Consider the following 54942-nt stretch of genomic DNA (forward strand, 5'->3'; position numbering starts at 1 on the left):
CTCGAGGCGCTCGGGCCGCAGGAGCGCGAGCTGCGCGCGCAGCGCGAGCGCGCGGAGATGGACCTCGCCGACCGCACGATCCCGATGCCCTTCGACGGCGTGGTGGCCCGCGTGTTCGTGGACGCCGGCGAATACGTCGCGCCGGGCCAGCGGCTGCTGCTGCTCTACGACCCCTCGGCGGTGCGCGTCGAGGCCAACGTCAAGGAGACCGAGGTCCGCTTCTTCAGCCCCGGCAAGCCGGTGCTCGTCACGGTGGACGCCTATCCGGGCCGGCGCTTCGAGGGCGTCGTGGAGCGCGTCGGCGCCGCGGCGACGAGCGAGTTCGCCCTGCTGCCGGCGCCGAACCCGAGCGGCAACTTCACCCGCATCACCCAGCGCCTGCCGCTGCGCATCGCCCTGCAGCCGCCGCCCGAGCCGGGGCTGCTCCGCCCCGGGATGCTGGTGCGGGTCGAGGCCGATGCGCGGCAGTGAGGCGGCCGAGGCCGGCGGCGGACGCAACGTCGAGGCGCTGTTCGCGCGCTACGGTCCGGCCTATCGCTGGCTCGTCACCGGCACGGCGCTGATGGGGACGCTGGCGACGGTGCTCTCCTCGACCATCGCCAACGTCGCGCTGCCGGAGGTGATGGGCGCCTTCGGCATCGGCCAGGACCAGGCCCAGCTGATCTCGGCCGGCTTCCTCGCCGCCACCACCGGGACCATGCTGCTCAACGCCTGGCTCGTGGAGTCCTTCGGCTTCCGGGCCGTCTTCGTCGTCGTCATCGGGCTGTTCGCGCTCTCCTCCGTGACCGCCGGCCTCGCGCCCAACGCGGGCACGCTGATCGCGAGCCGCGTCCTGCAGGGGGCCTGCGCCGGCGTGCTGCAGCCGATGGCGATGCAGATCATCTTCGCCGTCTTCCCGCCCGAGCGCCGCGGCGCCGCGATGGGGCTCTACGCCATGGGCGTGGTGCTGGCGCCGGCCTTCGGGCCGAGCATCGGCGGGCTGCTGGTGGACGACTGGGGGTGGCGGTTCGTGTTCCTCCTCGGCGTGCCCTTCACCCTGGCGGGCCTCGGCCTGGGCATGATGTTCATGCCCGGGCGGCAGGCGGAGGGGCCGATGCGGCGCTTCGACTGGCTCGGCTTCGGGCTGCTCGCCCTGGCGCTGGGCACGCTGCTCGGCGCGCTGTCCAGCGGCCAGCGCGAGGGCTGGGGGTCGGATTTCGTCGTCACCGCGCTCTGCGTCGCCGGCGCGGCCTGGGCCGTCTTCTTCGCCTGGGAGGCGAAGACGCCGGCGCCGCTCCTGAATCCGCGCGTCTTCGCCGAGCGCGGCTTCGGCGCCTCCGCCGTGACCTCGGTGATCTACGGCGCCGGCATGTTCGGCTCGACCTACCTGATCCCGCTCTTCGTGCAGCTCGTGCAGGGCTACACGGCGACGCGGGCGGGGCTGCTGCTGATGCCGGCGGGGCTGGTCGCGGGCGTGGTGTTCCCGGTCGCCGGGCGCCTGTCGGACAAGGTGCCGGGCTGGAAGCTGATCCTCTTCGGGCTGGTCGTGTTCGCCGTCTCCTGCTGGCTGATGGCGGGCGGGGACACCGACACGCCGTTCTGGACCTTCGCCCTCTGGACGATGATCGGGCGCGCCGGCATGGGCTTCGCGATGCCGAGCATCAACGCCGGGGCGCTGCGCGCCCTGCCGCAGCGGCTCCTCGCCCAGGGCGCCGGGGCGATCAGCTTCACCCGCATGCTGGGCGGCGCGCTCGGCGTGACGCTGCTCTCGGTGCTGCTGGAGCAGCGGACGCAGTTCCACGCCGAGGCGCTGGCGGCGACGCAGCATCCGGGCAACCCGGCGACGATGGAGGCGCTGCGCCTGATCGAGGGCCTGCTCGCCCAGGACGGCCTGCCGGAGACGCTGCGCCGCGCCGGGGCGGAGGACTACCTCGGCCGCGTCGTCGCCGCGCAGGCGAGCATGCTCGGCTTCCGCGACGCCTTCCTGGCGCTCGCCCTCGCCTTCGCGGCGGCGCTGGTCCCCGGGCTGATGACGCGGCGGCGGCCGCCGCTCCCGGCCGCCGCGGCCGCGCCGGCGCGCGCCTGAGGCCGGCTCAGAACGAGCGCGGCAGGCCGAGCACGTGCTCGGCGACGTAGGAGAGGATCAGGTTGGTGCTGATCGGGGCGATCTGCATCAGCCGGATCTCGCGCCACTTGCGCTCGATGTCGTACTCGCGCGCGTAGCTGAAGCCGCCGTGGGTCTGCATGCAGGCCTCCGCGGCGTGCCAGGCGGCCTCGGAGACGAGCATCTTCGCCATGTTCGCCTCCGGCCCGCAGGGCAGGCCGGCGTCGAACAGCGTGGCGGCCTTGCGGATCATCATCTCCGCCGCCTCCAGCTCCGCGTGGGCGCGCGCGATCGGGAACTGGATGCCCTGGTTCTGCCCGATCGGGCGGCCGAAGACGACGCGGCTGTTGGCGTAGTCCACCGCCTTGCGCGTGAAGTAGCGCCCGTCGCCGAGGCCCTCGGAGGCGACCAGGATGCGCTCGGCGTTCATGCCGTCGAGGATGTAGCGGAAGCCCTTGCCCTCCTCGCCGATCAGGTTCGCGGCCGGCACGCGCATGCCGTCCATGAACACCTCGGTGGTGTTGTGGTTGATCATCGCCTTGATCGGGCGGATCTCGAGGCCCTTGCCGCGCGCCTCGCGCAGGTCCACGAGGAAGACCGAGAGCCCGTCCGACTTGCGCTTCACCTCCTCGAGCGGCGTGGTGCGCGCGAGCAGCAGCATCATGTCGGAGTAGAGGGCGCGCGAGGTCCAGACCTTCTGGCCGGTGACGACGTAGTGGTCGCCGTCGCGCACGGCGCGGGTCTTGAGCCTCGTCGTGTCGGTGCCGCTGGTCGGCTCGGTGACGCCGAAGGCCTGCAGGCGCAGCCTGCCGGAGGCGATGTCGGGCAGGTACTTCCGCTTCTGCTCCTCGCTGCCGTGGCGCAGCAGCGTGCCCATGATGTACATCTGCGCGTGGCAGGCGCCGGCGGAGCAGCCGGCCTTGTGGATCTCCTCCAGGATGACGCAGCCGGCGCGCAGCGGCAGGCCGGCGCCGCCGTACTGCTCCGGGATCAGGGCGCCGAGGAAGCCGCTCTCGGTCAGCGCCTGGACGAACTCGGCGGGGTAGGCCTCCTTCTCCTCCTTCTCGCGCCAGTAGGCGCCGGGGAAGCCCTCGCAGATCCTGCGGATCGCGGCGCGGATCTCGGGGTAGTCCTCGCCGAGCGGCACGCTCGGCAGCGCGGTGGTCGTGGTGCCGTCCATGGGTCCCGTCCTAGTCGGCCGCCGCGGCGGCCCTGTGTGCGAAGAACTCCGCCGTCGCCTCGCCATGCGCGGGCGCCGGGGCGTCGCGCGCGGGGCGGACGCCGTCGAAGAGCAGCGGCAGGCCGACGGTGCGGAGCTGGCGCGGGTCGTTCTCGCCGCGCAGGATGCCGAGGGCGCGGGTCTGCGGGTGGGCGTGCAGCTCGCTCACCTCCTGCACCGGGGCGCAGGGCACGCCGGCCGCGCGCAGCGCCTCGATCCAGGCGGCGCGCGTGCGCGTGCGGAACACCGCGGACAGCGTCTCGATCAGCGTGGCGCGGTTCTCCACCCGCGCGGCGTTGGTGGCGTAGCGCGGATCCTCCGCGAGCTCCGGCAGGCCGACGACCGGGGCGAGCCTGCGGAACAGGTTGTCGTTGCCGGCGCCGACGACGAGGTAGCCGTCCGCCGTCTCGAAGGCCTGGTAGGGGACGATGGTCGCGGCGCCGGAGCCGTGCCGCCCCGGCTCCTTCCCGTCCGCGGCGTGCGAGGCGATGTGGTAGAGCATCCAGGCGAGCGAGGTCTCGTAGAGGGAGGTGGAGACCTCGCCGCCGCGCCCCGTCGCCGCGCGGCGGATCAGGGCGGCGAGCACGCCCGTCACCACCCAGCCGCCCGCGCCCATGTCGATGATCGAGGTGCCGACGCGCACCGGCGGGCGGTCGCCCGGCTCTCCGGTGACGCTCATGATGCCGCCCATCGCCTGCATCAGCGGGTCGTAGCCGGGCTGGTCCCTGAGCGGGCCCGCGGCGCCGAAGGCGCCGATGCTCGCGTAGATCAGGCGCGGGTTGGCCGCGATCATCGCCTTCGGCCCGAGGCCGAGCGCCTCCGCCTGGCCGGGGCGCAGGTTCTGGATCACCACGTCGGCGCCCGCGATCAGCGCCTTCAGCGCGGCGAGGTCCTTCGGATCGCGCAGGTCCGCCACGACCGAGCGCTTGTTGCGGTTGAGCGCGTGGAACACCGCCGCGGCGCCGTCGAGGAAGGGCGGTCCCCAGCCGCGCGCGTCGTCGCCCTTGCCGGGCTTCTCGATCTTGATCACCTCGGCGCCGAGCTCGGCGAGGACGAGCCCGGCATAGGGCGCGGCGACGCTGTGGCCGAGCTCGACGACGCGCAGGCCGGCGAGCGGCAGGGCGCCGCCCCCGCTGTCCTCGGCCGATCGTTCCGGCATGCAGGCGTCCTCCCGACTGGATCGGCGGGATGATGTCCGCGCGCGCGCGCGGCGGCAAGCCGGCGGCGGCGATTGCCGCGTGCGCGCCGCCGGCATACCCTCGCGCGAGCCGGCCGCGACGGCGCTCGCGCGCCGTGCCCGGCCGCACAGGAGGAACGTCCGATGAAGGGAGTCGTCTTTCCGGGTGACCGCCGGGTGGAGCTGATGGACTTCCCCGATCCCACGCCCGGCCCCGACGAGGTCGTGCTGGAGATCAGGGCCTCCGGCATGTGCGGCAGCGACCTGAAGTACTACCGCGCGCCGGCCGGCGGCGGCACCGCCGCGCTCGGCTTCGCCAAGGGCATCCAGGGGCCGGTGATCCGCGGGCACGAGCCCTGCGGCGTGGTGGTCGCGGTGGGCAGGAACGTCTCGCCGAGGCAGGCGCGCATCGGCCAGCGCGTGATGCAGCACCACTACCGCGGCTGCGGCGTCTGCCCGCAGTGCGCGACCGGCTGGATGCAGCTCTGCGACGAGGGCGTGGACGAGGTGTACGGCGCGACCGGCCACGGCGCGCACGCGCACTACATGAAGTGCCCGGCGCGCACCCTGGTGCCGCTGCCGGACGAGCTCTCCTTCGAGACGGGGGCGGCGATCTCCTGCGGCACCGGCACCGCCTGGGGGGCGCTGCACCGGCTCGGGCTGCAGGGCGACCACACCATCGCGATCTTCGGCCAGGGGCCGGTCGGGCTCTCGGCGACGCAGCTCGCCAAGGCGATGGGGGCGCGGGTGATCGCGCTCGACGTCGCGCCGGAGCGGCTGGCGCGGGCGAGGGAGTTCGGCGCCGACGCCGTGATCAACCCGAAGGAGACGAACGACGTGGTCGGCGCGATCCGCGACCTGACGCACGGCCTCGGCGCGCATCTCTCGCTCGACGCCTCCTCCTCGCCGGCGGCGCGGCGGCAGGCGGTGCAGTGCGTGCGCACCTGGGGCAAGGCCTGCTACGTCGGCGAGGGCGACACGGTGACGCTCGAGGTCAGCCCCGACCTGCTGCGCCGCCAGGTGACGATCATCGGCTCCTGGACCTTCTCCACCGTCGGCCAGGCGGAGTGCGCGCGCTTCATCGCCGACCGCGGCATCGAGGTGGACCGCCTCTTCACGCACCGCTGGCGGCTGGAGCAGGCGGACGAGGCCTACCGGCTGTTCGACACCCAGACCACCGGCAAGGGCGTGATCCTGCCGAACTGAACCGCGCGATCGAGGGGCAAGACGATGGACACCGCCGCCGCGGCGCCGGGCTGGCAGGAGGAGCTCTACGCGGTCCTCCGCCAGAACGGCGTGACGCAATTCGCCTATGTGCCGGACGCCGGCCACCGCGTGCTGATCGACAGGTCGCTCGCCGACCCGGAGGTGCACTCGATCCCGCTGACCTCCGAGGAGGAGGGCGTGGCGCTGCTCGCCGGCGCCGATCTCGGCGGCGCGCGCGGCGTGCTGCTGATGCAGAGCAGCGGCGTCGGCAACTGCGTCAACCTGCTCTCGCTGGTGAAGGGCGGGCGCTTCCCGTTCCTCACCCTGGTCTCGATGCGCGGCGACTTCGGCGAGGGCAATCCCTGGCAGTTCCCGATGGGCCAGGCGGTGCAGCCGGTGCTGGAGGCGATGGGCGTGATCTGCCTGCGCGTCGAGCGGCGCGAGGACGTGATCCCGACCGCCAACGCCGCGCTGACCATGGTGTTCAAGAGCGGCCAGGCGGTCGCGGTGCTGCTCGGCCAGAAGCTGATCGGCGCCAAGCCGTTCTGAGGGGGGATCACGCGATGCAGGAGATGCAGACCGCCGCCGCGCGCCGCGCCGCCGAGGCCGCCGCCGCCGGCTACGTGCTCGACCGCCTCGAGGCGGTGCCCAGGCTGGTCGGGCGGCACGAGGACTTCCTGATCGTCACCGGCCTCGCCGGCACGGCGCGCGACATCGCGCGGCTCACCGGCGACGGGGCGCACGCCTACCTGCTCGGCGGCGCGATGGGCGCGGCCTGCATGATGGGGCTCGGCCTCGCGCTGGCGCGGCCGGACAGGCGCGTGCTGGTGCTGACGGGCGACGGCGAGCTGCTGATGAGCCTCGGCGCGCTGGCGACGATCGCGGTGATGAACCCGCCCAACCTCGCGATCGTCTGCGTGGACAACGGGCACTACGGCGAGACCGGCTGGCAGCGGAGCCACACCGGCCTCGGCGTGGACCTGGAGCGCATCGCCGCGGGCGCCGGCATCCGCGCCACGCGCACCATCGCCGACGCGTCCGGGCTGGAGGAGGGCTCGCGCTTCATCCGCGAGGGCAACGGCACCTGCTTCGTGCTGCTGCGCGTCGCGCCGACCGAGCCGCCGGCCTACAAGCGCAACCTCGACGCCTCGGCCTGCCGCGACCGGTTCCGGGCGGCGCTGCTCGGCGCGCGCTGAGGGGCGCCGCCTCAGGCGGAGGGCTCGAGGTCGAGCCGGACGGCGATGCCCTCCAGCCCCGCCGCCGCGGGATAGCGGCGCATCACCTCCGGGTCGTGGCCCGGCACGATGTGCCGCGGCGTGGGCGCGAGGGCGCGCAGGCGGTCGAAGGCCTCCAGCATGTCGCCGACATGGAAGGCGGTGGTGAAGGGCCGCCCGCTCTCCATGTTCTCGTAGAAATGCGTCACGTCGGAGGCGAGGACCACCGGGCCGCGCCTGGTGTTCACCCGCACGCACTGCAGCCCCGCCGAGTGGCCGCCGCAGACGTGCAGCGAGACGCCCGGCGACAGCTCCGCGTCGCCCTCGTGGACCACCACGCGGTCGGCGAAGAGCATGCGCACCATGCCCGCCACGTCCTCCACCTCGAAGGAGTGGCGCAGGCGGCGGTGGCGCATGTAGCGGCCGGTCGCGTAGCGCATCTCCGGCTCCTGCAGGTGGAACCGGGCGCGGGCGAATTTGTGGAAGCTGCCGACGTGGTCGTAGTGCAGGTGGGTGAGGATCACGTCCTCGACCCGCTCCGGGTCGAGGCCGATCAGGCGCAGGCTGTCCACCGGGCAGCGCAGCCACTCGCGCTTGCGCCGCGCCGCGACCTCGGCGGTGAAGCCGGTGTCCACGACGAAGCTCCGCTCCGGCGAGACCGCGGCCCAGACGAAGTAGTCCATCGGCATCGGCCCGTCGTGCGGGTCGCCGCCGATGAAGTGCTCCGCCCGGCGCGCCGCGCGCGTCGCGTAGCGCAGCGCGTAGATCTCGTAGGCCGGCGCCGCGCTCATTTGCCGTCCGCCTTCAGCACGGCCTGCACGCGCTCCGGGTCCACCGCGATCTGCACGTTCGCGCGCTCGTTCTGCAGCCGCATGAAGACGCGCGAGTCGAGCGCGCCCCAGCCGCGGTTCAGCGCCTCCGTCATCTCGGCGTGCGTCAGGTTGCACAGCCGCATCGGCACGCCGACCTCGCGGCCCATCTGCACCGCGAGCGAGACGTCCTTGTGCGCGAGCTTCAGCGCGAAGGCGGGCGGATCGTACCTGCCCGGCAGGTACTGGTCGGCGATGCGGTCGAAGGTGCGCCGGCGGCCGAGCGCGCCCTGGCGGATCGCCTCCCACAGCGCCAGCGGGTCCATCCCGGCCTTCACGCCCATGGTGAAGACCTCGGCCATCACCTGGTTGATCGCGTAGCCCGCCATGTTGTGCACGAGCTTCGCCACCGTCGCCGCGCCGATCGGGCCGATGTAGCGCGCCTGGTCGCCGATCGCGTCGAGCACCGGCTTGTGGCGGCGATACACCGCCTCCTCGCCGCCGACCCAGATGGCGAGCCTGCCGGTGCGCGCGCCTTCCGGCCCGCCGCTCACCGGCGCGTCGCAGGCGTCGGCGCCCTTGGCCCTGAACGCCTCGTGCACGCGGCGCATCAGCGCCTGGCTGTTGGTCGAGAGGTCGAAATAGGCGAGTCCCTGGCGCACGCCCTCGAGCAGCCCGTCCTTGCCGAACACCACCGCCTCGACCTCGGGCGGGCCGGGGAGCGAGGTGAAGACCACGTCCGAACGCTCCGCCACCGCGCGCGGCGTGTCCGCCCATTCGGCGCCGGCGGCGAGGTGGCTCTCGGCGGCCGCGCGGTTCACGTCGTGCACCACCAGCTTGTGGCCGGCCCTCTGCAGGTTGGCGGCCATGTGGCCCCCCATGGTGCCGAGGCCGATGAATCCGATCTTCATGACGGGCATCCCCTCCCTAGGTCCTGTCCCGCGCCTCGAACACGTCGCAGGCGATGTGCGCCGCGGTCATCGCCGAGGGCCAGCCGGAATACAGCGCGAGATGCGTGATGATCTCGCTGATCTCCTCGCGCGTCACGCCGTTGTCCAGCGCGCGGCCGATGTGGGTGTTGAGCTGCTCCTGCCAGCCCAGCGCCACCAGCGCCGCGACGGTGACCATGCTGCGGTCGCGCTTGGACAGCTCCTTCCGTTCCCAGACGTCGCCGTAGACGTAGTCGCTCGTCATCTGCACGAGCTTGGGAAAGGCGGGCTTGAGGCGGTCGCGTCGCGCCGAGGGCGGGGCTGCCATGGGTTTCCTCCTGTGCCGGAACGCCCGGCCTTCCGGGCCGTCGCGCGATCCTCGGCCAGCCGCGCCGCGCAGGCAAGGCGCCGCGCGCGCGGGGTCTGCTATGCTGCGAACGGTCGGCCAGCGGAGGAGGAGGGGATTGGCATGGCGCGGGGCGGCGGCAACCGGCAGGTGCGCTATGTCCGGCGGCCGGTCGGGCGGCTGGAGGAGAGCAGCTTCGCGATCGAGGATGCGCCGATGCCCTCGCCGGCGGAGGGGGAGGTGCTGGTCCGCACGCTGTTCCTCTCCGTCGACCCCTACATGCGGCGGCAGATGCTCGGCACGAAGGGCTACGCGGTGCCGCTGCGCGAGGGCGACGTCATGCAGGGCCGCGGCATCGCCGAGGTGGTGGAGAGCCGCCATCCCGCGCGCCGCGTCGGCGAGGTCGTCTTCGGCGAGATCGGCTGGCGCCTCTACGCCGCCCTGCCGGGCGAGGCGCTGCGGCCGGTGGACCGCTCGGTGCGGCCGCTGTCGCTGCATCTCGGCCTGCTCGGCGCGCCCGGCCTGACCGCCTGGGTCGGGCTCACCGACCATGGCCGCCCGCAGCCCGGCGAGACGGTCGTCGTCTCCGCCGCGGCCGGCGCGGTCGGCAGCCTGGTCGGGCAGATCGCGAGGCTGCGGGGCTGCCGCGCCATCGGCATCGCCGGCGGGGCGGAGAAGTGCGCGCATGTGGTGCGCGACCTCGGCTTCGACGCCTGCCTCGACCACCGCGCGGAGGGGCTGGAGGAGGCGCTGCGGCACGCCGCGCCCGGGGGCGTGCAGGTCTATTTCGACAATGTCGGCGGCGCGGTGCTGGATGCCGTGCTGCCGAACCTCGCCATGGGGGCGCGGATCGCGCTGTGCGGCATGATCGCGCACTACAACGCGACGGGGCCGATCGCCTTCCGCCATCTCCAGTCGCTGCTCGACAATTGCGTCACGCTCGCCGGCTTCCGCATCGGCTTCGTCGCGCCGGAGCGCCGCGCCGCCGCCGCGGCCGAGCTGCTCGACTGGTTCCGCGCCGGCAGGCTGCGCTGGCGCGAGACCGTCTCGGACGGGCTGGAGACGGCGCCCGCGGCCCTCGTCGGCCTGTTCGACGGCGCCAACATCGGCAAGCGCATCGTGCGTGTCGCGCCGGCTGGGGGGTGATGCGGGCGCCGGGCCGCGCGGCCGGCGCCCGCGGGCCTCGCGCGCCGCCGGGGGTGGCGCTAGCCTCGCGCCGCCAGGGGCGGCGGCGCCGGCCGCGCGGGGCGGCGCGGCGCCCGGCGCGGTCGGGAGGAGGTCTCGCGGTGGATCAGGCGCATCGGCAACGCTCCCTGCGCCGGCTCGAGGATGCGCGCTTCCTCGCCGGGCGCGGGCGCTTCGTGGCGGACGCGGAGGTCCCGGCCGGCTGCCTGCACGCGCATGTGCTGCGCTCGCCGCACGCGCATGCGCGCCTCCTCGGCATCGCCGCGGAGGCGGCGCGCGCCATGCCGGGCGTCGCCGCCGTGCTCACCGGAGCGGAGCTGCGCGCCGAGGGCCTGGCGCCGCTGCCCTGCGCCGTGGCGGTGCAGACCGTCGGGCCGCTCATCGTCCCGCCCCGCCACGCGCTGGCGATGGACCGCGTGCGCCATGTCGGCGAGCCGGTGGCGGTCGTGCTGGCCGACACCCCCGCCGCCGCGCGCGACGCCGCCGAGCGCATCGAGGTCGGGTACGACCCGCTGCCCGCGGTGGTGGACGCGCGCGCCGCCCTCGCCCCCGGGGCGCCGCGGCTGCACGAGGAGGCGCCGGGCAATCTCGCCTACGTCTTCGAGAAGGGCGACCGCGCCGCGACCGAGGCGGCGTTCGCGCGCGCCGCGCACGTGGTCGCGCTGGAGGTGGCGAACCACCGCGTCCATGCCGCGCCGCTCGAGCCGCGCGGCGCGATCGCCTCCCACGACGCGGCGACGGGCCGCTTCCGCCTGCTGCTCTCGGGCCAGGGCCTGCACGGCATCCGCCGGCAGCTCGCCGCCGTGTTCGGCCTGCCGGAGGAGCAATTCCATCTCGTTGCGCCGGATGTCGGCGGCGGGTTCGGGCTGAAGAACCCGCTGTTCCCGGAATACGTGCTCGCGCTCTGGGCGGCGCGGCGGCTCGGCCGGCCGGTGCGCTGGATCGCCGAGGCGAGCGAGGAGTTCGCGGCCGCGGTGCACGCGCGCGACGCCCAGGCGGCGGTGCGGCTGGCGCTGGACGCGGAGGGGCGCTTCCTCGCGCTCGACGTCGCCCTCACCGCCGACATGGGCGCCTATCTCTCCGCGGGCGGGCCGGGCAGCACGACCAACGCGGCCTCGGCGGCGTTCGGCGGCGTCTATGCCATCCCGACCGGCTTCCTGCGCACGCGCGGCGCCTTCACCAACACCGCGCCGATCGAGGCCTATCGCGGCGCCGGCAAGCCGGAGATGAACTACCTGGTCGAGCGCGCGGTCGAGGAGGCGGCGCGGCGGCTCGGCCTGGACCCGCTGGCGCTGCGCCGGCGCAACATGATCGGGTCCGCCGCGGGCGCCGGCGGCTTCCCGCACCGCACCGCGCTCGGCATGACGGTGGACGGCGGGCGGTTCGCGGCGAACCTGGACGCGGCGGAGCGACTCGCCGACCGCGCCGGCTTCGCCGCGCGCCGCGCCGAATCGGCCCGGCGCGGCCGGCTGCGCGGCCTCGGCCTCGCCTGCTTCCTCGAGACCGCGCGCGGCGCGCCGAACGAGTGGGCGGCGGTGCGCTTCGCCCCCGATGGCCGCGTCGAGCTCGCCATCGGCACCCAGTCGAACGGCCAGGGGCACGAGACGAGCTTCGCGCAGGTGGCGGCCGAACGGCTCGGCCTGCCGGTCGAGACCTTCCGGCTGGTGCAGGCGGACACCGACGCGGTGCGGTTCGGCAACGGGCATGGCGGGGCGCGCTCGATGCACCTCGGCGGTGGGGCGCTGGTGCAGGCGATCGGGGCGGCGCTCGGCAAGGCGCGCGCCGTGGCGGCGCAGATGCTGCAGGCGGAGCCGGCGGCGCTCGAATTCGCCGAGGGCCGCTTCGCCGTGCGCGGCGCCGCCGGGCGCGGCGTGGACCTCCTCGCCGTCGCGCGCGCCGCGGCCGATCCGGCCAGCCTGCCCGAGGGCCTGGCGCCGGGCCTCGATGCCGAGGCGATGCACCTCTGCGACCTCGTCACCTTCCCGAACGGCTGCCACGCCGCCGAGGTGGAGGTGGACCCCGAGACGGGCGCGGTGACGCTGCTGCGCTACCTCGCCGTGGACGACTACGGGCGGCTGGTCAACCCGATGCTCACGGTCGGCCAGGTGCGGGGCGGGCTCGCGCAGGGGATCGGCCAGGCGATGCGGGAGGCGATCGCCTACGACCCGGAGACGGGCCAGATCCTCAGCGGCTCCCTCATGGACTACGCCCTGCCGCGGGCGGAGGACCTGCCGCCGCTCGAGGTGACGCTCGACGAGGGCGCGCCGACGGCGTCGAACCCGCTCGGCGTCAAGGGCTGCGGCCAGGCGGGGGCGATCGCGGCGCCGCAGACGGTGATGTGCGCGATCCTCGACGCGCTGGCGCCGCTCGGCGTCACGCGGCTCGACATGCCGGCGACGCCGGAGCGGGTCTGGCGCGCGATCCGCGCCGCGCGCGGCGACTGACGCGCCGGCCGCCGCCGCGGCGGCCGGGGCGGCCGGCCGCTTGGCGCCGGGCGCGCCGGCCCATATGGTCCGCGCCGTTTCGGCGCCATGGGGTTTGGTTCGATGCGGGGTCCGGGGGTGCGGAAGGTCGCGACCGTGTTCGGCGGGGCGGGGTTCATCGGGCGCTATGTCGTCCAGCGGCTCGCCCAGCGGGACTACGTCGTGCGGGTCGGGACGCGCGATCCGGCGGGGGCGCGGTTCCTCTCCACCCAGGGGCGGGTCGGGCAGATCGTGCCGCTGGCCGCCGACATCCGCGACGAGGCGGCGGTCGCGCGGGCGGTAGCGGAGGCCGAACTGGTGGTGAACCTGGTCGGCATCCTGTTCGAGCGGCGCGCCGGCGACTTCGCCCGCCTCCATGTCGAGGCGGCGGGGCGCGTCGCCCGGCTCGCCGCGGCGGCGGGGGTGGCGCGGCTGGTGCACATCTCGGCCCTCGGCGCCGACCCGCGGAGCGGGAGCCTCTACGCGCGGACGAAGGGCGAGGGGGAGGCGGCGGTGCGCGCGGCCTTCCCTGGCGCGACCCTCCTGCGCCCCTCGCTGGTCTTCGGGCCGGAGGACGCGCTGTTCAACCGCTTCGGCGCGATGGCGCAGTGGCTCCCGGTGATGCCGGTGATCCGGGGCGGGACGCGCTTCCAGCCCGTCTATGTCGGCGACGTGGCGGACGCCGTCGCGGCGGCGGCGGAGCGCGAGGACGCGGTCGGCCGGACCTACGAGCTGGGCGGGCCGCGCGTGATGACCATGCGGGAGCTGCTGCGCTTCGTGCTGGAGACGACGCGGCGCCGGCGGCCGCTGGTGGAGGTGCCGGACTGGCTGGCGCGGCTGCAGGCCTGGTTCGGCGAGTGGCTGCCCAATCCGCCGCTGACGCGCGACCAGCTCCTGCTGCTCGGCAAGGACAACGTGGTGGCCGAGGGAGCGCCGGGGCTGCGCGAGCTGGGGATCGCCGAGCCGAAGGCGGTGGAGGCGGTGGTGCCCGGGTATCTGGCGCGGTTCCGGCCGGGCGGCCAGCGGGCGGATGTCGCGCCGGCGTCATAGGCCCGCTTCGGACCTTCCGGGCGCGCGGTTGTGCTGACCTGACGATCCTCAACCGAACCCCCGGCCGATCAAGGACAGAAAATCTGTCCTATCTCCCGAAAAAGGACTCGCCTTCGCGGTCCCGGTGCCTCTATGTTGCGCAGCAACACGGGCGGGCGCCTGTGCGGGCCTCCATGCCCTCCCGCGCCCCCGCCGGACGCCCGAGGGACCGCCTGCCATGGCCGAGAGGATGCTGCAGTTCGTGCGCCTGCCCCAGCGCCCGCCCGAGAAGCGGGACGCGGCGGCGCGCAGCCACGACTGGGCCGAGGTCTATCGCCCCTTCGACCCGGCGGCCGCGGCCGAGCAGGCGAGCCGCTGCAGCCAGTGCGGCGTGCCCTTCTGCCAGGTGCACTGCCCGCTGCACAACAACATCCCGGACTGGCTGAAGCTCACCGCCGAGGGGCGGATCGAGGAGGCCTACGAGGTCGCCGCCTCGACCAACAGCTTCCCCGAGATCTGCGGCCGCGTCTGCCCGCAGGACCGGCTCTGCGAGGGCAATTGCGTCATCGAGAAGGGCTTCGCCTCGGTCACCATCGGCGCGGTCGAGAAGTACATCACCGACACCGCCTGGGAGCGCGGCTGGGTCAGGCCGCCGAAGCCGCGGCGGGAGCTGCCGCACTCCGTCGGCATCGTCGGCGCCGGGCCGGCGGGGATGGCGGCGGCCGAGCGGCTGCGGGTGAAGGGCTACCAGGTCCACATCTACGACCGCCACGACCGCGCCGGCGGCCTGATGATCTACGGCATCCCCAACTTCAAGCTGGAGAAGGAGGTGGTGCTGCGGCGCCACGCCCAGTACGAGGCCGGGGGCATCGTCTTCCACCTCGACTGCGCGGTCGGGCGCGACGTGTCGCTGGCCGAGCTGCGCGCGCGCCACGACGCCGTGCTGATCGCGACCGGCGTCTACCGGGCGCGCGACATCGCCTGCCCGGGCGTCGGGCTGCCCGGCATCGTCGCGGCGCTCGACTACCTCATCGCCTCGAACCGCAAGGGCCTCGGCGACGCGGTGCCGGAGTTCGATTCCGGCGCGCTGGACGCGCGGGACAAGGACGTGGTGGTGGTGGGCGGCGGCGACACGGCGATGGACTGCGTGCGCACCGCGGTGCGGCAGGGGGCGAAGTCCGTCACCTGCCTCTACCGCCGCGACAGGGCGAACATGCCGGGCTCGATGCGCGAGGTGGCGAACGCCGAGGAGGAGGGCGTGCGCTTCGCCTGGCTCGCCGCGCCCGAGGCCTTCCTCGGGGATGCGCGTGTCACCGGCGTGCGCGCCGTGCGCATGCATCTCGGCCTGCCGGACGCGACCGGGCGGCAGCAGGTGGAGCCGATCCCGGGCAGCCACTTCGTCCAGCCGGCCGACCTCGTCATCAAGGCGCTCGGCTTCGACCCCGAGGACCTGCCGGCGATGTTCGAGGAGCCGGCGCTGGCCGTGACGCGCTGGGGCACGCTGAAGGTCAACCACCGCACGATGATGACCTCGCTGCCCGGCGTCTTCGCCGCGGGCGACATCGTGCGCGGCGCCTCGCTGGTGGTGTGGGCGATCCGCGACGGGCGCGACGCGGCGGAGCAGATGGACAGGTGGGTGAAGGCGAAGGCCGCCGCGGAGGCGGCGCCCATGGCGGCGGCCGCGGAGTGAGGGAGAGCGACATGCACGAGAGCGGACCGGCCTTCGCCCGGGGCTTCGCCGAGAACGCCCGCCGCCTCGCCGAGGAGGCGCATCTCGACCTCGCCGGGCACGACGCCTGCGGCGTCGGCCTCGTCGCCGCGCTCGACGGCAAGCCGCGGCGCGAGGTGGTGCAGGCCGGCATTGATGCGCTGAAGGCCGTGTGGCACCGCGGCGCGGTGGACGCCGACGGCAAGACCGGCGACGGCGCCGGCATCCACGTCGAGATCCCGCAGGACTTCTTCGCCGAGGCGGTGGAGCGCGGCGGCGACCGGCTGCGCCCGGGGCGCATCGCCGTCGGCATGGTGTTCCTGCCCAAGACCGACCTCGGCGCGCAGGAGCGCTGCCGCCAGATCGTCGAGACCGAGATCCTGAACGCCGGCTACCTGATCTACGGCTGGCGCCAGGTGCCGATCAACGTCGCCTGCATCGGCGAGAAGGCCAACGCCACCCGCCCCGAGATCGAGCAGATCCTGATCTGGGACCCGGAGCGGCGCGAGGAGGCGATCGTCGAGCGCGACCTCTACGTCATCCGCCGGCGCATCGAGAAGCAGGCGATCGCGGCGCAGATCCCGGAGCTCTACCTCTGCTCCCTCTCCTGCCGCTCGGTGATCTACAAGGGGATGTTCCTCGCCGAGCACCTGACGGAGTTCTACCCGGACCTGCTCGATGCGCGCTTCGTCAGCCGCTTCGCGATCTACCACCAGCGCTACTCGACCAACACCTTCCCGACCTGGCGGCTGGCCCAGCCCTTCCGCATGATCGCGCACAACGGCGAGATCAACACGCTGGCCGGCAACATCAACTGGATGAAGAGCCACGAGACGCGGCTCTCCCACCCCCTGCTCGACCCCTACATGGACGACATCAAGCCGGTCATCCAGGCCGGGGGGTCGGACACGGCGACGCTCGACAACGTCTTCGAGCTGCTGGTGCGCGGCGGGCGCGACGCGCCGATGGCCAAGGCGATGCTGATCCCGGAGAGCATCGGCAACAGCGCCACCATGCCGGAGGCGCACCGCGACCTCTTCCTCTACTGCAACGCGGTGATGGAGCCGTGGGACGGCCCGGCGGCGATCTGCGCCACCGACGGGCGCTGGGTGATCGCCGGCATGGACCGCAACGGCCTGCGGCCGATGCGCTACACCGTCACGCAGGACGGGCTGCTGATCGTCGGCTCCGAGACCGGCATGGTGAAGCTGCCGGAGGACGCGATCGTGGCCAAGGGCCGGGTCGGCCCCGGCCAGTGCATCGGCGTGGACCTCGACGCCGCGCGCTTCTACCGCGACGGCGCGCTCAAGGACATGCTCGCCGCGCGCAAGCCGTTCGGCGAGTGGGTGAAGCGCACGACGCGGATCGACGAGATCGTGCGCCAGGACGCGGGCGAGCCGGTGCTGTTCCAGGGCGAGGAGCTGCGCCGACGCCAGCTCGCCGTCGGCTACACGCTGGAGGAGCTGGAGGCGATCCTCCACCCGATGGTCGAGGACGCCAACGAGCCGGTCGGCAGCATGGGCGACGACACGCCGATCGCCGTGCTCTCCAACCAGTACCGCGGCCTGCACCACTTCTTCCGCCAGAGCTTCAGCCAGGTCACCAACCCGCCGATCGATTCCCTGCGCGAGACGCGGGTGATGACGCTGCGCACGCGCCTCGGCAACCTCGGCAACATCCTCGACGAGGACCCGACGCAGTGCGACATGCTGATGCTCGACAGCCCCGTGCTGTCGAGCGCCGAGTTCGCGGCGATGCGCGCCTACATGGGCGAGACCGCCTGCGTCGTGGACTGCACCTTCCCCGTCGCCGAGGGCGAGCAGGGCCTGCGCCGCGCCATAGACCGCATCCGGCGCGAGGCCGAGGAGGGCGTGCGCTCCGGCTGCGCCCACGTGATCCTGACCGACGAGAACCAGGGGCCGGAGCGCGCCGCGATCCCGATGATCCTCGCGGTCGGCGGGGTGCACACCCACCTGGTGCGCAACAGCCTGCGCACCTTCACCAGCCTCAACGTCCGCGTCGCCGAGGCGATGGACGTGCACTACGTCGCGGTGCTGATCGGCGCCGGCGCCACCACCGTCAACGCCTACCTCGCGCAGGAGAGCATCGCCGACCGCCACCGCCGCGGCCTGTTCGGCAGGCTGACGCTCGAGGAGTGCGTCGCCCGCTACAAGAAGGCGGTGGACAAGGGGCTGCTCAAGGTGATGTCCAAGATGGGCATCGGCGTGCTGAGCAGCTACCGCGGCGGGATGAACTTCGAGGCGATCGGCCTCTCGCGCTCGCTGGTCGCCGAGTTCTTCCCCGGCACGCCGAGCCGCATCTCCGGCATCGGCCTCTCCGGCATCGCGCGCCGCGTCCTCGCGCTGCACCGCAAGGCCTGGGACGCGGACGTGGTGACCCTGCCGGTGGGCGGGCTCTACAAGATGCGCCGCAGCGGCGAGACCCACGCCTTCGACGGCGCGCTGATCCACACCCTGCAGCGGGCGGTGGAGACCGACAGCTACCAGACCTTCAAGAAGTACTCCGAGGCGGTGCGCCGCCTGCCGCCGGTGGCGCTGCGCGACCTGCTCGACTTCCGCACCGAGGGCCGCGCGCCGGTGCCGATCGAGGAGGTCGAGAGCATCACCGAGATCAGGAAGCGCCTGGTCGCGCCCGGCATCTCCCTCGGCGCGCTGAGCCCGGAGGCGCACGAGACGCTCTCGATCGCCATGAACCGGATCGGCGCGCGCAGCGACTCGGGCGAGGGCGGCGAGGACCCGGCGCGCGCCAGGCCGCGGCCGAACGGCGACAACGCCAACTCCGCGATCAAGCAGATCGCGAGCGGGCGCTTCGGCGTCACCGCCGAGTACCTCAACAACTGCCGCGAGATCGAGATCAAGATCGCCCAGGGCGCGAAGCCCGGCGAGGGCGGCCAGCTCCCGGGCTTCAAGGTCTCGGGCCTGATCGCGAAGCTCCGGCACTCGACGCCCGGCGTGACGCTGATCTCGCCGCCGCCGCACCACGACATCTACTCGATCGAGGACCTCGCCCAGCTCATCTACGACCTCAAGCAGATCAACCCGGAGGCGACGGTCTGCGTGAAGCTGGTCGCGCGCTCCGGCATCGGCACCATCGCGGCCGGCGTCGCCAAGGCGAAGGCGGACGCGATCCTGATCTCCGGCCACTCGGGCGGCACCGGCGCCTCGCCGCAGTCCTCGATCAAGTACGCCGGCCTGCCCTGGGAGATGGGGCTGTCCGAGGCGCACCAGGTGCTGCTGCTCAACCGCCTGCGCCACCGCGTCCGGCTGCGCACCGACGGCGGCATCAAGACCGGGCGCGACGTGGTGATCGCGGCGATGCTCGGCGCGGAGGAGTTCGGCATCGGCACGGCGAGCCTGGTCGCCATGGGCTGCATCATGGTGCGCCAGTGCCACTCCAACACCTGCCCGGTCGGCGTGTGCACGCAGGACGAGAAGCTGCGCGCCAAGTTCGGCGGCACCCCGGAGAAGGTCATCAACCTGTTCTCCTTCGTCGCCGAGGAGGTGCGCGAGATCCTCGCCTCCCTCGGCTTCCGCCGGCTCGAGGAGGTGATCGGGCGGACCGACCTGCTCAAGCAGGTCAGCCGCGGCTCGGAGGACCTCGACGACCTCGACCTCAACCCGCTGCTGGTGAAGGCCGATCCCGGCCCGTACAAGCCCTTCTGCACGCTCGAGGGCCGCAACGAGGTGCCGGAGACGCTGGACGCGGAGATGATCCGCGACGCCGAGGCGCTGTTCCGCCGCGGCGAGAAGATGCAGCTCGAGTACAACATCCGGAACACCCAGCGTGCGATCGGCACCAAGGTCTCCTCCAAGATCGTGCGGCAGTTCGGCATGGAGGGGCTGCAGCCCGGGCACCTGACCGTCCGGCTGCGCGGCTCCGCCGGCCAGTCGCTCGGCGCCTTCGGGGTGCGCGGCCTCAAGCTCGAGGTGTTCGGCGACGCCAACGACTACGTGGGCAAGGGCCTCTCGGGCGCGACCATCGTGGTGCGGCCGGCGCCCTCCTCGAGCCTGGTGTGGAACGAGAACACCATCGTCGGCAACACCGTGCTCTACGGCGCGACCTCGGGCGAGCTCTTCGCCGCCGGCCAGGCCGGGGAGCGGTTCGCGGTGCGCAACTCCGGCGCCGTCGCGGTGGTGGAGGGGTGCGGCGCCAACGGCTGCGAGTACATGACCGGGGGGACGGCCGTGATCCTCGGGCCGGTCGGCGACAATTTCGGCGCCGGCTTCACCGGCGGCATGGCCTTCGTCTACGACGCCGACGGCACCTTCGAGCGCCGCATCAATCCGGAGTCGCTGCTCTGGCGCCGCCTCGGCCATCCCCACTGGGAGGGCGTGCTGCGCGACCTCATCGCCCGCCACGTGCAGGAGACGGGCAGCCGGTTCGCCGCCCGCCTGCTGAACGAGTGGGCGACCGAGCGGGATCGCTTCTGGCACATCGTCCCGAAGGAGTACGCGAAGTACCTGCCGGTGCCGATGGAGGAGGCCGCCGCCGCCGTCGCGGCCGAATAGCGCGGATCGGCCGGCCCGGCCGCCGCCCGCTTCCCTGGCCGGCGCGCGGGTGGCATAAGCCGGACCGACGATGCGCATCCTCTACCACCTGCCGCTCTCGCCCTACTCCCGCAAGGTCCGGCTCGCCCTCGCCGAGAAGCGGATCCCCTTCGACCTGCGCGTCGAGCGGGTGTGGGAACGGCGCGAGGAGTTCCTCGAGATGAACCCGGCCGGCACGGTGCCGGTGCTGCGGGAGGACAACGGCCTCGTCGTCGCCGACTCCTACGCGATCTGCGAGTACCTCGACGAGGCCTATCCCGACCTGCCGCTGCTCGGCCGCACGCTCGCCGAGCGCGCCGAGGTGCGCCGCCTGGTCGCCTGGTTCGACGGCAAGTTCTACGCCGAGGTCACGCGCAACCTGCTCTACGAGAAGCAGATGAAGCGCCTGATGGGCCGCGGCACGCCGGACGCGGCGGCGATCCGCGCCGGGCACGCCAACCTCCGGCCGCACCTCGACTACCTCGGCTGGCTGGCCGAGTCGCGGGTCTGGCTCGCCGGCTCCTCGCTGACGCTCGCCGATCTCTGCGCCGCGGCGCACCTCTCGGCGCTCGACTTCGTCGGCGACGTGGACTGGTCGCTGAACGAGGCGGCGAAGGACTGGTACGCGCGCATCAAGTCGCGCCCCTGCTTCCGCCCGCTGCTCGCCGACCGGGTGAGCGGCGTGACGCCGCCGCCGCACTACGCCGACCTGGACTTCTGACGTCGCCGCGGGCCCTCGGCCCGGGCCCGCGCGGCGGGTCGGACCGGTTGCGGAGAGGGAGGCACAGCATGGGCTTCGACTTCACCGGGAAGCGCGTCCTCGTCGCCGGCGGCAGCCGCGGCATCGGCCGCGCGATCGCGCTCGGCTTCGCCCGCGCCGGCGCCGGCGTCTCGATCTGCGCGCGCGGGGCGGAGGCGCTGGAGGCGACGCGCGCCGACCTCGCCGCCACCGGGCGGCCGGCGCACGCCGCGGTCTGCGACCTCGCCGACGCCGCCGCGATCGCGCGCTGGGTCGAGGGCGCGGCGGCGGCGCTCGGCGGCGTGGACGTGCTGGTCAACAACGCCAGCGGCTTCGGCATGGGCGACGACGAGGCCGGCTGGGCCGCCGGGCTCGCCGTGGACGTGATGGCGACGGTGCGCGCGAGCCGCGCCGCGCTGCCGCACCTCAGGGCGTCGAAGGGGTGCATCGTCAACACCACCTCGATCTCCGGCTTCCGCCCCTCCGTGCGGACGCCGGCCTACGCGGCGGTGAAGGCGCTGGTGATCAACTACACCGCGAGCCAGGCGGCGGCGCTGGCGCGCGAGGGCATCCGCGTCAACGCCGTCGCGCCCGGCTCCATCGAGTTCCCGGGCGGCATGTGGGAGCGGCGCAGGACGAGCGATCCGAAGCTCTACGACCGCATCCTGCGCTCCATCCCCTTCGGCCGGCTCGGCACGCCGGAGGAGGTGGCGGACGTGGTGATGTTCCTCGCCTCGCCGCTGGCGCGCTGGGTCACCGGGCAGACCGTCGTCGTGGACGGCGGGCAGTTGCTGTCCGGCTGAACGGCCGCCCGGGCCGGATCGCGCGGCCGCCACCTTGCCAGGACCCCCGTCCCGCCCGATGCTCGGCGCGAGACGCGAGGAGAGGCATGGACCGCCAAGTCATGGAATCCCGGCCCGCGGCCGCCGACTGGCCCGACGGGCTCTACGAGCTGCTGAAGACCCACCGCATCCGCCAGGTCGCCGTGGTGCCGGACGCGGGCCACGCCCGCCTGATCCGCCGCTGCCTCGCCGACAACGGCATGCGGGTCGTCTCCCTGACCACGGAGGAGGAGGGCATCGCCCTGCTGCAGGGCGCCTGGCTCGGCGGCGACAAGGGCGTGCTGCTGATGCAGAGCAGCGGCGTCGGCAACTGCGTCAACATGCTCTCGCTCGCCATCACGCACCGCACGCCGATGCCGATGATCGTCACCATGCGCGGCGACTTCGGCGAGTTCAATCCGGCCCAGGTGCCGATGGGCAGCGCGACGCAGGCGGTGCTCGAGGCGATGGGCGCGCTGGTGCGGCGCGCCGACCGGCCGGAGGACGTGGTGCCCACGGCCGACGCCACGATCCGCCTCGCCTTCAACACCTTCCGCCCGACCGCGACGCTGATCGGCCAGCGCGTGATCGGCGCCAAGACCTTCGGGAAGGACTGAGACGCGATGCTCGCGGCTTCGGGCAAGCTCGACCGGCGCGAACTCTGCCGCGCCCTCCTCGCCGACCGCGGCGACCTGCTGGTGGTCGCGGGGCTCGGCGCGCCGGCCTGGGACATCACGGCGGTCGGCGACCGCGCGGAGAATTTCCCGCTCTGGGGCGGCATGGGCGGGGCGGCGATGATCGGCCTCGGCCTCGCCCTCGCGCAGCCCGCGCGCAGGGTGCTGGTCATCACCGGCGACGGCGAGATGCTGATGGGCCTCGGCGCCCTCGCCACCATCGCGGTGCAGCGGCCGGCCAACCTCTCGATCGTGGTGCAGGACAACGAGCACTACGGCGAGACGGGGATGCAGGAGACCCACACCCGGCACGGCGTGGACCTCGCCGGCATGGCGAAGGCGGCGGGCTTCCCGCGGACGATGCTGGTGACGCGGCCGGAGGAGGTGCCGGCGCTGCGCGCGGCGATCCACGCCGGCGAGGGGCCGCTCTTCGCCGTCGCGAAGGTGGACCCCTCCACCCTGCCCCTGGTCCTGCCGCCGCGGGAGGGCGCATACCTGCAGGCGCGGCTGCGCGAGGCGGTGCTCGGGCCGGCCGCGCATCACCAGCTCTAGCGCGGCGGAGGGCGCAGCCCGCCTCCGGCGCCAACCACGAGGGAGGAAACGAAATGGACCGTCGCAGCCTGCTCGCCGGCACCACCCTCGCCGCCGCCGCGCCGCTGACCGCGGCGGCGCAGGCGGCCTGGGCGCCCGACCGGCCGATCCGCCTCGTCGTCCCCTTCGCGCCCGGCGGCAGCACGGACACCGCCGCGCGCCTGATCGGCCAGGCGCTGGGCGAGCGGCTCGGCCAGCCGGTGGTGGTCGAGAACCGCCCCGGCGCCGGCGGCAACATCGCCGCCGAGCACGTCGCGCGCAGCGCGCCGGACGGGCACACGATGCTGATGACGACCAGCTCGATCACGGCGACCAACATCTGGCTCTACCGCAACCTGCCCTACCACCCGGTGCGCGACTTCACGCCGCTGTCGCAGGCGGCCTTCATCCCGAACCTGCTCGTCGTGCACCCCGACGTGCCGGCGCGCACCCTCGCCGAGTTCATCGCCCACGCGAAGGCCAATCCGGGCAGGCTGAACTTCGGCAGCGCCGGCCCGGGCACCTCGCTGCACCTGATCGTCGCCCTGTTCCAGGCGCGCGCCGGCATCCGGATGGAGCACGTGCCCTACCGCGGCGGCGCGCCGGCGGCGATGGACCTGCTCTCGAACAAGATCCAGCTGATCGCCTCGCCGATGGTCGAGGTGCTGAGCTACGTCGAGGCCGGGCGGCTCCGTCCGCTCGCGGTCAGCACCGCGCAGCGCTCGCCGCGCCTGCCCGACGTGCCGACGGTGGCCGAGACGCTGCCGGGCTTCGAGGTGGCGCTGTGGAACGGCATCAAGGGGCCGGCGGGGCTGCCGGCGCCGGTCAAGGCGCGGCTCGGCGCCGAGATCGCGGCGGTGGTGCGCGGCGAGCCGGTGAGGAGCCGGTTCCTCGAGCAGGGCACCCAGCCGGTCGGCTCGACGCCGGAGGAGTTCGCCCGCTTCATCGAGGCCGAGATCCCGAAATGGGGCGAGCTGGTGCGCCTCGCCGGCGTCACCCCGGACTGAGGCGAAGGACCCGCCATGCCCCACGTCGTCTGCCTGCGCCCGCTGCATCCGGATGCGATGGCCCGCCTGCAGGGCGAGCCCGGCTACCGGGTCACCATGCTCGCCGAGGTCAACGAGGCCACCCTCGCCGAGGCGATGCCGACGGCGGAGGCGATCATCGTGCGCGCCACGCGCATCGACCGCGCCTTCCTCGCCAGGGCGCCGGCCCTGCGCATCTGCGCCCGCCACGGCGTCGGCTACGACGCGGTGGACGTGGAGGCGCTGACCGAGCGCGGCATCCCGCTCACCGTCACGCCGGACGCCAACGCCGTCTCGGTCGCCGAGCACGCGCTGATGCTGATGCTCACCCTCGCCCGGCGCACCCTGGCCTACGACGCCAGGACCAGGGCGCTGGACTGGGGCACCACCGACGCGCTGCCCTGCTTCGACCTGGCCGGCAGGACGGTGCTGGTGGTCGGCTTCGGCCGCATCGGCGCGCGCGTGGCGCGGCTCTGCGCCGCCTTCGGCATGACGGTGCTGGTGCGCGACCCCTACGTGCCCGCCAACACCATCAAGGGCGCCGGATTCACGCCGGTGCGCGACCTCCTCGAGGGCCTCGGCCAGGCCGACATCGTCACCGTCCACTGCCCGAGCAACGCCGAGACGCGCGGCATGGTGGACCGGACCTTCCTCGCGGCGATGAAGCCGGGCGCGGTGTTCGTCAACACCGCGCGCGGCACGCTGGTGGAGGAGGAGGCGCTGGCCGCGGCGCTGCGCTCGGGCCACGTCGCCGGCGCCGGCCTCGACGTGTTCCGGGAGGAGCCGCTGGTCCCCTCGAACCCGCTGCTCGGGGCGCCGAACGTGGTCATGACGCCGCACTCCGCCGCGGCGACGGAGCAGGGGCTGCGCCGCATGGGCCTCTCCTGCGCCGAGAGCATCATCGGCTTCTTCCAGGGCCGGCTCGACCCGGACGTGGTCGTCAACAAGGAGGTGCTGCGCGGCAACGCGTAGCGGACCCGCGATGGAGAACCCGCTTTCCGTCCTCGCCGCGCACGCCGCCGAATGGCGCACGCGGCCCCTGACGCCCGAGCTGGAGCGCCACGCCCGCCGCGCGCTGGTGGACTGGTTCGCCGCCCTCCTCGCCGGCGCCTCCCGCCCGCCCGCGACGCTGCTCGCCGCGGCGCTGGAGGACGAGACGCGCGGCGGCGGCGGCGCCGTCTGCTACGTCTCCGGCCGGCGCGTGCCGCTGCGCCACGCCGCGCTGATGAACGGCCTGGCGAGCCACATCGTCGAGTTCGACGACATCTACCGCTACGCCGTCTACCACCCGGGCTGCCCGACCATCGGCGCGGCGCTCGCCGCGGCGCAGGTGCGGGGCACGGACATGGCCGCGCTGCTGCGGGCGATGGTGGCGGGCTACGAGGTGTCGGGCCGCATCGGCCGCGCCGTGCAGCCGAGCCACTACAGGTACTGGCACACCACCGGCACGGTCGGCACCTTCGGCGCCGCGACCGCGGTCGCGGTGCTGCTCGGCTGCGACGCGGAGCGCACGGCGCACGCCATCGCCACCGCCGCGACCATGGCGAGCGGGCTGCAGCAGGCCTTCCGCGGCGAGAGCATGAGCAAGCCCTTCCACCCGGGCCACGCGGCGGAGGCCGGCGCGCTCGCCGCGATGGCCGCGGCGAAGGGCGTGACCGGCGCGCCCGACGTGCTGCACGGCCCGGCCGGCTTCGCCGCCGCGACCAGCGAGGACACCGGCAAGTGGGAGCAGGCGCTCGCCGGCATCGGCAGGCCCTTCGCCATCGCCGACATGACCTTCAAGAACCACGGCTGCTGCGGCCACATCTTCGCCGCCCTCGACGCCATCCGCGACCTGCAGCGCGAGCACGGCTTCGCGGCCGCGGAGGTGGACGGCGTGCTGGTCGGCGGCTACCGCGCGACCAAGGACATCTGCGACCGGCCCGACGCGGCGACGGAGCAGGAGTGCCGCTTCTCCGTGCAGTTCACCGGGGCGATGATGCTCGTCCACGGCGGCGTGCGCCTCGCCGCCTACGAGGAGGCGCGGATGAAGGACCCCGCGGTGCGCGCGCTGATGCCGCGCATCCGCGTCGAGGTGGACCCGGAGTGCGAGGCCGCCTTCCCCACGAGGCGCTCGGCGAAGGTGGAGATCCGGCTGAAGGACGGGCGCGTGCTCAGGCGCCACCAGCCGACGCGCAAGGGCGACCCGGACGCGCCGCTCTCCGACGAGGACCTGTCGGAGAAGTTCCTCGAGCTGGCGGCGCCCGCGGTCGGCGCGCAGCCGGCGAGGGCGCTGCTCGAGCAGCTCTGGCGCGGCACGACCCTGCCCGGCCCCGTGCCCCTGCTCGGCGCCGGGCCGAGGGCCGCCGCCGAATGAGGGACGGCGGCACCCGCCGCCCGCCGCCGCTCACCAGAGGCCGGTTCGCGCCTGGATCCACAGTGCCGCTGCGCCGGCCGCGAGGCCGGCGAGGGTGCCGAGGCCGAACCGCGCGCCGAACCCCGGCCCGCCCAGCGCCAGCCCGTAGGCGACCTTCGCCAGGGTGTTCGACGCCACCGCCACCGCCACCGCCGTCGCCGCGACGGGGGCGGGAAACACGCCGTCCCTGGCCAGCGCTGCCATCGAGAGCGTCACCGCATCGACGTCGGCCAGCCCGGAGATCGCCGCCACCGCGGCCGCACCGACGCCCCCGAACCGTTCGGCCGCGACTTCGCTGAGCAGCCCCACGGCGGCGAGCAGCGCGGCGAGGCGCAGCACCGCTCCGAGCTCGAACGGATTGCCGACCGGGGCGCCGCTCTCCTCCCCCGGCTCCCCGCGGCCCGCCGGCCGCCCGACGAGCAGCGCCGCCGCCGCCTGCACCAGCGCGCCCGCGGCGAGCGCCGGCAGCAGGGGGGCCGCCATGGCGCGGGAGGCGACGTAGGCCAGCGCCGCGGTCCGCGCATAGGACACGGCGCCGGCCGCCAGCGCGCCGGCGACCAGCGGCCCCGCCGCCGCGTCCGCGTCGCGCGCCAGGCGGGCGTTGGTCACCGTCGCCGCCGTCGAGGAGACGAGCCCCGCCGCCGCGCCGGCGACGAGCCGCCCCTGCGCCGCGCCGAGCAGCCGCACCGCGATGTAGCCGGCGAAGGAGACGGTCGCGAGGATCACGGCGAGCAGCCAGACCCGCGCCGGGTTGAGGCCCCACAGCGCGGCGATGCGGCGGTCCGGCAGCAGGGGCAGCGCCACCAGCGTCATCGCCAGCAGCAGCAGGGCGGAGCGCAGCTCCGGCCAGCTCAGGCGCCGGACGAAGGCGTGCAGCACCTCGCGGCTGGCGAGCAGCGCGGTCATCGCCACCGCCGCCGCGCCCGCCGTCCCGGCATCGCCGAGCACCGCGAGGGCACCCAGCGCGAACACCGCCTGCGCCGCGACCACCCCGGTCACGCTGAAGCTCCGCTCCGCCGCCGCCTCGCGGAGCCTGAACAGGATCAGGGCGGCGGAGAGGCCGAGGAAGCAGAGGCCGAGCAGAACGGCCGCCGCCGTGCCGTCCCCGCCGCCCGCGGCGACCGCCGCCGCCAGTGCCGCGGCGAGGCCGCCGAGCAGGCCGACGAGTCCGAAGGTGCGCAGGCCGGCGGTGCGCTGTCCCGCCTCGGCGTCGCGCTCGCGCCAGTGGCGCTCGAGGCCGACGAGCAGGCCGATCCCGAGCGCGACGGCGAGCCGGTAGAGGAGCTCGTGGTCCGCCGGCACGGCCTCAGCCCGGGCGCGCCCCGGTGGCGCGCAGGATCGGCGTCCACTTCTCCGTCTCGGCGCGCAGGTGCCGCGCCGCCGTGGCGGGGTCGCCCGGCATCGGGTCCACTCCCACCTCGGCCAGGCGCCGCTGCACCTCGGGGTCCTCCAGGGCCCGCAGCACGGCGCGCGAGACGGTCTCGACCACCTCAGCCGGCAGCCCGGCCGGGCCGTACAGCGCCTGCCAGGAGGAGGCGCTGTAGCCCGCGACGCCCGCCTCGTGCAGCGTCGGCAGGTCGGCCAGCAGGCGCGAGCGGCGCATGGTCGTGACGGCGAGCGCGCGCAGCCTGCCGTCGCGCACCAGCGGCGCGAGCAGGGTCTGGCTGTCGATCATGAAGTTCACCCGGCCGGCGAGCAGGTCCGACACCGCGGCCGGCGTGCCGCGGTAGGTCACGACGGTGAACTCCACGCCGGCGAGACGCTTCAGCAGCTCGCCCGCCAGGTGCGACGCCGCGCCGACGCCGGTGGTCGCGAAGGTCGCCTCGTCGCGCCGTTCGCGCAGCCAGGCGAGCAGGGAGGCGACGTCGTTCGCCGGCACGCTCGGGTGCACGCAGACGAGGAAGCTCTGGTCGCCGACCAGCGCGATCGGCGTGAAGTCGGCGAGCGCGTCGAAGCCGGCCTCCGGATAGAGCACCGGGATCACCGACTGCGCGGCGCCGTTGAGCAGCAGCGTGTGGCCGTCCGGCGCGGCGCGGGCGACGGCGCGCGCGCCGATGGTGCTGCCGGCGCCGGGCAGGTTCTCGACCACCACCGGCTGGCCGAGCAGCGCCGAGAGCGGGTCGCCGAGGATGCGCGCGACGACGTCGATGACGCCGCCGGCGGCGAAGGGCACGACGATGCGCACCGGGCGGGACGGATAGCGCGCCGCCTGTTGCGCGCGTGCCGCAACGGGCGTCGCGGCCGCCGCGGACGCGGCCAGGAGCAGCAGGGGTCGGCGCTTCATGGTCTCCTCCTCCGATCGGATCGTGCCTGGCCGCGCATCCTAGCGCCGAGGGCGGCGCCGGCGCGGACGATCCGCGGGCGCCGGCGGGCGGGCCTTCAGCGCCCCCGCCAGACCGCGGGGCGGCGGGCGAGGAAGGCCTCCACGCCCTCGCGGAAGTCGGCGCTGGTGAAGCACATCGCCACCAGGTCGTCGCCGGGAAGGTTGCGCGCCGCCTCGCGCAGCCGCCGCATCGCCTCCTTCGTCGCGCGCAGGGTCAGCGGCGCATGGGAGGCGACGGTGCGGGCAAGCTCCTCGGCGCGCCCGGCCAGCGCCTCGGGCGTCGGCAGGACCTCGGAGACGAGGCCGACGGCCTTCGCCTCCTCCGCCTCGACCAGCCGCGCGGTGTAGATCAGGTCGAGCACGCGCGCGGGGCCGAGCAGCGCGGCGAGGCGCGCGTAGTTCGCCATCGAGAGGCAGTTGCCGAGCGTCTTCGCGATCGGGAAGCCGAAGCGCAGGTTGGCCGCGGCGATGCGCAGGTCGCACACCGCGGCGATCGCCGCGCCGCCGCCGGTGCAGGCGCCGGCGATCGCGGCGATGGTCGGCTTCGGGCACTGCTCCAGCGCCGTCAGCACGCGGTCCACCCGCGCCTCGTAGGCGAGCGCATCCTCGGCGGTGCGGAAGTCGCGGAACTGCGAGATGTCGGTCCCCGCCGCGAAGGCCTTGCCGCCGGCGCCGGTGATCACGAGCACGCGCACCGCCGGGTCCTCGGCGATCTCCCGCGCGATCCGCGCGATCCCCTCGTACATCGGGAAGGTCAGCGCGTTGCGCGCCTGCGGGCGGTTCAGCGTGGCGACGGCGATGCCGTCGCGCACCTCGTAGAGCAGCTCGTCCATGGCGGGCCTCCCGGCATGCGGGCGCAGTGGTGGGGAAGCGGGTCCGGCCCGTCAAGGCTTGCCGGCCGTGGCGGACGGTGCCACAGGGTGGCCGGAGGAGGACCGACGCCCATGCTGCCGCTCGCCCGCTTCACCGTGCTCGACCTCACCCGGGTCCGCGCCGGCCCGACCGCGGTGCGCCAGCTCGCCGACTGGGGCGCCAACGTCATCAAGATCGAGGCGCCGGAGGCGATCGACACCGGCAAGGGCCTCGGCGGCGAGCGCCACGGGCCGGACTTCCAGCACGTCCACCGCAACAAGCGCGGCATCACGCTGAACCTCAAGGACCCGGACGGCCTCGCCGCCTTCAAGCGCATGGTCGCCAGGGCGGACGTGGTGGTGGAGAACTACCGGCCGGACGTGAAGCGCCGCCTCGGCGTGGACTTCGAGGCGCTCTCGGCGGTCAATCCGCGCATCGTCCTCGCCTCCATCTCCGGCTTCGGGCAGGACGGGCCCTACGCCAAGCGCCCCGGCTTCGACCAGATCGCCCAGGGCATGGGCGGGCTGATGAGCGTCACCGGCCTGCCCGGCCAGGGGCCGGTGCGCGCCGGGATCCCGGTCGCCGACCTCTCGGCCGGGCTCTACACCGCGATCGCCATCCTGATCGCCCTGCTCGAGCGCGAGCAGACCGGCAAGGGCCGCTGGGTGCACTGCTCGCTGCTCGAGGCGATGGTCGGCATGATGGACTTCCAGGCCACCCGCTGGACCATGGCGGGCGAGGTGCCGAGGCAGGCCGGCAACGACCACCCGACCACCATCCCGACCGGGCTCTTCAACACCGCCGACGGGCTGATCAACCTCGCCGGCGGCGGGCAGGAGATGTGGCGGCGCATCGTCGCCACCCTCGGCATCGAGGAGCAGGCGAAGGACCCGGACATCGCCACCGACGCGCTGCGCAGCAGGAACCGCGCCAAGGTCAACGCCATCATCCAGGAGGCGTTGATGAGGGACACCGCGGAGAACTGGATCCGGCGCTTCAACGAGGCGGGCGTGCCCTGCGGCCCAGTCTACACCATGGACCAGGTCTTCGCCGACCCGCAGGTGAAGCACCTGAAGCTCGCCATGCCGGTGCGACACCCGCTGCTCGGCGAGATCACCCTGGTCCGCCCGCCGATGCAGATCGCGGGCGTCGAGCCGCCGCGCCGCCCCACCCCCGAGCGCGGCGAGCACACCGAGGAGGTGTTCCGCGAATTCGGCTTCTCCGCCGAGGAACTGGCGGCGCTGCGGGCGAAGGGCGCGGTGTAGGCGGCGGGCGCCGGCTCCCGCCGCCGCGCTGGCGCGGCGCGGAGGCCCGGGCTAGGGAGGCGGCGAACAGACGGCCCGGAGTCCCCCTCGCCATGCGCATCGTCTCGGTCCGCGACGCGGTGGTGCCGATCGCCTCGGCGATCGCCAACGCCTACATCGACTTCTCGAGGATGACCGCGAGCGTGGTCGCGGTGGAGGTCGAGGCCGCGGGCGGCCGGCGCGTCACCGGCTACGGCTTCAACAGCAACGGCCGCTACGCCCAGCCCGGCCTGCTGCGCGAGCGCTTCATCCCGCGCCTCCTCGAGACGTCCGGCGACGCCCTGGTGCACGCCGATGGCGGCCTCGACCCGGCCGGCGCCTGGGCGGCGATGATGAGGAACGAGAAGCCGGGCGGGCACGGCGACCGCTCCGTCGCCGTCGGCGTGCTCGACATGGCGCTGTGGGACGCGGCGGCGAAGCTCGCCGGCGTGCCGCTCTGGAAGCTGCTCGCCGACCGCTACAACGGCGGCCGCGCCGACGAGGCGGCCTGGGTCTACGCGGCGGGCGGCTACTACTACCCCGGCAAGGACGTGGCGCAGCTCGTCGAGGAGATGAGGCGCTACCTCGACCTCGGCTACACCACGGTGAAGATGAAGATCGGCGGCGCCCCCGGCACGCCGCCGAAGGAGGCGCTGGCCGAGGACCTGCGGCGCATCGAGGCGGTGCTGGGGCTGCTCGGCGGCGACGGGTCGCGGCTGGCGGTGGACGTGAACGGGCGCTTCGGCCTGCACACCGCGCTGGTCTGCGCCGCGGCGCTGCAGCCCTTCGGCCTGCGCTGGTACGAGGAGCCGCTCGACCCGCTCGACTACGCCACCCACGCGACGCTCGCCGAGCACTACGCGCCGCCGCTCGCCACCGGCGAGAACCTGTTCTCGATGCAGGACGCGCGCAACCTGATCCGCCACGGCGGGCTGCGGCCGGACCGCGACGTGCTGCAGTTCGACCCGGCGCTCGCCTACGGCCTCGTCGAGTATCTCCGCACGCTCGACATGCTGCGCCTGCACGGCTGGTCGCCGCGGCGCTGCGTGCCGCATGGCGGGCACCAGTTCGCGCTGAACATCGCGGTGGGCCTCGGCCTCGGCGGCAACGAGAGCTACCCCGAGGTGTTCGCCCCCTTCGGCGGCTTCGCCGACGCGACGCCGGTGGCGGAGGGCCGCATCCGCATGCCGGACCTCCCCGGCATCGGCTTCGAGGCGAAGGGCGATCTGTACGCCGTGCTGCGGCGGGAGTTCGGCTGATGCCCGACCAGGCCGCGCCGCCCGCGCCGGAGACCCCGGAGGGCCTGCTCGCCCGCCTCGCCGCGCTCGGCATCGAGGCGAGGACGGTCCGCCACGCGCCGGTCTTCACCGTCGCCGAGAGCCGGGCGCTGCGCGGCGAGCTGCCCGGCGCCCACACCAAGAACCTGTTCCTCGCCCCGGCCAAGGGGGAGGGCCCCTTCCTGCTCGCGACGCTGGAGGAGAGCCGCAAGGTCTCGGTCAACGCCCTCGCCCGCGCCGTGGGCGCGCCGCGCCTGAGCATGGCCAGCCCCGGGCAGCTCATGGCGGCCCTCGGCGTCCCGCCGGGCGCGGTGACGCCGTTCGGCCTGGTGAACGCCAGGCCGGGAACGGTCCGCTTCGTCATCGAACGCGCCCTGGTGGAGGGGCCGGAGCGGATCTGGGTCCACCCGCTGACCAACGCCGCCTCCACCGGCCTGCGCCCGGCCGACCTGCTGCGCTTCCTGCGCCACCTCGGCCACGCGCCGGAGGTGTTCGACCCCCCTCCCGCCGCCGGCGGGCCGTGAAAGAGCGCTTGTCTCGCGGCCCGAAGGGCGCATCTATCCCCGCGAGAACCGGATGCAGGCCAGCCCCGCCATGGACGTGATCTTCGACCCGAACCGCCAGCCCGCCGCCCCCGGCGGACCCGCCGCGCCCGGCGCGGGCCCCGACCCGGTCAAGGAGGGCGACCAGAAGACCTTCATGCAGGACGTCGTCCAGGCCAGCCGCCAGGTCCCGGTCCTGGTGGACTTCTGGGCGACCTGGTGCGGCCCCTGCAGGCAGCTGACGCCGGTGCTGGAGAAGGTGGTGCGCGCCGCCGGCGGCCGGGTGCGGCTGGTCAAGATCGACATCGACAAGAACCGCCAGCTCGTCGCGCAGCTCGCCCAGCTCGGCCTGCCGCTGCAGTCCGTGCCGACCGTCGCCGCCTTCTGGCAGGGCCAGATCGCCGACCTGTTCCAGGGCGCGCTGCCGGAGAGCGAGGTGCGGCGCTTCGTCGAGGGGCTGCTCAAGCTCGCCGGCGGCCAGATGCCGGGCGCCGACCTGCTCGCCGAGGCCAAGGCCGCCGCCGAGCAGGGCGACCACCGCGGCGCGCTGGAGCTGTTCGCCGCCCTCGCGCAGCAGGAGCCGGAGAACGCCGAGGCCCTGGCCGGCCTCGCCCGCGCCCTGATGAACCTCGGCGAGGAGGACCGCGCCCGCCAGGTGCTGGAGGGCGTGCCCGCCAAGCTGCGCGACCATGCCGAGATCGCCGGCGCGCGCAGCGCGCTCGAGCTCGCCGCCGAGGGCCGCAAGGCGCGGGCCCGGCTCGCCGAGCTGGAGAAGCGCCTCGCCGCCGACCCGGACGACCACGCCGCGCGCCTCGACCTCGCGGTGGCGCTGAATGCGATGGGCGAGCGCGCCCGCGCCGCCGAGGCGCTGCTCGAGTCCATCAGGCGCAACCGCAGCTGGAACGACGAGGCGGCGCGCAAGCAGCTGCTGAAGTTCTTCGAGGCCTGGGGGTTCAACGACCCGGCGACGCTCGCGGCCCGGCGCAGGCTCTCCTCCCTCCTGTTCCGCTAGGGGCGGGGCGGGGCGCGGCGGCGATGCCGGCCTTCCACCCGGGCTTCGAGGCGCTGCCGGCGGAGATCCCGGTCTTCCCGCTGCCGGGGGCGCTGCTGCTGCCCGAGGGCCGGCTGCCGCTCAACATCTTCGAGCCGCGCTACCTCGCGATGGTGACGGACGCGCTCGGCGCCGGGCGGATGTTCGGCATGATCCAGCCGCTGCCGGACGCGCCGCCCGGCCCCACCGGGCCGGCGCTCTGCCCCGTCGGCTGCCTCGGCCGCATCTCCTCCTTCGCCGAGACCGAGGACGGGCGCTTCCTCATCACCCTGACCGGCGTGATCCGCTACACCCTCGCCGGGGAGCTGGCGATGCGCCGCGGCTACCGCCGCGTGCGGGCCGACTACGCGCCCTGGCGCGCCGACCTCGACATCGAGGGGCGGCCGCCGCCGCCGGTGGACCGCGCCGCGCTGCTCGAGGCGCTGCGCGCCTATTTCCGCGCCCGCGGCATCGACGCGAACTGGGAGGCGATCGAGCGGACCGCGGACGCGATGCTGGTGACCACGCTCAGCATGGTCTGCCCCTTCGACCCGCGCGAGAAGCAGGCGCTGCTGGAGGCGCCCGACGCCTGCGCGCGCGCGCGGATGCTGATCGCGCTGCTGCGCATCGGCGCGCACGGCCCCGCCTCCGCGCCGCGGGGGCGGCCGATCTGAGCCCGACAGGATGACCGGAAACGAGACGATGAGCGACAAGACCAAGGCCGGCGCGGCGCCCGAGGGCGGCGCGGTGGATCCGAAGCTCCTGGAGATCCTGGTCTGCCCCGTGACCAAGGGCCCGCTGCGCTACGACCGCGAGCGCGGCGAGCTGATCAGCGAGCGCGCCGGCCTCGCCTACCCGATCCGCGACGGCATCCCGATCATGCTGCCCGAGGAGGCGCGCAAGCTCGACTGATGCCCGCCCCGACCGAGATCCGCCTCCGGCGCGCGGAGAAGGTCCTCGAGGTCGCCTTCGACGACGGCGCGCGCTTCGCCCTCCCGGCCGAGTACCTGCGGGTCGAGAGCCCCTCGGCCGAGGTGCAGGGCCACGGGCCGGGGCAGAAGGCGATCGTCGCCGGGCGCCGGCACGTCGGCATCCTCGGCGTCGAGCCGGTCGGCAACTACGCGATCCGCATCCGCTTCGACGACCTGCACGACAGCGGCATCTACTCCTGGGACTACCTCTACCGGCTCGGCGCCGAGCAGGCGGAACGCTGGGCGCGGTACGAGGCGGAGCTCGCCGCCCGCGGCCTCTCGCGCGACCCGCCGGCGCGCGGGGCGTAGCGCCGCCGCCGCCTCAGCGCCCCCGGAACACCGGCGGCCGCTTCTCCGCGAAGGCGCGCACCGCCTCCTTGTGGTCCTCGGTCTGGGCGCAGCGGACCTGGTGCATCGCCTCGATCTCCAGCACCGCCTCCATCGGCTCGGTCTCGGCGGCGAGGAGGTTGCGCTTGATGTAGCCGTGGGCGATGCGCGGGCCGTTCGCGAGGCGCTCGGCGAAGGCCCGCGCCTCCGCCGCCAGCGCCTCGTCGGGCACCACCCGCGTCAGCATCCCCCAGGCCAGCGCCTGCTCGGCGGTGAAGCTGTCGCCGGTGAGGTAGAGCTCGCGCGCCTTCGCCGGGCCGACGAGCCGGGTCAGGCTGTAGGATCCGCCGTAGTCGCCGGAATAGCCGATCCTGACGAAGGCCGTGCCGAACTTCGCCGAGGCGGCGGCGATGCGGATGTCGCAGGCGAGCGCGAGGCAGAGCCCGGCGCCGTAGGCCGGCCCGTTGATCGCCGCGACGATCGGCTTCGGGCACTGCTTGAGCAGCAGCGGCAGGCGCATGCGGGAGCGCAGCCGCTCCAGCCGCTGCTCGAAGGGCATCTCGTTGCGCGCCGGCATGCCGCGCACGTCCCCGCCGGCGCAGAAGCCGCGCCCGGCGCCGGTGAGGAGGATGGCGCCGACCCCGGCGTCGCCGCCGAGCCGCTCCATCGCCTCCACCAGCAGGCGCGTCATCTCCTCGGAGAGGGCGTTCAGCCGCTCCGGGCGGTTCAGGGTCAGGGTGACGACGGCGCCTTCGCGCGTCTCCTCGAGGTCGGCCATGGCGGGACGGGTCTCCGGTCGAATGCGGGGGGGCGCCACGCGGGCCGGCAGGATGCGTCCGCGCGGCGCGGACGGCAATGCGCGCCGCCCCCGCTTGGCGACGGCGCGGGCCTTCGCCACACTGGCGGGGACCCGCACCAGTCACGGAGGAAAGGCTAGCCCATGCGCAATCCCATGGCCCTCACCGGCCGCACCATCATCGTCACCGGCGCGGGCCAGGGCATCGGCCGCGCCATCTCCGAGCTGGTGCTCGACCTCGACGGCAAGGTGGTGCTGGTCGAGCGCAACCCGGACACCCTCGCCGAGACGGCGAAGGCGCTCGGCGAGGAGCGCGCGCTCCCCCTGCTCGGCAACGTCGCCGACGAGTCCTTCGCCGCCGACTGCGTCGCCCGCGCCGTGGAGCGGTTCGGCGCCGTGCATGGCCTCGTGAACAACGCCGGCATCACCCGCCCGGCGATGTTCGAGAAGATGACCCTGCAGCAGTGGTCGGCGGTGATCGAGGTCAACCTCACCGGCTGCTACCTGATGCAGCAGGCGGTCGGCCGCCACATGATCCAGCGCTTCAAGGCGGGGGACAAGAACCCGGGCGCGATCGTCAACATCTCCTCCACCGCCGGCAAGCGCGGCTCGATCGGCCAGGTGAACTACTCGGCGGCGAAGGCGGGCCTGTTCGGCGTGACCATGACCGGCGCGCGCGAGTGGGCGCGCTACAACATCCGTGTCAACAGCGTCGGCTTCGGCACGGTCGAGACGCCGATGACCGAGACCATCCGCAGCGAGCGCTTCCGCGAGATGACCCTGGCGCGCATCCCGCTCGGCCGCTGGAGCACGCCGCGCGAGGTGGCGCCGCTGATCTGCTTCCTGCTCTCCGACGGCGCCTCCTTCATCACCGGCCAGAACATGCTGGTGGACGGCGGCTCGCACATGACCGCCTGAGGCGCGCGGGGCGCGACGCGGGCGGCGCGGCGCGGCTGGCGGGTCGAGCGGCGGCGGTCACGGCGGTCCGGTGCTGCCCGGCGACGGCGCGGGCCGGGCTCAGCCGCGACGGCGCCGGACGGTGGTCGCCACGCAGACGATGCGGCTCTCGTCGCCGCCGCCGGGCAGCACCGCGTGGCGCCCTTCGCTCCGCGGCAGATTCCCGAGGTAGGCCACCTCCTGCTCGCCCTCGTGGTTCACGAGCCGGCCGTTGCGTCCCTCCTGCCACGGCCCCGCCGCATCGGTGCGGATGACGAGATCGTCGCCGCCGCCGAGCATCCGGAAGCTGCCGCCGCCGACCACATTGCCCGCCTCGCGCGGGACGCGGGCGATGGCGTCGGTGTCGGCGAGGGCCTGCCCCTGCGCGGCCGCGGCCGGCAGGCCCAGCGCGAGGAGCGCGCCCGCGAGGAGCGCTGCGCTGCGAGGCGTCATGGTGGCGTCCTCCTCCGTCCCTCCTGTCGCCGGCGCGCCAGCGGTCCGGATGGGCGTTGGCGCCGGCCAGGACGGGCAGGCTGCGCCGCCGCGCCGCGCCCGCGCATCGCGCGATCGGCGCGGCGCGGGTCGGCAGGTTCAGCTTGGCCAGGATGTTCGTCACGTGCCGCTTCACCGTATGCCCGGACAGCGCGAGCTCCGCGGCGATCGCGGGATTCGACAGGCCGTGCGCGACCAGGCGCAGGACCTCCCGCTCGCGCGCGGACAGGTCGAGCGCGGGCGGAGCCGCCGCGGCGTTCGCGCCCTCCGGCGGGGGCGCCGCCGGCCGGTGATCGTCCCCGGCGAGCGAGAACAGGGGCAGGCGCCCGCCGCCGACCTCGGGCGGCAGCGCCAGGCGCTGCTCCCGCTCCCGGAAGCGCAGGCCCGATCCGGCGACCAGGTCGCGCACCGTCGAGGTCGCCAGCACCTCGCCGGGCCACGCCAGCCCGGCGACGCGCAGCGCGAGGTGCGGCGCGATCCCCCCGCCCTCGCCGTCCGCCGGCTCGGCCGAGGCGGCCGGCGGCGCCACCTCGCCGGCATGCAGCCCGGCGCGCAGGGGCCGGCCGAGCAGCAGCGCCGGCGCCGCCTCGCGCAGCGCCGCGGCGCAGCGCACCGCGCGGGCCGGCCCGTCGAAGGCCGCCAGCAGCGCGCCGTCCGGGGCGCGCACCGGGCCCGGCAGGCGGCCGCGGAAGCGCGCCAGCTCCGCAGCTACCGTCGCGCGCCAGCGCGCCAGGCGCCCGCCTCAGGCGTCGCCGCCGCCGGCGGCGGCGCGCTCGGCCTCCGCCAGCTCCGCCGCCAGGACCGTGGCGAGCACGCGCTCCGGCGCCCGCGCGGGGCGTGGCGCGCGCCGGTGAGGAATTCCTCGATCCCGTCCACCACGGCGTCCACGTCGCCGGTCCAGATCGGATGGTCGGTGCCGGGAAGCTCCACGTAGCGCGCGCCCGGGATCGCTGCGGCGAGCGCGCGGCCCGCCTCGACCTTCACGCGCACGTCGCCCGAGCGGTGGATCACCAGCGTCGGGACGCGGATGGCGGGCAGCGCCTCGCGCACGTCGGTCCGGGCGTTCACCCGCGCGAGCGCGATCGCGGCGCGCGGGCTGGCGCCGAGCCGCTCGAGGCGCGCCCACCAGGCGCGGCACGCGGGATCGTTCAGCCGCCCCGGCGAGAAGAAGCGCAGGGAGGCGCCGCTGCCCCACTCGGCGCCGATCCCGGCGATGAACTCCTCGATCCGCTCGGGCGGCAGCACCGCGGAATGGAAGTGCGCGAACGCGCCGTGCAGGACGAGCGCGCGCACGCGTGCCGCGCGGGTGGCGGCGAACGGCAGGCAGGTCGGCCCGCCCTCGGAGACGCCGAGCAGGACCGGACGCTCCATTCCGGCGGCGTCCATCACCGCCCGCAGGCCGTCCATCCGCGCCTCGATCGTCGGAAGGTCCGGAACGGGGTCGGAGAGGCCGGCGCCGCGCTGGTCGAACTGCGCCCCACCCGGGCGAAGCCGCCGAGGCGCGACAGGAGATGGGCAAGCCCCGGCTCCTCCCAGTGCAGCTCGAGGTTCGAGACGAAGCCGTGGACGAGGACGAGGTCGAGCGGCCCGGCGCCGTGGACCTGCCAGGCGATGTGCACGCCGTCCGCGCTGCGGGCGTAGCGGGTCTCCGGCCGGAGCATTCGGCGCGCACCCTCCTCCGCGGGACAGGAAGTGGGATGGCGCCACCCGCCGCTGCAAGCGCCCGGCGCGGCCGCGGGCGTCGGCGGCGCCGTCCGCCCGGGGGCGGAAGGTTGCGCCGCCGCGCGCCGCTTGTCCCGCCACCGCCCGCCGCCCCAGAATGGGCCGATGACGGCCGCGCCCCTTCCCGCACCGACCGACCCCGACCCGACCTTCGCCGAGCTGCTCGCCGCGCGCCCGCACCTCACGCGCCACGCCTTTGACGGGCTGGTCATGGAGGAGGTCCCGCTCGCCCGCATCGCCGAGGTCGCCGGCACGCCGAGCTGGGTCTATTCCGCCGGCACGCTGCGCCGCCGCCTCGGCGCGCTGCGCCGCGCGCTCGACGGCGCGGGCCTCGCCGCGACGATCCATTTCGCGGTCAAGGCCAATCCCTGCCTCGCCGTGCTGCGCGTCCTCGCCGCCGCCGGCGCCGGCGCCGACGTGGTGAGCGAGGGCGAGCTGCGCGCCGCCCGCGCCGCCGGCATCCCGGCCTCCGCCATCGTCTTCTCCGGCGTCGGCAAGACCGAGCGCGAGCTGCGCCTCGCCCTCGCCGAGGACATCCTCCAGATCAACGCCGAGAGCGCCGAGGAGGTCGAGGCGATCGCGGCCCTCGCCGCCGCGCTCGGCCGCACCGCGCGCGTCGCGCTGCGCGTCAACCCGGACGTGGACGCGCGCACCCACGCCAAGATCACCACCGGCCGCGGCGAGAACAAATTCGGCGTCGCGATCAGCGACGCCCCCGCCCTCTACGCCCGCATGGCCGCGCTCGCGGGCATCGAGCCGGTCGGCGTGGCGGTGCACATCGGCAGCCAGATCACCGCCGGCATGGCCGCCTACCGCGCCGCCTACGCGAAGGTCGGCGCCCTGGTGCGCGAGCTGCGCGCCGCCGGCCTCCCCGTCGCGCGCGTGGACTGCGGCGGCGGGCTCGGCATCCCCTACCGCGACGAGCCGGCGCCGCTGCCGGAGGCGCTGGCCGGCGCCATCCGCGCCGGCCTCGGCGATCTCGGCCTGCCGGTGATGCTCGAGCCCGGGCGGTGGATCGCCGGGCCGGCCGGGGTGCTGCTCGCCTCGGTGGTGCGGGAGAAGCGCGGCGCGGCGCACCGCTTCGTGGTGGTGGACGCCGGCATGAACGATCTCGTGCGCCCGGCGATGTACGAGGCCTGGCATGGTATGCTGCCGGTCGCCCCGGAGGCGCTGGTGGCGCCGCTCTCCCCGGCGGAGGTCGTGGGCCCGGTCTGCGAGACCGGCGACACCTTCGCCCGCGGCCGCGCGCTGCCGGCGATGCAACCCGGGGCGCTGGTCGCGTTCCTCGATGCGGGGGCCTATGGAGCGGCGATGAGCAGCACCTACAACCTGCGACCCCTGGCGGCCGAGGTCCTGGTGGACGGCGCCCGCTTCGCCGTGGTGCGCGACCGCCAGGGTTACGACGCCCTGCTCGCCGGCCAGCGCCTGCCGCCCTGGCTCGCGCCGCCACAGGAGCCGGCGCGGTGACCGCTCCCGGCGCGCCGGAGCGCGAGGCGGCTGCCGCGCTGCACCGTCGGCTCGACCGCCGCCGCCGCCTCGCGCTCGCGGCGCTGTGGTGGGAGGCGCTGTGGCCTGCCCTCTGGCCGCCGCTCGGCGTGCTCGGGGTCGGCGTGGTGGCCGCCCTCGCCGGGCTGCCGCCGCTGCTGCCGGGATGGTGGCACCTCGCCCTGCTCCTCGCCTTCCTCGGCGCGCTCGGCTGGGCGGCGTGGCGGGGCTTCGCGGGCTTCCGCCGGCCCGGCGCGGCGCAGGCGGAACGGCGGCTGGAGCACCAGTCCGGCCTGTCGCATCGCCCGCTCGCCGCGCTTGCCGACCGGCCGGCGACGGGCGCGGGCGATCCCGCGAGCCTCGCCCTGTGGCGGGCGCACCAGGCGCGGGCGGCGGCGGCGCTGCGCGCGCTGCGCGTCGGCCCGCCGCGGCCCGGGCTCGCCGCGCGCGACCCGCGGGCCCTGCGCGCCGCGCTCCTCGTCGCCCTCATCGCCGCCTTCACCGTCGCCGGGCCGGAGGCGCCGGAGCGGCTGCGCCGCGCCGCCGTGCCGAGCCTCGCCGCCCCGGTCGCGCCGGTGCCGGCGCTGCGGCTGGAGGCCTGGATCACCCCGCCGGCCTACACCGGGGCGGCGCCGGTGTTCCTCGATCCCGCCGGCGGCGCGGCCACGGTGCCCCTCGGCAGCAGGTTCCATGTCGTCCTCTCCGGCGGCCCCGCCGGCGGGGTGCCGGAGCTCGTCCTCGACCAGGCGGCGGAGCCGTTCCGCACCCTCGATGCCGGCCGCAGCAGCTTCGCCGCCGAGACGACGCTCGCGGCGGGCGGCAGCGTCGGGGTCCGGCGCGACGGGCGCACGGTCGCGACGTGGTCGCTCGCGGTGCAGGCCGACGCGCCGCCGCGCGTCAGCTTCCCGGAGGCGCCGGCGCGCGCCCAGCGCGGGCTCGGCCTGCGCGTCCCCTGGCAGGTGCAGGACGACTGGGGCGTGGTCGCGCTGCGCGCCGAGTTCCGCCTCAAGGCCCGCCCCGAGGCGCCGCCGCACGTGATCGACCTGACCCTGCCCGCGGCCAGCGTGAGGGAGGCGCGCGGCGTCGTCTCGCCCGACCTCTCGGCCCATCCCTGGGCCGGGCTCGAGGTGGAGATCCGCCTCGTCGCCCGCGACGGCGCGGAGCAGGAGGGCGTCAGCGAGACCGCCGGCGCCACCCTGCCGGAACGCAGCTTCAACCATCCCGTCGCGCGCGAACTGATCGCGTTGCGCAAGGGGCTCTCGCTCGATCCCACCGCGCGCGGCCCGGCGCGCGACGGGCTCGACCGCATCACCGCCGCGCCGGAGCGGTTCGAGGACGACGGCGCGACCTTCCTCGCCCTGCGCGCCGCGCGCCATCGTCTCGCGCGCGACCGCCGGCCGGAGGCGGTGGACGAGGTCCAGGCGATCCTCTGGGAGGTCGCCCTGGCGCTCGAGGAGGGCCGCGCCGACCGCACCGCGCGCGCCCTCGCCCAGGCGCGCGAGGCGCTGCGCCAGGCGCTCGAGCAGGCCGAGCGCGAGCGCCGCGAGGCCGAGGCGCGCGCCGAGCGCGGCGAGCCGCAGACCGAGGCGCAGCGCGAGGCCGAGCGGCAGCGCCGCGCCGAGCTCGAGCGCCGCATCCAGGAGCTGCGCGAGGCGATCCGCCGCCACCTCGAGGCGCTGGCCGAGCGGCTGCAGCGCGAGAACAACGAGGCGCTGCCCTTCGACCCGCAGCAGCGCCTGATGGACCAGCGCGACATGGACCGCCGCACCCAGCGCATGCGGGAGGCCGCGCGCGAGGGTCGCACCGAGGACGTCGAGCGCGAGCTCGCCGAGCTCGAGGAGATGCTGCGCGCGCTCGAGGAGGGCCGCGTCGCCGGCCAGCAGGACCCGAACCGGCAGCGCCAGCGCCAGCGCGGCCAGCAGCAAATGGGCGCGGTGCAGGACATGGTGCGGCGCGAGGCGGAGATGCTCGACCGCAGCGAGCGGCGCGCCGAGGCCGAGGAGCAGCGCCGGGCCCAGGAGCGCCGCACCAGCCCCTTTGCCCGCAACCAGTTCGCGTCGCCCCCGCTCCGCCAGCAGCAGGACCGGCAGGCGTCGTCCCCGGAGGCGCGGGCCGAACAGGAGGCGCGCGAGGCCGAGGCGCAGCGCGACGCCCGCGCCCAGCGCGCGCTGCGCCGCGCGCTGGGCGAGCTGATGCAGCAGTTCGGCGACCTCACCGGGGAGATCCCGGACAGCCTCGGCCGTGCCGACCAGGCGATGCGCGAGGCCGACGAGGCGCTGCGCGCGGGCCGCGACCCGCGCGCCCACCAGCGGCAGGCGATCCGGGAGCTGCAGGAGGGCGGCCGCCAGATGGCGCAGCAGCTCCAGCGCCAGTTCGGCATGATGCAGGAGGGCGAGGACGGCGACGGGGAGGACGTGGCCGGCGACACGCAGCCCGGCGGCGAGGGACGGGACCAGGCGCGGCAGCAGGGCCCAGGCCGCGACCCCCTCGGCCGGCGCACGCAGGAGGGGCCGCGCGGCCTCGACGACGGTTCGGACACCCGCGTCCCGGACGAGGCCGAGCTGCTGCGCGCCCGGCGCATCCAGGACGAGCTGCGCCGCCGCGGCGCGCAGAAGGAGCGCCCGCCCCGCGAGCTGGACTACATCGACCGCCTGCTGAAGCAGTTCTGAGCGCGGCGGAGCCGGGCACTGCGCGGCCGCCGCCCGCCGCCCCTCATCCGCCGAGCCAGGCGAACAGGCGTCCCGCCGGCGGCCAGAGCGCGACCACCTCGGCGCGCCAGAGCCACAGCGCCGCGATCCCTCCCGCGACCAGCGCCAGCGAGGCGAGCCAGGCGGCGACGAGGGCGAAGCGACCGCCGTCGCGTGCCGGGGGGCCGGCGAACGACCGCCGCTCCTCCGCGATCCACTGCGGCGGGCGGGGCGGAGGCGCGCGCAACGGCCGCGGCGCGGCCTCGGCGGCGCCCGCCGCGGACCACGGGGGAGCGGGCGGGACCGTCTGGAAGGCCGGCATCTCCCCGCGCGGCGCCGCCGGCGCGGCACGGCCGGGCGGCGCGCCCGTCTCCGGCGAGGCGGGCCGCGCCGGCGCCTCGCCGGCCATGGCCTGAGGCTCCCCCGGCTCCGCCGCGGCGGGGGCCCAGACCGCGCCGCAGCGCGTGCATCGCACCGGGCGCCGCGCACCATCGGCGAGCAGGCGGTCGGGCACCTCGTAGACCGCGGCGCAGGTCGGGCAGGTGAGGCGCATGCGACCCGGACTCTGGGCCGGGCAGGGCCTCCGCCGCAAGGCCGACCGCGCCGCCGGACGCGGCGAGGGTTGTTGTCCGCCGCGCCGGCATGGCAGACCTGTGCCCGCCATGCTGCGCTTCACCGGAGTCGGGCTGCGCTACGGCGCGCCCGCCAGGGGGTCCGGTTCGGGCTTCGCGGCGGGGTCGGCGCCCGAGGCGCTGCGCGATCTCACCTTCACCCTGCCGGAGGGCAGCTTCACCTGGCTGCTCGGTCCCTCCGGCGCGGGCAAGAGCTCGGTGCTGCGCCTCATGCACTGCGCGCTGCGGCCGACCCGCGGGGAGGTCGAGATCCTGGGGGTCCCGCTGTCGCGCGCGCGCCGGCGGGATCTCGTCAGGCTGCGCCGGCGGATCGGGGCGGTGCACCAGGACTTCCGCCTGCTGCCCCAGCTCTCGGCCTTCGACAACGTGGCGCTGCCGCTGCGCCTCGCCGGGCGCGGCGAGGCCGCGATCCGCGCCGAGGTGGCCGAGCTGCTCGCCTGGGTCGGCCTGGCGGCGAAGCAGGACGCGCTGCCCGAGGAGATGTCGGGCGGCGAGCAGCAGCGCGTGGCGATCGCCCGCGCCGTGATCACCCGGCCGACCCTGCTGATCGCCGACGAGCCGACCGGCAACCTCGACGCGGCCCAGGCGCGCCGGCTGCTCGCCCTGCTGATCGAGCTGAACCGCATCGGCACCACGGTCGTCGTCGCCACCCACAACGAGGATCTGCTGGCCCGCCATCCCGCCCCGGCGCTGCGGCTGCAGGCGGGGCGCCTGGTCGAGGCGCCGGGCATGCCGGAGGCCGGAGACGCGGACTGGGACCTCCGGATGCCTCCGCCGCCCGGCTTCGACGCCGTCGCCGGAGGGACCGAGGGGGGGCGGCCGCCCGCGCCTGCTCCGGCGGCGCCGGGCCGCCACGGCGCCGGACCTGCCGGCCACGGGGCCGGCCTCGGGCATGGGGCGTGAGCGCCCGGGGCGGGGAAGCCCGCCGCGCGACGGCCGCCGCGGCGCGAACCGGCCGCCGGCCGTGCCGCGCCGCGCCGCGCCGGCGCGCCGCTCCGAACGGCGCGCGGCCCTCGCCGCCGCGTTTCGCGCGGCAACGCCGCTCCGCCATGGCCGCTGATGCGGCGCGGTCCCATGCGGCGGGGCGGCCCGGCGACCGGCGCGCGCCGCCGCGTCCCCGCGGCCCTCGTCGCAGCCGCGATCCGCTCGGGCTGCGCCGCGCCCTGGCCGACCGGCTGCTGCCCGGCCTCGTCGCCGCGATGGCGCTGCTCGCCGCCCTCGCCATCGCCGGCGGCAGGACGGCGTCGGACCTCGCCGCGCGCTGGCGGGGCGGGGTCGCCGCCATGGTGACGGTACAGCTTCCGGCCGACGCCGATGCCGAACACGCCCGCGATGCCCTCGCCGCCCTGCCCGGCGTCGCCGAGGCGCGGGTGGTGGACCCGGCGCGGCTGCGCGCCCTGCTCGATCCCTGGCTCGGCGAGGCGATGCCCGGGATCGGGTCGGCCCTTCCCCTGCCGCCGCTGGTCGAGCTGCGCCTCGCCCCGGAGGCCGCCGACCGCCTTGCGCGGTCGCCGGCCGCCGAGGCCGCCGCCCTGGCCGGGCGCGTCGCCGCCGCCGCCCCGGGCGCGGAGGTGGAGGCGCACGGCCTGTGGGTGGCGCGCCTCGCCGCGCTCGCCGCGGCGCTGCGCGGCGTCGCGCTGGCGGTGCTGGGGCTGGTCGCCGCGGTCGCCGCGGCGGTGGTGGGCGTGGCCGTGCGTGCCGGGCTCGCGGCGCGGCGCGAGTCGGTGCTGGTCGTGCATGGGCTCGGCGCCGGCGACGGCTGGATCGCGGCGCAGTTCTCGCGCCGCGCGGCGGCGCTGGCCGGGCTCGGCGGCCTGATCGGCGCCGCGGTCGCGCTGCCCGTGGTGGTGTTCCTCCGCATGCTCGGCGCGGCGCTGCTCGCCGGCGGCGACGCGGCGACGGCGGGCATGGCGGCTGCGCCGGGGCTCCTCGGCGTCGCGGCGGATCTTCCCTGGCTCGCCCTGCTCGCGGTGCCGGTGCTTGCCTGGGCGATCGGCTGGGTCACGGCGCAGGCGACGGTGCGGCGTTGGCTGCGGGCGCTGCCGTGACGACCGCGCCCGGCGGCGCGGCCCCCGCCGCCCCTGCCGGCCGCCCGGCGCCCGGAGGCCCGGCGGCGCCGGACGGGCAGGGCGGCCCCGTCCAGACCGGCCCCGTCCCGGCCCGCGAGGCCGAGGGGAGTCCCCGCGCCCCGGCGCGCGCCGCGGCGCGCCGGGCGACGCGGCGTCGCCCGGCGCGGCCCTGGCGGTGGCGCCTGGCGCTGCTGATGCTGATGGCGACCGGGGCGCTCGGCGGCGGCTTCGTCTGGTTCGTCAACCAGACGCTGCGCGCGCCGGAGCCCGAGCCGCTGCGGCCGACGGACGCCATCGCCGTGCTGACCGGGGGGCGGGAGCGGGTGGAGACGGGTCTGCGCCTGCTCGCCGCCGGCCACGCGCGGCGGCTGATCATCACCGGCGTGCACCGCGACGCGACCTTCGCCGAGCTGGCGCGCGGCGCCGGCCTCGATCCGGCGCCGTTCGCCGCGCGGGTCACCGTCGGCCGGGCGGCCGCGACCACCCGCGGCAACGCCGCCGAGATCGCCGCCTGGGTGCGGGCGCAGCCGGACAACCCCGGCGTGCGCTCGATCCGCGTGGTGACCGCGGGCTACCACATGCCGCGCGCCATGCTCGAGCTGCGCCGCGCCCTGCCCGGGCTGGAGCTGGTGCCGCATCCGGTCACGCCGCCCGCGCTGCGCGGCGTCGGCGCGGCGGCGCGGCTGCGCACCTGGTCGCTGCTGGTCGGCGAGTACGGCAAGTTCCTGCTCGCCGGCGCCGGCATCTCGCGCTTCTCGGTGGCGCGCGACGCGGCGGTGGTACCCTCCGCTGCATCGCGCGAGGGGCGGCGATGAGGGGCGCGGCCATCCTGCTGCGCTCGGCGCTGTTCAACGCGGCGTTCTTCGCCTTCACCGCGGCGATGGCCATGGCGACGCTGCCGACGCTGGCCCTGCCGCCGCGCTTCGCGCGGGCGATGGTCCGGGCCTGGGCGCGGGGCGTGCTGGGGCTGCTGCGCGGCCTCGCCGGCATCCGCCTCCGCGTCACCGGCGCGGAGCGCCTGCCGCCGGGCGGCGCCGCGATCGTCGCCGCCAAGCATCAGTCGGCCTTCGACACCATCGTCTGGCTCGTGCTGCTCGACCGGCCGGTCTACGTGCTGAAGCGCGAGCTGCTGCGGCTGCCGGCATGGGGCTGGATCGCGGCGCATTGCGGGCACGTCGCCGTGGACCGCCGCGCGGGCGCGGCGGCGCTGCGTCGCATGGTGCGCGAGGCGGCGGCGGCCCTCGCCGACGGTGCGCAGGTCGTGATCTTCCCCGAGGGCACGCGCACCGCGCCGGGCGAGCGCGTGCCCTACCAGCCGGGCGTCGCCGCCCTCGCCGCCGCGGCGGGGCCGGGCGTGCCGGTGATCCCCGCGGCCACGGACAGCGGCCGCTTCTGGGGCCGCCGCGCCTTCCGCAAGCGGCCGGGCCTGCTCACGGTCGCGGTGCTGCCGCCGCTGCCCGCCGGCCTGCCGCGGGCCGAGCTGATGGCGCGGCTGGAGGCGGCGATCGAGGGCGAGTCCCTGCGGCTCCTGGATCAGGCGTCGGCGCCGGATGCGACCTGTGGATGAAACCGTGGATGTTTCGAAGCCGGGCACTTGGCGTCGCGACCGCGCCTGCGCCTGCGCCGGGCCGCGCGCGGCGCCGGCCGCCGGCGCCACGCCGCGGGCGCCGGTGTCCCGATCCTCGCCGCGCCGCAACCAATATTGGATTGGCGATTAATGACTTGTTCGCGCCCGGCGAAGCTGTGGGGCTTTGCCGCGCGCCCCGGCCGCGGCCGGAACGGGCCGCGCCGGCGACAGTCCGGCAGGGTCGGGCGTGCTCGCCGCCGTTGCTGTGGATAAGTCCGCCGCGCGGTCAGCGCGAATCCTGGGTGGCCGCGGCCAACGGCGGCGGGGCCGCCGCGCCGCCGGCTCGCCCGGCGGCGGGCGCGAGCAGCGCCGCGATCCGGTCGAGCCCCACATCGCGCACCCCGAGAGCCTCGAGATGCGCGAGCGTGTTCAGCAGGTACTCGCGGTTCGTGCCCATCTGGCCGCGGCCCCGCGCGATCGCTGCCGCCACCGCCTCGGGCGTCAGCCGGCCGCAGTAGAGCCGGCAGCCCCGGTTCGCCACGTAGGCCACCGCCCGCACGCGGCGCCCGGAGTCCAGCAGCCGCACCGGCACCAGCCGACGATGGTAGACGGTCTCCGCCCCGTCCGGCAGCTCGCGGTCGTCGAGATAGGCGAGCACCTCCGGCGCCTCCGCCCCCGGCACCCGGTAGGCGAGGCCGCGACAGGCGCCGCCGCGGTCGAGGCCGAGCACCAGTCCGGGCGCCTCCGGCGTGCCGCGGTAGCGGTGGCTCCACAGGCAGAAGCGCCGGTGGAAACCGCGCAGCAGCGCCGGATGCGCCGAGACGTGGACGAAGCCCGGCCGCCACATCAGCGAGCCGTAGGCGAACACGTAGAGATGGCCGTCGGGGTCGAGCGTCGGCAGGGACATCGCGGCGAGCGGGGCGGTGGCGGCGGGACGCGCGGCGGACGGGTCGGCGGAGCCTTTCGCGTGGCGCGACGCATGCCGCTATACAGGCGCGCACCATGCCGGTGAAGCCGCACCGCCGCGCTGCCCGCCCTGCCCGCCGCGCATCGCTGCTCTCCCTGCTGGCGCTTGCGACGCTCGTCCTCGCGGCGCTGGCGGCGGGCCACGCGCTGCTCTGGCGCTGGACCGGCGATCGGATCGAGACGAGCTTCGAGGCCTGGGCGCGCACCCGCCGCGCCACCGGATGGCAGGTCGAGCACGGCCCACCCCAGCGCGGCGGCTGGCCGTTCGCCGCGACTCTGCGCCTGCCCGGGTTCCGCCTCGCCGGCGGCGGCGCCACCCTGCCCGGCGGCATGGACTGGCAGGCGGAGGCCCTGGTGCTGCGCGTCGCCCTGCCGCGCCTCGACCGGCTCGTGGTCGAGGCGCACGGTCGGCAGCGGCTGCGCCTCGCCGCGACCGAGATCCCCTTCGCCGCGGACCGGCTGGAGGCGGCGCTGCCGCTCGCCGCCGAGGTGCTGCCGCGCGAGGCCGACCTGCGGGCCGAACGGCTGCGGCTGCGCGCCGGAGCGGGCGCCGGGGCGCTGGAGGTCGAGCGCGCCCAGGCGCATCTCGAGACGAGCACCACCGCGATCGAAGGCGAGCCGGCCGTGCTGCTCGCCTTCGCCGCCGAGGGCATCACCCTCCCGCCGCGGGCGGCCGGCGGCAATCCCCTGCCGCGGCGCGCCGAGAGCCTTGCCGGGGAACTGGTGTTGTCCGGGCCGGTCCCCCTCGGCCGGCGCGACCCGGTGACGCGGGCGGAGGCGTGGCGCGACGCCGGGGGGACGCTCGAGCTGCGCAGCATCGCGCTGCGCTGGGGGCCGGTCGGCGCCGAGGCGCAGGCGACGCTGACCCTCGACGAGGCGTTGCAGCCCATGGGGGCCGGGACGGTCCGCGTCTCGGGCGTCGGTCCGGCGATCGAGGCGCTGGCGGCAGAGGGCGCGCTGACGCCGCGCGGCGCGGCCACAGCGCGGACCGTGCTCGCGTTGCTCGCGCGCACGCCGGCGGAGGGCGGGCCGAGCCGGGTGGAGCTGCCGATCACCCTCGAAGACCGCACGCTCAGCCTGGGCGGGCGGCTGCAACTGGCGCGCCTGCCGCCGCTCGCCTGGCCGAGCCGCCCCCAGGGGCCGCCGGGCGAGGCGTCGCCGGCCGAGCGGTCCCGGTCGCGGCCGCCCTGAGGCGGCGCGCGACGCCCTCCCGGGCGAGAACCGGTCGCGGACGACCGGAACGGCCGGGAGCGCGGATCGGCGCGACGAACGGCGAGCGAGGGCCACCGCGGCGGGCCTGGCCTGGCGAAGCCGGCCTGTGGGCGGCCGCGGCATCGGCGACCGGCGCCGCTCGCGTCAGCCGAACGGGACGCGGATCACGTCCTCCGCGGCGGCCATCAGTTCGCGCGCGGTGCGGAACAGGGTGAGGATCTCGTAGAGGGCGAAGAATAGCACGCCTGCCGGCAGATCCGGCAGGCGCGCGGCCATGCGCCCGAGCCTGCGGCCCGCCCGCTCGGGGAGCGGCCCGGCGCGCAGCGCCGCGGCCGCCGCCACGCCGATCGCGGCCGTCGGCGAGCAGGTCGCTCAAGTGGGGTAGCCGATGCAGAGGCGCGGGAAGCCGACGGCCGCGATTGCCCACGCCGCGCACAACAGGCCGAGCGGGCGCGACGCCGCCCAGACGACGGCGGCGACGGCGAAGGCCAGCGTCGCGGTGTCGGAGGGCAGGGAACTCACGTCGCGCCGCACCATCAGGTCGCCGAGCGGCGGGAGGCGATGCCCTCCACCCCTCCGAAGCGCGGTCGCGGACGCGGCGGCAGCACCGCCTGCAGGAGCTTGGCGACCCAGGGCGCGAGCAGGATGGCGGCCAGGCTGCGCGCGACGAACGCGGCCCGCTTCTCGGCGCGGCCGGCGCCGGCCGACCGGGGCCGGCCGACCGGGGCCGCGGCCGGACCACCCAGACATGGATCAGCAGGGCGACCGCCAGGCCCATGCGGAGCAGGTCGTTGCCGATGACGAGCCGGATCGCCCAGTCGGAGCCGAGCGAGCCGCCGAAGGTTTCGATCAGGCCCGGGTGACGGCGAGGTCGAGCGCGGTCACCGGCGTTCTCCCGGCTCCACGGGTGAAGGAGGGGACATCAGGGCCGAGGACGCGGCCCCGCCCCAAGACGGCGGCAACAACGCCGGACCGGCGGCACGGCTTCATGCCGCGCCGGCTCCTTCCGGGATCCGTCCGCCCGGCGGTCCGGGCCGGCGCGGGCGCCAGTCAGGCGCGGCGCCGGTCAGGAGAATCGCGGAAGCGGGCCCAGGAGTCCCGCCGCAAGCCCGCTGGCGAGGCCCATGGCGCGGCGGGCGAAGAACCGCTTGAGCGGGCCGATGCGGTCCACCGCGGCGATCCCGAGGTCGCGCGCCAGGCGGAGCGGGCGGATGTCGTTGCCGAACAGCCGTTCCAGCGCATGGGTGGCGCCGAGCATGAGCAGCGAGTCCGGCCGCCGCATCGCCTGGTAGCGGGCGAGCAGCTCTGGCGCGCCGGGGTCGCGCCCGGCATGGACCGCCTCGATCACCAGCTCCGCCAGGGCCGCGACGTCGCGGAAGCCGAGGTTCAGACCCTGGCCGGCGATCGGGTGGATGCCGTGCGCCGCGTCGCCGACCAGGGCGAGGCGGGTGTCCACGTAGCGCGCCGCGTGCAGGGCGGAGAGCGGGTAGGACCAGCGCCGGCCGATCGGCCGCACCGCGCCGAGATGGCCGCCGAGCCGGCGGGCGATCTCGCGCCCGTAGGCCGCGTCGTCCATCGCGAGAAAGCGCTCGGCCAGGGCGCGGCGCTCCGACCAGACGATCGCCGAGGCGTGCGGGAGGGCGGCGCTGCCGAAGGAGCCGGGGCCGCTGAGCGGGAGCTGGGCGAAGGGCCCGCTGGGGAGGAACTGCTCCAGCGCGACGTTGCGGTGCGGCTTCTCGTGCGCGATGGCGCCGACCAGGCCGAGCTGGACGTAGTCGTGGCGGGCGACCGGAATGCGGGCCTGGCGGCGCAGCGGGCTGTCGCGCCCCTCGGCGCCGACGACGAGGCGGGCGGCGAGGCGCGTGCCATCGGCGAGGCGGACGGTGGCCTCGCGCTCGCCGCGCTCGACCGTCGCCTCGGCGGGGGCGAAGACGCGCAGGTTCGGCAGCAGCGGCAGGCGGGCGTTGAGCGCGACGCGGAGCGCGCGGGCCTCGATCATCCAGCCGAAGGCCTCGACGCCGAGTTCCTCGGCGGTGAAGTGGAGGGTGAGGGGCGAGGCGGGCTCGCCCGGGCGGCCGTCGGCGACGCGGATCTCGCGGATCGGGCAGGGCGGCTCGGGCAGGCGGTGCCAGACTGCGGCGGCCTCGAGGACGCGGCGGGAGCCGAGGGCGATGGCGTAGGCCCGGCCGTCGAAGGCGGGCAGCTCCATCGGCGGCAGGGGCTGGCGGTCGATCACCGCGGTCGGGACGCCGGCGGTGGCGAGGGCGGCGGCGAGGGTCGCGCCGACGGGGCCGGCGCCGAGGATGCAGACCTCGACCGGATCGGAATGCTCGCTCATGGCGCGGATAATGCGCCGCGACGTCGGGGTTGTCGCGAACCGGCGCGGCGCGCGGTGGCATCGGGTGCGGCATCGCACGCGGCCGCGGCGCGGGGCGCGAAAGTCTAATCTACAGGCATTTGCCGATTTAACATGCCAATGACCATTTTTGGCGCTTTTTTCGCCACTTGCCGAAGTAGCGGTCATCTACCTGCGGTCGGGTCGCCCACCCGTTGCTGCGATGCGGCAAAGACCGGCGTTTGCGCCGCGCACCGGGTCTGGAACGGCGATTGCTCCCCATCCCTCGCCAACCCGTCGCCGCGAGGAGACAAGACCATGCCCGGCCGCCGCCTCCTGCCCGCAACCCTGGCGTTCGCCGCCCCCTTCCTCGCCGCCGCGCCCGGCGCCGCGCAGATCCGGCTCGACGGCGCCGGCCTGACCCTCAGCGCTACGCCGACCCTGGCCACCGATTACGTCTTCCGCGGCATCAGCCAGACCCGCGGCCGCCCGGCCATCCAGGGCACGGTCGAGCTCGCCCACGACGGCGGTCTCTATCTCGGCGCCTTCGCGAGCAACGTCGCCTTCGCCGGGAACGACGCGCGCCAGGAGGTGGACGTCGTCGGCGGCTACCGCTTCGAGGCGCTCGGGATCGCCTGGGATGTCGGCGGCATCCTCTACACCTATCCCGGCTACAACCGGCAGCCGGGGCAGGAGCGGCTCGAATTCTTCGAGGCGGCGCTGCGCGCGAGCCGCGCGTTCGGCCCGGTGAAGGTGCTCGGCGCCTTCCACTGGTCGCCCGAATTCTCGGCCCGGTCGGGCAACGGCTTCTACCTCGAGGGCGGCCTGGACGTCTCGCTGCCCTTCGAGTTCACCGCCTCCGGCCGGGTCGCCTACCAGTGGATCGAGCGGAACCCGCGGTGGGGGGCGCCGGACTACCTCTGGTATTCGGTCGGCCTGTCGCGGCCGATCCCGGGCGGCTTCACCCTCTCGCTCAACTGGTACGACACGAACCTCTCGCGCGCCGATTGCTTCGGCGGCCAGAAGCTGTGCGCAGGGCGCGTGGTGTTCGGCGTCAGCCGGCCGTTCTGAGCCGGGCGCGCCGGGCGGGCCCCTCGCGTGGCACGGCTCTTGGCACGGCTCTTGGATCGAGTCTTCCGCAGCCCGCGCGCCGCAGGGGCGGCGCGCGGCGGCCGAGGAGGTGTCCGCCGCCATGAAGCTGGTGATGGCGATCATCAAGCCCTTCAAGCTGGACGAGGTGCGCGAGGCGCTCACCCCGCTCGGCGTGCAGGGGCTGACCGTGACCGAGGTGAAGGGATTCGGCCGGCAGAAGGGCCAGACCGAGATCTACCGCGGCGCCGAGTACCAGGTGAGCTTCCTGCCCAAGGTGAAGCTCGAGGTCGCCGTGCCCTCCGACCTGGTGGAGCGCGTGGTCGAGGCGATCGCCGGCGCCGCGCGCACCGGCAAGATCGGCGACGGCAAGGTCTTCGTCCTCGATCTCGAGCGCGCGCTGCGCATCCGCACCGGCGAGACCGACGTCGCGGCGCTGTAGCCCGTCCGACGCCGGGTCCCCTCCCACCACGAACGACGCGAGACAGCATGGATACCCACGACATGAGCACGCTGCCCGCCCGCACCGCGCCGGGCCTGCCCGCGCGCCTCCTCGCGCCGCTGCCGGCGCTCCTCGCCGCGCTGATCCCGGTCGGGCTGCTGCTCGCCGTGGTCGGCATGCTGCCGGGCGCGGCGGTCGCGCAGGCGCCGGCGGCGGCGGATGCCAGGATCGACGCGGGCGACACCGCCTGGATGCTCACCAGCACGGCGCTGGTGCTGATGATGACCGTGCCGGGCATCGCGCTGTTCTACGCGGGCATGGTGCGCAAGAAGAACATCCTCGCCACCATGATGCAGAGCTTCTCCATCTGCGCCCTGGTCTCGGTGCTGTGGATGGTGGCGGGCTACAGCCTCGCCTTCGGCAACGGCAACGCCTGGATCGGCGACCTGTCGCGGCTCCTGCTCGGCGGCCTGGAGGCGGGCTGGGACAAGCCCTTCGTGCTGGGCGCGGGCACCGACGGCGCGGCGGCGATGACCGTGCCGGAGAGCGTGTTCCTGATGTTCCAGATGACCTTCGCGATCATCACCCCGGCGCTGATCACCGGCGCCTTCGCCGACCGCATGAGGTTCTCGGCGATGCTGGTGTTCATGACGCTCTGGTCGCTGCTGGTCTACGCGCCGGTGGCGCACTGGGTGTGGCACCCGAACGGGTGGATCCTCGGCCTCGGCGCGCTCGACTTCGCCGGCGGCACGGTGGTGCACATCAACGCCGGCGTGGCGGGGCTGGTCTGCGCGCTCGTGCTCGGCCGGCGCATGGGCTACGGCCAGGACAACATGGCGCCGCACAACCTGGCGCTCGCGGTGATCGGCGCGGCGCTGCTCTGGGTGGGCTGGTTCGGCTTCAACGCGGGCTCGGCGGTGGCCGCGGGCGGGCGCGCGGGCATGGCGATGCTGGTGACGCAGATCGCGGCCGCCGCGGCGACGCTCGCCTGGGTGTTCGCGGAGTGGCTGCTGCGCGGCAAGCCCTCGGTGCTCGGCGCGATCTCGGGCGCGGTGGCCGGGCTGGTCGCGATCACCCCGGCCTCCGGCTTCGTGCTGCCCGGCGGGGCGCTGGCGATCGGCGCCGCGGCGGGCGTCGCGGGCTTCTGGGGCGCGACGACGCTGAAGCGCTGGCTCGGCTACGACGATAGCCTGGACGTGTTCGGCGTGCACGGCGTCTGCGGCATCGTCGGGGCGCTGCTGACGGGGGTGTTCGCCTACGGGCCGCTGTCGGCGACGGAGGCGGCGCCGGACGGGACGTCGGGCGGCCTCGCGACCTTCCTGGTGCAGCTCTACGCGGTGGCGGCGGTGTTCGCCTTCACCGCGGCCGCGACCTTCGTGCTCCTCAAGCTGACCGACGCCGTGGTCGGGCTGCGCGTCAGCGAGGAGGAGGAGCGCGAGGGCCTGGACGTGTCGCTGCACGGCGAGCGGATCGCCTAGGGCCTGCCGGCTCCTGGCTTGCCCTGGTGGTCGCCAGGGCAGCCGCGGCGGGCGTCACGGCTGCCGCAGGCGGTGCAGCCTGCGGCGGCGTCGTCGGGAGCGATCGGCGCCGGCCGCCCTGGCGGCGCGGTCGGCGCGGCGCAAGGCGGCCGGTGCCGGGGCCGGGGCGCGGCCTCGCCGCCGCCTGGCGCACCGCGAGGCCGCGCCGGGCGATGCGCCTTGCCGCCGGGGATCGGGGACAAGGCGGAGACCCGGGCGGCAGGCGCCATGCCCGCCCTACCCTTCAGATGC

At 75.5% G+C, this 54942-nt stretch carries 50 protein-coding genes and 2 pseudogenes; 35 read left to right on the plus strand and 17 right to left on the minus strand.

All coding sequences use genetic code 11. The features are described 5' to 3' along the window. The coding region (locus IEX99_RS22480; RefSeq protein ID WP_229677933.1) for an HlyD family secretion protein at positions 1-471 on the plus strand (471 nt) is incomplete at its 5' end. After that, positions 458-2065, plus strand: coding sequence for a DHA2 family efflux MFS transporter permease subunit (locus tag IEX99_RS10510; protein ID WP_188899984.1), 1608 nt, complete (start codon positions 458-460; stop codon positions 2063-2065). The genes IEX99_RS22480 and IEX99_RS10510, both read left to right, overlap by 14 nt. Positions 2066-2072: 7 nt before the next feature. Here the strand turns inward: IEX99_RS10510 and IEX99_RS10515 are convergent, their stop codons facing one another. Next, positions 2073-3263, minus strand: coding sequence for an acyl-CoA dehydrogenase family protein (locus IEX99_RS10515; RefSeq protein ID WP_188899985.1), 1191 nt, complete (start codon positions 3261-3263; stop codon positions 2073-2075). Between the two features lie 10 nt (positions 3264-3273). Then, complete coding sequence (locus tag IEX99_RS10520; protein ID WP_188899986.1) at positions 3274-4461, minus strand: CaiB/BaiF CoA transferase family protein; 1188 nt, start codon at positions 4459-4461, stop codon at positions 3274-3276. A gap of 162 nt (positions 4462-4623) precedes the next feature. Between IEX99_RS10520 and IEX99_RS10525 the strand changes: the two genes are divergently transcribed. Genes IEX99_RS10525 through IEX99_RS10535 form a run of 3 tightly spaced genes read left to right on the plus strand, consistent with a single transcriptional unit; the run spans position 4624 to position 6881 of the window. Next, positions 4624-5685 (plus strand): zinc-dependent alcohol dehydrogenase family protein, encoded by a 1062-nt coding sequence (locus IEX99_RS10525; protein WP_188899987.1) that lies wholly within the window; start codon positions 4624-4626, stop codon positions 5683-5685. 24 nt (positions 5686-5709) lie between these two features. Then, a complete protein-coding gene (locus tag IEX99_RS10530; RefSeq protein WP_188899988.1) occupies positions 5710-6234 on the plus strand; it encodes a phosphonopyruvate decarboxylase in 525 nt (174 codons plus the stop codon). A 14-nt stretch (positions 6235-6248) separates the two neighbouring features. After that, positions 6249-6881: a thiamine pyrophosphate-dependent enzyme gene (locus IEX99_RS10535; protein WP_229677934.1), complete on the plus strand. Its 633-nt coding sequence runs from the start codon at positions 6249-6251 to the stop codon at positions 6879-6881. Between the two features lie 11 nt (positions 6882-6892). Here the strand turns inward: IEX99_RS10535 and IEX99_RS10540 are convergent, their stop codons facing one another. Genes IEX99_RS10540 through IEX99_RS10550 form a run of 3 tightly spaced genes read right to left on the minus strand, consistent with a single transcriptional unit; the run spans position 6893 to position 8965 of the window. Next, positions 6893-7690 carry an N-acyl homoserine lactonase family protein gene (locus IEX99_RS10540; RefSeq protein WP_188899989.1) on the minus strand — a complete coding sequence of 266 codons (798 nt, stop codon included), beginning with the start codon at positions 7688-7690 and terminating at the stop codon, positions 6893-6895. Then, a complete protein-coding gene (locus tag IEX99_RS10545; protein WP_188899990.1) occupies positions 7687-8619 on the minus strand; it encodes an NAD(P)-dependent oxidoreductase in 933 nt (310 codons plus the stop codon). The genes IEX99_RS10540 and IEX99_RS10545 overlap by 4 nt, the downstream gene beginning before the upstream one ends. Positions 8620-8635: 16 nt before the next feature. Next, positions 8636-8965, minus strand: a complete 330-nt coding sequence (locus IEX99_RS10550) for a carboxymuconolactone decarboxylase family protein (protein ID WP_188899991.1) — start codon at positions 8963-8965, stop codon at positions 8636-8638. A gap of 141 nt (positions 8966-9106) precedes the next feature. Here IEX99_RS10550 and IEX99_RS10555 point away from each other — a divergent pair, with 141 nt between their 5' ends. The 12 genes from IEX99_RS10555 (at position 9107) to IEX99_RS10610 (ending at position 26099) form a co-directional block, all read left to right on the plus strand. After that, positions 9107-10129 (plus strand): NADP-dependent oxidoreductase, encoded by a 1023-nt coding sequence (locus IEX99_RS10555; RefSeq protein WP_188899992.1) that lies wholly within the window; start codon positions 9107-9109, stop codon positions 10127-10129. Positions 10130-10269: 140 nt separating this feature from the next. Further along, positions 10270-12612 carry a xanthine dehydrogenase family protein molybdopterin-binding subunit gene (locus IEX99_RS10560; RefSeq protein WP_229677935.1) on the plus strand — a complete coding sequence of 781 codons (2343 nt, stop codon included), beginning with the start codon at positions 10270-10272 and terminating at the stop codon, positions 12610-12612. Positions 12613-12714: 102 nt separating this feature from the next. After that, positions 12715-13680, plus strand: a complete 966-nt coding sequence (locus tag IEX99_RS10565; protein ID WP_188899994.1) for a complex I NDUFA9 subunit family protein — start codon at positions 12715-12717, stop codon at positions 13678-13680. 217 nt (positions 13681-13897) lie between these two features. Then, on the plus strand, positions 13898-15349 hold the full coding sequence (locus IEX99_RS10570) for an NAD(P)-dependent oxidoreductase (RefSeq protein WP_188899995.1): 1452 nt from the start codon (positions 13898-13900) through the stop codon (positions 15347-15349). 11 nt (positions 15350-15360) lie between these two features. Further along, complete coding sequence (gene gltB, locus IEX99_RS10575) at positions 15361-19896, plus strand: glutamate synthase large subunit (RefSeq protein ID WP_188899996.1); 4536 nt, start codon at positions 15361-15363, stop codon at positions 19894-19896. 70 nt (positions 19897-19966) lie between these two features. After that, positions 19967-20635, plus strand: coding sequence for an FtsZ-binding protein FzlA (gene fzlA, locus IEX99_RS10580; RefSeq protein ID WP_188899997.1), 669 nt, complete (start codon positions 19967-19969; stop codon positions 20633-20635). Between the two features lie 68 nt (positions 20636-20703). Further along, positions 20704-21456 (plus strand): SDR family NAD(P)-dependent oxidoreductase, encoded by a 753-nt coding sequence (locus IEX99_RS10585; protein WP_188899998.1) that lies wholly within the window; start codon positions 20704-20706, stop codon positions 21454-21456. Positions 21457-21542: 86 nt separating this feature from the next. Continuing rightward, on the plus strand, positions 21543-22091 hold the full coding sequence (locus tag IEX99_RS10590; protein WP_229677936.1) for a thiamine pyrophosphate-binding protein: 549 nt from the start codon (positions 21543-21545) through the stop codon (positions 22089-22091). 6 nt (positions 22092-22097) lie between these two features. After that, entirely contained in the window at positions 22098-22700 is a 603-nt protein-coding gene (locus IEX99_RS10595; protein ID WP_188899999.1) for a thiamine pyrophosphate-dependent enzyme, read from the plus strand. A 53-nt stretch (positions 22701-22753) separates the two neighbouring features. Continuing rightward, complete coding sequence (locus tag IEX99_RS10600) at positions 22754-23725, plus strand: Bug family tripartite tricarboxylate transporter substrate binding protein (protein WP_188900000.1); 972 nt, start codon at positions 22754-22756, stop codon at positions 23723-23725. A 15-nt stretch (positions 23726-23740) separates the two neighbouring features. Beyond that, positions 23741-24715, plus strand: a complete 975-nt coding sequence (locus IEX99_RS10605; RefSeq protein ID WP_188900001.1) for a hydroxyacid dehydrogenase — start codon at positions 23741-23743, stop codon at positions 24713-24715. 10 nt (positions 24716-24725) lie between these two features. After that, the gene (locus tag IEX99_RS10610) at positions 24726-26099 is read left to right on the plus strand and encodes an MmgE/PrpD family protein (protein WP_188900002.1); all 1374 of its coding nucleotides are present in this window, start codon (positions 24726-24728) and stop codon (positions 26097-26099) included. Positions 26100-26129: 30 nt separating this feature from the next. Here the strand turns inward: IEX99_RS10610 and IEX99_RS10615 are convergent, their stop codons facing one another. From IEX99_RS10615 to IEX99_RS10625, 3 genes are all read right to left on the minus strand, one after another. Next, a complete protein-coding gene (locus tag IEX99_RS10615) occupies positions 26130-27440 on the minus strand; it encodes an MgtC/SapB family protein (RefSeq protein ID WP_188900003.1) in 1311 nt (436 codons plus the stop codon). A gap of 4 nt (positions 27441-27444) precedes the next feature. Continuing rightward, positions 27445-28422: a Bug family tripartite tricarboxylate transporter substrate binding protein gene (locus IEX99_RS10620; RefSeq protein ID WP_188900004.1), complete on the minus strand. Its 978-nt coding sequence runs from the start codon at positions 28420-28422 to the stop codon at positions 27445-27447. Positions 28423-28517: 95 nt separating this feature from the next. Further along, positions 28518-29294 (minus strand): enoyl-CoA hydratase, encoded by a 777-nt coding sequence (locus IEX99_RS10625; protein ID WP_188900005.1) that lies wholly within the window; start codon positions 29292-29294, stop codon positions 28518-28520. Between the two features lie 111 nt (positions 29295-29405). Here IEX99_RS10625 and IEX99_RS10630 point away from each other — a divergent pair, with 111 nt between their 5' ends. From IEX99_RS10630 to IEX99_RS10660, 7 genes are all read left to right on the plus strand, one after another. After that, positions 29406-30578: a CaiB/BaiF CoA transferase family protein gene (locus tag IEX99_RS10630; RefSeq protein ID WP_188900006.1), complete on the plus strand. Its 1173-nt coding sequence runs from the start codon at positions 29406-29408 to the stop codon at positions 30576-30578. A 92-nt stretch (positions 30579-30670) separates the two neighbouring features. Continuing rightward, entirely contained in the window at positions 30671-31855 is a 1185-nt protein-coding gene (locus IEX99_RS10635; RefSeq protein WP_188900007.1) for a mandelate racemase/muconate lactonizing enzyme family protein, read from the plus strand. Continuing rightward, positions 31855-32397 (plus strand): prolyl-tRNA synthetase associated domain-containing protein, encoded by a 543-nt coding sequence (locus IEX99_RS10640; RefSeq protein WP_188900008.1) that lies wholly within the window; start codon positions 31855-31857, stop codon positions 32395-32397. The genes IEX99_RS10635 and IEX99_RS10640 overlap by 1 nt, the downstream gene beginning before the upstream one ends. A 70-nt stretch (positions 32398-32467) precedes the next feature. Further along, positions 32468-33427, plus strand: a complete 960-nt coding sequence (locus tag IEX99_RS10645) for a tetratricopeptide repeat protein (RefSeq protein WP_188900182.1) — start codon at positions 32468-32470, stop codon at positions 33425-33427. A gap of 23 nt (positions 33428-33450) precedes the next feature. Continuing rightward, positions 33451-34119 carry an LON peptidase substrate-binding domain-containing protein gene (locus IEX99_RS10650; RefSeq protein ID WP_188900009.1) on the plus strand — a complete coding sequence of 223 codons (669 nt, stop codon included), beginning with the start codon at positions 33451-33453 and terminating at the stop codon, positions 34117-34119. Positions 34120-34147: 28 nt separating this feature from the next. Next, positions 34148-34357, plus strand: coding sequence for a Trm112 family protein (locus tag IEX99_RS10655; RefSeq protein ID WP_188900010.1), 210 nt, complete (start codon positions 34148-34150; stop codon positions 34355-34357). Continuing rightward, positions 34357-34725 (plus strand): gamma-butyrobetaine hydroxylase-like domain-containing protein, encoded by a 369-nt coding sequence (locus tag IEX99_RS10660; RefSeq protein ID WP_188900011.1) that lies wholly within the window; start codon positions 34357-34359, stop codon positions 34723-34725. Before IEX99_RS10655 ends, IEX99_RS10660 begins: the two co-directional genes overlap by 1 nt. Before the next feature lie 13 nt (positions 34726-34738). On the opposite strand, the gene IEX99_RS10665 is transcribed toward IEX99_RS10660, so the two are convergent. Beyond that, complete coding sequence (locus tag IEX99_RS10665; RefSeq protein ID WP_188900012.1) at positions 34739-35521, minus strand: enoyl-CoA hydratase; 783 nt, start codon at positions 35519-35521, stop codon at positions 34739-34741. A 162-nt stretch (positions 35522-35683) separates the two neighbouring features. Here IEX99_RS10665 and IEX99_RS10670 point away from each other — a divergent pair, with 162 nt between their 5' ends. Next, complete coding sequence (locus IEX99_RS10670) at positions 35684-36457, plus strand: SDR family NAD(P)-dependent oxidoreductase (protein WP_188900013.1); 774 nt, start codon at positions 35684-35686, stop codon at positions 36455-36457. Between the two features lie 99 nt (positions 36458-36556). Here the strand turns inward: IEX99_RS10670 and IEX99_RS10675 are convergent, their stop codons facing one another. The 4 genes and pseudogenes from IEX99_RS10675 to IEX99_RS22490 form a co-directional block, all read right to left on the minus strand. Then, entirely contained in the window at positions 36557-36928 is a 372-nt protein-coding gene (locus tag IEX99_RS10675; RefSeq protein ID WP_188900014.1) for a hypothetical protein, read from the minus strand. Positions 36929-37109: 181 nt separating this feature from the next. Then, a pseudogene (locus IEX99_RS22760) lies at positions 37110-37634 on the minus strand (LuxR C-terminal-related transcriptional regulator); the annotation flags it as partial. A 41-nt stretch (positions 37635-37675) separates the two neighbouring features. Next, complete coding sequence (locus IEX99_RS10685; RefSeq protein ID WP_229677955.1) at positions 37676-38386, minus strand: alpha/beta fold hydrolase; 711 nt, start codon at positions 38384-38386, stop codon at positions 37676-37678. Then, a complete protein-coding gene (locus IEX99_RS22490) occupies positions 38353-38628 on the minus strand; it encodes a hypothetical protein (protein WP_229677959.1) in 276 nt (91 codons plus the stop codon). The genes IEX99_RS10685 and IEX99_RS22490 overlap by 34 nt, the downstream gene beginning before the upstream one ends. 166 nt (positions 38629-38794) lie before the next feature. On the opposite strand from IEX99_RS22490, the gene lysA reads away from it, so the two are divergent. Continuing rightward, the gene (gene lysA / locus IEX99_RS10690) at positions 38795-40156 is read left to right on the plus strand and encodes a diaminopimelate decarboxylase (RefSeq protein WP_188900015.1); all 1362 of its coding nucleotides are present in this window, start codon (positions 38795-38797) and stop codon (positions 40154-40156) included. Next, entirely contained in the window at positions 40153-42843 is a 2691-nt protein-coding gene (locus IEX99_RS10695; RefSeq protein ID WP_188900016.1) for a DUF4175 domain-containing protein, read from the plus strand. The genes lysA and IEX99_RS10695 overlap by 4 nt, the downstream gene beginning before the upstream one ends. A gap of 43 nt (positions 42844-42886) precedes the next feature. Here IEX99_RS10695 and IEX99_RS10700 read toward each other — a convergent pair whose 3' ends face one another. Continuing rightward, positions 42887-43414: a zinc-ribbon domain-containing protein gene (locus IEX99_RS10700; RefSeq protein WP_188900017.1), complete on the minus strand. Its 528-nt coding sequence runs from the start codon at positions 43412-43414 to the stop codon at positions 42887-42889. Positions 43415-43523: 109 nt separating this feature from the next. On the opposite strand from IEX99_RS10700, the pseudogene IEX99_RS10705 reads away from it, so the two are divergent. The 4 genes and pseudogenes from IEX99_RS10705 to IEX99_RS10720 form a co-directional block, all read left to right on the plus strand. Further along, a pseudogene (locus IEX99_RS10705) lies at positions 43524-44210 on the plus strand (cell division ATP-binding protein FtsE); the annotation flags it as partial. 332 nt (positions 44211-44542) lie between these two features. Then, the gene (locus IEX99_RS10710) at positions 44543-45541 is read left to right on the plus strand and encodes a cell division FtsX domain-containing protein (protein ID WP_229677938.1); all 999 of its coding nucleotides are present in this window, start codon (positions 44543-44545) and stop codon (positions 45539-45541) included. Positions 45542-45756: 215 nt separating this feature from the next. Further along, complete coding sequence (locus IEX99_RS10715) at positions 45757-46377, plus strand: YdcF family protein (protein ID WP_188900019.1); 621 nt, start codon at positions 45757-45759, stop codon at positions 46375-46377. Beyond that, complete coding sequence (locus tag IEX99_RS10720; protein ID WP_188900020.1) at positions 46374-47129, plus strand: lysophospholipid acyltransferase family protein; 756 nt, start codon at positions 46374-46376, stop codon at positions 47127-47129. Before IEX99_RS10715 ends, IEX99_RS10720 begins: the two co-directional genes overlap by 4 nt. A gap of 286 nt (positions 47130-47415) precedes the next feature. On the opposite strand, the gene IEX99_RS10725 is transcribed toward IEX99_RS10720, so the two are convergent. After that, positions 47416-48036, minus strand: coding sequence for a gamma-glutamylcyclotransferase (locus tag IEX99_RS10725; RefSeq protein WP_188900021.1), 621 nt, complete (start codon positions 48034-48036; stop codon positions 47416-47418). Positions 48037-48131: 95 nt separating this feature from the next. On the opposite strand from IEX99_RS10725, the gene IEX99_RS10730 reads away from it, so the two are divergent. After that, positions 48132-49286: a DUF2125 domain-containing protein gene (locus IEX99_RS10730; protein WP_188900022.1), complete on the plus strand. Its 1155-nt coding sequence runs from the start codon at positions 48132-48134 to the stop codon at positions 49284-49286. A gap of 393 nt (positions 49287-49679) precedes the next feature. Here IEX99_RS10730 and IEX99_RS10735 read toward each other — a convergent pair whose 3' ends face one another. Further along, entirely contained in the window at positions 49680-49829 is a 150-nt protein-coding gene (locus IEX99_RS10735; RefSeq protein ID WP_188900023.1) for a hypothetical protein, read from the minus strand. 544 nt (positions 49830-50373) lie between these two features. Beyond that, positions 50374-51645: a UbiH/UbiF/VisC/COQ6 family ubiquinone biosynthesis hydroxylase gene (locus IEX99_RS10740; RefSeq protein WP_188900024.1), complete on the minus strand. Its 1272-nt coding sequence runs from the start codon at positions 51643-51645 to the stop codon at positions 50374-50376. A 315-nt stretch (positions 51646-51960) separates the two neighbouring features. On the opposite strand from IEX99_RS10740, the gene IEX99_RS10745 reads away from it, so the two are divergent. The 3 genes from IEX99_RS10745 (at position 51961) to IEX99_RS10755 (ending at position 54651) form a co-directional block, all read left to right on the plus strand. Continuing rightward, positions 51961-52713: a TorF family putative porin gene (locus IEX99_RS10745; protein WP_188900025.1), complete on the plus strand. Its 753-nt coding sequence runs from the start codon at positions 51961-51963 to the stop codon at positions 52711-52713. 121 nt (positions 52714-52834) lie between these two features. Then, entirely contained in the window at positions 52835-53173 is a 339-nt protein-coding gene (locus tag IEX99_RS10750) for a P-II family nitrogen regulator (protein ID WP_188900026.1), read from the plus strand. Between the two features lie 176 nt (positions 53174-53349). Next, positions 53350-54651 (plus strand): ammonium transporter, encoded by a 1302-nt coding sequence (locus IEX99_RS10755; RefSeq protein ID WP_308421487.1) that lies wholly within the window; start codon positions 53350-53352, stop codon positions 54649-54651. Positions 54652-54942 lie beyond the last annotated feature (291 nt).

This window comes from Caldovatus sediminis (assembly GCF_014644455.1).
Classification (GTDB): Bacteria; Pseudomonadota; Alphaproteobacteria; order Acetobacterales; family Acetobacteraceae; genus Caldovatus; species Caldovatus sediminis.

Bases quoted from the DNA above. Each gene is read 5' to 3' on its own strand.
- IEX99_RS10510 (WP_188899984.1), top strand. From the start codon at position 458: ATGCGCGGCAGTGAGGCGGCCGAGGCCGGCGGCGGACGCAACGTCGAG.
- IEX99_RS10515 (WP_188899985.1), bottom strand. From the start codon at position 3,263: ATGGACGGCACCACGACCACCGCGCTGCCGAGCGTGCCGCTCGGCGAG.
- IEX99_RS10520 (WP_188899986.1), bottom strand. From the start codon at position 4,461: ATGCCGGAACGATCGGCCGAGGACAGCGGGGGCGGCGCCCTGCCGCTC.
- IEX99_RS10525 (WP_188899987.1), top strand. From the start codon at position 4,624: ATGAAGGGAGTCGTCTTTCCGGGTGACCGCCGGGTGGAGCTGATGGAC.
- IEX99_RS10530 (WP_188899988.1), top strand. From the start codon at position 5,710: ATGGACACCGCCGCCGCGGCGCCGGGCTGGCAGGAGGAGCTCTACGCG.
- IEX99_RS10535 (WP_229677934.1), top strand. From the start codon at position 6,249: ATGCAGGAGATGCAGACCGCCGCCGCGCGCCGCGCCGCCGAGGCCGCC.
- IEX99_RS10540 (WP_188899989.1), bottom strand. From the start codon at position 7,690: ATGAGCGCGGCGCCGGCCTACGAGATCTACGCGCTGCGCTACGCGACG.
- IEX99_RS10545 (WP_188899990.1), bottom strand. From the start codon at position 8,619: ATGAAGATCGGATTCATCGGCCTCGGCACCATGGGGGGCCACATGGCC.
- IEX99_RS10550 (WP_188899991.1), bottom strand. From the start codon at position 8,965: ATGGCAGCCCCGCCCTCGGCGCGACGCGACCGCCTCAAGCCCGCCTTT.
- IEX99_RS10555 (WP_188899992.1), top strand. From the start codon at position 9,107: ATGGCGCGGGGCGGCGGCAACCGGCAGGTGCGCTATGTCCGGCGGCCG.
- IEX99_RS10565 (WP_188899994.1), top strand. From the start codon at position 12,715: ATGCGGGGTCCGGGGGTGCGGAAGGTCGCGACCGTGTTCGGCGGGGCG.
- IEX99_RS10570 (WP_188899995.1), top strand. From the start codon at position 13,898: ATGGCCGAGAGGATGCTGCAGTTCGTGCGCCTGCCCCAGCGCCCGCCC.
- gltB (WP_188899996.1), top strand. From the start codon at position 15,361: ATGCACGAGAGCGGACCGGCCTTCGCCCGGGGCTTCGCCGAGAACGCC.
- fzlA (WP_188899997.1), top strand. From the start codon at position 19,967: ATGCGCATCCTCTACCACCTGCCGCTCTCGCCCTACTCCCGCAAGGTC.
- IEX99_RS10585 (WP_188899998.1), top strand. From the start codon at position 20,704: ATGGGCTTCGACTTCACCGGGAAGCGCGTCCTCGTCGCCGGCGGCAGC.
- IEX99_RS10590 (WP_229677936.1), top strand. From the start codon at position 21,543: ATGGACCGCCAAGTCATGGAATCCCGGCCCGCGGCCGCCGACTGGCCC.
- IEX99_RS10595 (WP_188899999.1), top strand. From the start codon at position 22,098: ATGCTCGCGGCTTCGGGCAAGCTCGACCGGCGCGAACTCTGCCGCGCC.
- IEX99_RS10600 (WP_188900000.1), top strand. From the start codon at position 22,754: ATGGACCGTCGCAGCCTGCTCGCCGGCACCACCCTCGCCGCCGCCGCG.
- IEX99_RS10605 (WP_188900001.1), top strand. From the start codon at position 23,741: ATGCCCCACGTCGTCTGCCTGCGCCCGCTGCATCCGGATGCGATGGCC.
- IEX99_RS10610 (WP_188900002.1), top strand. From the start codon at position 24,726: ATGGAGAACCCGCTTTCCGTCCTCGCCGCGCACGCCGCCGAATGGCGC.
- IEX99_RS10620 (WP_188900004.1), bottom strand. From the start codon at position 28,422: ATGAAGCGCCGACCCCTGCTGCTCCTGGCCGCGTCCGCGGCGGCCGCG.
- IEX99_RS10625 (WP_188900005.1), bottom strand. From the start codon at position 29,294: ATGGACGAGCTGCTCTACGAGGTGCGCGACGGCATCGCCGTCGCCACG.
- IEX99_RS10630 (WP_188900006.1), top strand. From the start codon at position 29,406: ATGCTGCCGCTCGCCCGCTTCACCGTGCTCGACCTCACCCGGGTCCGC.
- IEX99_RS10635 (WP_188900007.1), top strand. From the start codon at position 30,671: ATGCGCATCGTCTCGGTCCGCGACGCGGTGGTGCCGATCGCCTCGGCG.
- IEX99_RS10640 (WP_188900008.1), top strand. From the start codon at position 31,855: ATGCCCGACCAGGCCGCGCCGCCCGCGCCGGAGACCCCGGAGGGCCTG.
- IEX99_RS10645 (WP_188900182.1), top strand. From the start codon at position 32,468: ATGGACGTGATCTTCGACCCGAACCGCCAGCCCGCCGCCCCCGGCGGA.
- IEX99_RS10650 (WP_188900009.1), top strand. From the start codon at position 33,451: ATGCCGGCCTTCCACCCGGGCTTCGAGGCGCTGCCGGCGGAGATCCCG.
- IEX99_RS10655 (WP_188900010.1), top strand. From the start codon at position 34,148: ATGAGCGACAAGACCAAGGCCGGCGCGGCGCCCGAGGGCGGCGCGGTG.
- IEX99_RS10660 (WP_188900011.1), top strand. From the start codon at position 34,357: ATGCCCGCCCCGACCGAGATCCGCCTCCGGCGCGCGGAGAAGGTCCTC.
- IEX99_RS10665 (WP_188900012.1), bottom strand. From the start codon at position 35,521: ATGGCCGACCTCGAGGAGACGCGCGAAGGCGCCGTCGTCACCCTGACC.
- IEX99_RS10670 (WP_188900013.1), top strand. From the start codon at position 35,684: ATGCGCAATCCCATGGCCCTCACCGGCCGCACCATCATCGTCACCGGC.
- IEX99_RS10675 (WP_188900014.1), bottom strand. From the start codon at position 36,928: ATGACGCCTCGCAGCGCAGCGCTCCTCGCGGGCGCGCTCCTCGCGCTG.
- IEX99_RS22490 (WP_229677959.1), bottom strand. From the start codon at position 38,628: ATGCTCCGGCCGGAGACCCGCTACGCCCGCAGCGCGGACGGCGTGCAC.
- lysA (WP_188900015.1), top strand. From the start codon at position 38,795: ATGACGGCCGCGCCCCTTCCCGCACCGACCGACCCCGACCCGACCTTC.
- IEX99_RS10700 (WP_188900017.1), bottom strand. From the start codon at position 43,414: ATGCGCCTCACCTGCCCGACCTGCGCCGCGGTCTACGAGGTGCCCGAC.
- IEX99_RS10710 (WP_229677938.1), top strand. From the start codon at position 44,543: ATGGCCGCTGATGCGGCGCGGTCCCATGCGGCGGGGCGGCCCGGCGAC.
- IEX99_RS10715 (WP_188900019.1), top strand. From the start codon at position 45,757: ATGCTGATGGCGACCGGGGCGCTCGGCGGCGGCTTCGTCTGGTTCGTC.
- IEX99_RS10720 (WP_188900020.1), top strand. From the start codon at position 46,374: ATGAGGGGCGCGGCCATCCTGCTGCGCTCGGCGCTGTTCAACGCGGCG.
- IEX99_RS10725 (WP_188900021.1), bottom strand. From the start codon at position 48,036: ATGTCCCTGCCGACGCTCGACCCCGACGGCCATCTCTACGTGTTCGCC.
- IEX99_RS10730 (WP_188900022.1), top strand. From the start codon at position 48,132: ATGCCGGTGAAGCCGCACCGCCGCGCTGCCCGCCCTGCCCGCCGCGCA.
- IEX99_RS10740 (WP_188900024.1), bottom strand. From the start codon at position 51,645: ATGAGCGAGCATTCCGATCCGGTCGAGGTCTGCATCCTCGGCGCCGGC.
- IEX99_RS10745 (WP_188900025.1), top strand. From the start codon at position 51,961: ATGCCCGGCCGCCGCCTCCTGCCCGCAACCCTGGCGTTCGCCGCCCCC.
- IEX99_RS10750 (WP_188900026.1), top strand. From the start codon at position 52,835: ATGAAGCTGGTGATGGCGATCATCAAGCCCTTCAAGCTGGACGAGGTG.
- IEX99_RS10755 (WP_308421487.1), top strand. From the start codon at position 53,350: ATGCTGCCGGGCGCGGCGGTCGCGCAGGCGCCGGCGGCGGCGGATGCC.